Below are 56,954 nucleotides of genomic sequence, written 5' to 3' on the forward strand. Positions count from 1 at the left end.
ACTACGACGACTATCCAGATGATGAGGGTGGTGGGGTCCATGAGGATCCCCTCCTTAGGTTGCGGACGCTCCCAGTGCCTCTCTGGCACCATGACGCTCCTAGACCTATTGTCCCAGCCCTCCACGGGAATGACTCCGGAGGGGAGGACGCGGCTTCGCCGGCATGGGGCGATGGCGGCCGCACCGACGTGCTGCCCCACCAGGCCCGAACGGTCGACCTCGACCAGGTGGCCTTTCTGCAGGAGACCGACGGCGCGGTACATCTCGGCCAGGAGCCGCGCCACCGTGGTCTTTCCCGTGCCCGGGTTTCCGAGGAACACCAGATGCTGTGATGTGGCCACCTCCGGCAGGCCATGCGTCTTGCGGCGGGGGGACCTGGAGCAGTGCGACGAGGGCCCGGGCCTCACCCCGATGAGATCGCTGACCAGCTCGTCGACGCGCTCCGAACCGCGGGCGCGATGGGACTGGGGTCGCTCGTGGCGCTGGCGTCGGGGCGCGCAGGTGCGGGCCCGTCGTCGTGCTCCTCGAGCCGTCCTTCCAGACGTGGTCGCTCGCTGCCAACCTTGTTGTGGCTCCGCTGGTCCCACCCATCACCGTCGCTGCCACCTTGGCCCTTGCGGTCGGGCCGCTGTGCCCACCCCTGGGGTGGGCCGCGACGGCGACGGCGGGGATTCCCGCAGAGGTTCTCGCGACCGCAGCCCAAGGATTCGCGGCCCTGCCGGGAGCCCGGCTCCCATGGGCGGACGGACCCGCCGGCGTAATCGCGATGGCACTCGTCTCCGTCGCCTCGGCGGCCCTCGTGTGGGGCCTGGGACACCAGCCTCGATCCTGCGTCCGCGAGTTGGCCGAAGCACCGCCGCGTGGCAAGGTTGATGCGTGAAACCTACGGCGCCCGGAACAGGACCATGATGGCAGCGGCCACACGGCGGGCCCCGAACGCGAGCCGGTCAGGCGCCCCTGGCGGTGGGGTCGACTTCAGGAACGCGGCTCCGGCGCCGATCGTCCTCGTATCCGGCCCCGAGGACTATCTTGCGGCGCGCGCCATGGACTCCATCCGGCGGCAGGCCCGCTCCGCGAGTCCCGACCTCGAGGTCACACGGCTCGACGCCCAGACCTACGCTCCCGGATCGCTCCTGCTGGCCGCGTCTCCGTCGCTCTTCGGCGAGCAGAAGTACATCGAGGCGAGCGGTCTCGAATCGATGAACGAGGATTTCCTCAAGGATGCCCTGGCCTACGTCTCGGCCCCGGAGCCGGACATCGTCCTGGTTCTGCGTCATGCGGGAGGAACGCGAGGCAAGAAGCTTCTCGATGCGGTCCGGGGCGCCGGGGCGCCAGTAGTCGACTGTCAGCCGCTCAAGAAGGACGCGGACAAGGCTGCATTTGTTGCAGCCGAGTTCAAGGGATCTGGGCGTCGCATCGAGCGCGAGGCCGTGGACGCGCTCGTGGCCGCCGTCGGCAGCAGCCTGGCCGAGCTGGGGGCCGCCTGCAGCCAGCTCCAACTCGATGCGACGTCGACCGTGGACGTCGCAACGGTGGAGAAGTACTTCGGGGGCCGCGTCGAGGCGACGGCGTTCAAGGTGGCGGACGCCGCGATTGCCGGACGGAGCGCCCTTGCCCTCTCCGCCTTCCGCCATGCAGTCGAGACCGGGGTGGACCCGGTTCCGATCGTGGCGGCCATCGGGTCCAAGCTGCGCACGCTCGCCAAGGTGGCGGGGGAGCGCGGTTCGGCACAGAGTGTCGCGCGTACCCTCGGCATGCAGCCCTGGCTTGTCGAGCAGGCCCAGCGTGACATCCGGGGTTGGACGCCGCAGAGCCTTGCAGCAGCCATCCGGGCTGTCGCGGAGGCCGACGCCGAGGTGAAGGGACTCGCGCGGGACCCCGCGTACGCCGTCGAGCGGGCCCTTGCCGTCGTCAGCGCGTCCGCCCGCGCCCGCTGAGGGGAACCCTGGTCAGGCGGGACCCTTGGTCAGGGGACGGGCGGGCAGGGAGCCGGGGACTTAAACCGGCTGGGGCCGGGCATCCCTGCGGATGCCCGGCCCCAGCCGTTGCCTGACGGGTGTGTCAGAGCGCGTTGACCTTCTTGGCGATCGCAGACTTGCGGTTCGCCGCCTGGTTCTTGTGGATCACGCCCTTGCTCACAGCCTTGTCGAGCTTCTTGGTCGCACGAAGCAGCGCCGAGCTGGCGGCGTCCTTGTCGGACGCCTCGATGGCGGAGTTGACCGAGCGGATGAGGGTCTTGAGCTCGGACTTCACAGCCATGTTGCGCTGGCGGGCCTTCTCGTTGGTGAGAATCCGCTTCTTCTGGGACTTGATGTTCGCCACGTGTGAACTTTCTTGTTTCGCTTACAGGGTCTAGAGGGCTTTCAGGTCGGCCTCGACTGAGCGGCGTGGGGATGCCTTTGGCAGCCGACCATCAGTGCCCGTCGACCTGCACGGACACACAGCAGACCATACTAGCAGACTGCTTCCCTTGCCGGCCGTGCGGTCCGTCCGGCGCGGCGGTGTCCGTGGCCGGGCGGCCACCCCGGGCCGGGCTCGGCGGGAGGGCTGGATCCGTGGGAGACTGGGAAGTCAGCATTGCCCCGCTGGCACAAGGATTGCCCGCTGGCACAGCACAGCCGCACAGAGCAGTAGAGGACGTACAGGTGTCTCCACAGGCCCGCACCGCGCCGGTGCCCGCCGCGACCGATCCGTCGATCATCCGCAACTTCTGCATCATCGCCCACATCGACCACGGCAAGTCGACGCTCGCCGACCGCATGCTGCAGTTCACGGGCGTTGTGCAGGCCCGCGACATGAAGGCCCAGTACCTCGATCGGATGGACATCGAGCGTGAACGCGGCATCACGATCAAGTCCCAGGCAGTGCGCATGCCCTGGGAGGTCGACGACGTCCCGTATGCGCTCAACATGATCGACACCCCGGGCCACGTCGACTTCACGTACGAGGTGTCACGGTCGCTGGCGGCGTGCGAGGGCGCCGTCCTGCTCGTCGACGCAGCACAGGGCATCGAAGCCCAGACGCTCGCGAACCTGTACCTCGCGATGGAGAACGACCTCCAGATCATCCCAGTCCTGAACAAGATAGACCTCCCCGCCGCCCAGCCCGAGAAGTACGCCGAGGAACTGGCGAACCTCATCGGCGGCGACCCCGCGGACGTCATGAAGGTCTCGGGGAAGACCGGCGTCGGCGTGGAAGGTCTCCTCGACCGCATCGTGCGCGACATCCCCGCGCCCGTGGGCAACGCCTCCGCGCCAGCACGGGCGATGATCTTCGACTCGGTCTACGACACGTACCGGGGAGTCGTGACGTACGTGCGCGTCGTCGATGGCGCCCTCTCGCCGCGTGAGCGCATCCAGATGATGTCGACGAAGGCGAGCCACGAGCTCCTGGAAATCGGCGTCATCTCTCCCGAGCCCATCCCGAGCAAGGGCCTCGGGGTCGGCGAGGTCGGCTACCTCATCACCGGAGTGAAGGACGTCCGGCAGTCCAAGGTCGGCGACACGGTCACGAACCTGTCCCGTCCGGCTTCCGAGTCCCTCGGCGGCTACGAGGATCCCAAGCCCATGGTGTTCTCGGGCCTCTACCCGCTGGACGGCTCGGACTACCCGGACCTCCGCGAGGCGCTCGACAAGCTCAAGCTCAACGACGCCGCGCTCGTCTACGAGCCCGAGACCTCTGCGGCGCTCGGCTTCGGCTTCCGCGTCGGCTTCCTCGGCCTGCTCCATCTCGAGATCGTGCGCGAGCGCCTCGAGCGCGAATTCAACCTCGACCTCATCTCGACAGCCCCGAACGTCATCTACGAGGTCACGCTCGAGGACAAGTCTGTCGTGACGGTCACGAACCCGAGCGAGTTCCCGACCGGCAAGGTGAAGGAAGTGCGCGAGCCGATGGTCTCGGCGACCATCCTCGCGCCGAACGAATTCGTCGGGGCGATCATGGAGCTCTGCCAGGGGCGCCGGGGTCAGATGAAGGGCATGGACTACCTGTCGGAGGACCGTGTCGAGCTCCGCTACTGGATTCCGCTCGCCGAGATCGTGTTCGACTTCTTCGACCAGCTCAAGTCGAAGACCCGGGGGTACGCCTCGCTCGACTGGAAGGCCGACGGCGAACAGGCCGCGGATCTGGTCAAGGTCGACATCCTCCTCCAAGGCGAGCAGGTCGACGCCTTCAGCGCGATCACCCACCGCGACAAGGCGTACTCGTACGGGGTCATGATGACGTCGAAGCTGCGCGAGCTCATTCCGCGTCAGCAGTTCGAGGTGCCGATCCAGGCGGCGATCGGCTCCCGCATCATTGCGCGCGAGAACATCCGTGCCATCCGCAAGGACGTCCTCGCGAAGTGCTACGGCGGTGACATCACCCGCAAGCGCAAGCTCTTGGAGAAGCAGAAAGAGGGCAAGAAGCGCATGAAGATGGTGGGCCGTGTCGAGGTGCCCCAGGAGGCCTTCATCGCCGCCCTGAATACCGACGAGTCGAAGGACAAGGCCAAGAAGTAATGCAGGTTCCATCGGCGGGTGCCCGCCGGGCAGTGGGTGAACCCATCCGGACGGCGGTGGCGTAGGTGCCGAGCACGCTTCCCCTGGGGGACCCCGCGCCGGCCGACGGCGTCCTGCCGGCCCAGGCGGCCGTCGGTGCCGAAGGACGCGGCTTCTCGCTCTACGCGCACATCCCGTTCTGCTCGGTCCGCTGCGGCTATTGCGATTTCAACACGTACACGTCGGCCGAACTCGGCGGCGGCGCTTCCCAGGCTGAGTACGCCGGGACGGCCGTGGAGGAGGTACGCCTCGCAGCCCGGGCGCTCGACGCCTCGGGAGTGCCGCGCCGTCGTCTGTCCACTCTCTTCTTCGGAGGCGGCACGCCGACGCTGCTTCCTGCCGGGGATCTGACCGCGATCCTCGCGGCGGCGGTCGACGAGTGGGGTCTCGAGCCGGGGGCAGAGGTGACGACCGAGGCGAACCCAGACTCCGTCTCGCCCGAGTCCTTGGCCGCGCTGCGGGAGGCCGGGTTCACCCGGGTCTCCTTCGGCATGCAGTCCGCGGTCCCGCACGTCCTGCGCGTCCTGGACCGCACCCATACTCCCAGCCGTGTCCCCGAGGCTGTCCGCTGGGCCCGGGACGCGGGCCTCGACGTGAGCCTCGACCTCATCTACGGCACCCCCGGTGAGAGCCTGGACGACTGGCGTGCCTCCCTCGACGCCGCCCTCGCCTGTGAGCCGGACCACGTGAGCGCCTACGCGCTCATCGTCGAGGAGGGCACGCGGCTTGCGGCCCAGATCCGTCGCGGCCAGGTCCCGGACGTGGACGACGACGACCACGCGACGAAGTACGAGCTCGCGGACGAGGTGCTCGGTGGGGCTGGCTTCCACTGGTACGAGGTCAGCAACTGGGCGCGTGGGGCAGCGGCCGGTGCCCCTGAGGGCGGCGGGGACGGACTCCGAGGGGACGGCCGCTTCGAGTGCCGCCACAACCTCGCCTACTGGCGGGGCGGAGACTGGTGGGGGATCGGTCCGGGCGCGCATTCCCACGTCGGCGGGGTGCGCTGGTGGAACGTCAAGCATCCTCGCGCGTACGCGGCGCGGCTAGCCCAGGGCGAGTCGCCTGCCGCGGGGCGCGAGACGCTCGACGACGCGACGCGCCTCGAGGAGCGCATCATCCTCGAGCTGCGGCTTGCCTCTGGTCTCCCGACTGACGCCCTCCCGCCGTCCTCCCGACGCGAGGTCGCGGGTCTCATCGCCGAGGGCCTCGTGGACGGACCGTCTGCTTTCCACGGGCGCCTCGTGCTCACGCTCTCGGGCAGGCTCCTCGCGGACGCCGTCGTGCGGCGCCTCATGCCCTGAACGGTCGGTGACCTCGGTGGATCAGCCCTACTTGATCCAGCGCAGATTGAACCGGTAGCGGAACGGCTGGCCGCGGTTGACTTCGATGCCCGCGGTGACGGACAGGATCGCGAGCCCGACCCAGATGAGGGTTGCGAGCACCTCGAAATACACGCCGATCACTGGGATGAACGCGAAGAGGTTCAGCACGAGCGCGGCAAGGGTGGGCGGCAGGGTGAAGTTGAGCGCTTCCTTCGACTCCTGGGCTGTGAACGGCCCGCGGTCCTTGAAGCAGAGGTACACGAGCAAGGACGGAACACAGCCCAGAATGCCGCCGAAGTGTGCGAGCGTCGCCCACTGGCGGTCCTCGCTGGCCGTGAAAGGCTCGGTGCCGCCGACCTTCCCGAGCCGTCCCTCTCCGGGTTCACGGTGATCCTGCCAGTTCTGGGACACAGCACTTCCTTGCATTGTTCGCGGACAGGGTCTTGGCCCCAGAATACCGAACTCAGGCGGTCAGGAAGTCGATGACTTCCTCGACCCGCCCCAGCAGAGAGGGTTCGAGATCGGCGTAGGTATGGACCGCGCCGAGGAGCCGCTGCCATCCCAGGCCGAGGTCCTCGGGCGTTTCGTGAGGCCATCCGAAGGCACGCAGGATGCCCGTCTTCCAGTCGAGCCCGCGGGGGACCGTCGGCCACGCAGGGATCCCCAGCGTCTGCGGCCGGATGGCCTGCCACACGTCCACGTACGGGTGCCCGACCACCAGGACGTGGCCCGCCGCGCCGGGTACCGAGAGGGCCCGTTCGGCGATCCGGCTCTCCTTCGAACCCTCGACGAGGTGGTCGACGAGGATTCCGAGGCGCCGCTGGGGTCCGGGCTGGAAGTCGGCGACGGCAGCGGCGAGGTCGTCGACGCCGTGGAGGGGCTCGACGACGATGCCCTCGAGGCGGAGGTCGTCCCCCCAGACCTTTTCGACGAGTTCTGCGTCATGCTTGCCCTCCACCCAGATCCGGCTCGCTCGCGCGACCCGCGCGCGGGCGCCGTCGACCGCGATCGAACCGGACGCTGTCCGCTTGGCCGGTGCCGGCGTCCTGCGCGGGGCCGGGGGGGCAAGGCGCACGGGGCGGCCCTCGAGCAGGAAGCCGTAGCCGAGTTCGAACGATCGCGTCCTGCCCCGACGGTCCTCCAGGCTGAAAACGTGCATGCCCCCGGACTTCTCGACGCGGGTCACCGCTCCGACCCATCCGCTCTGACTGTCCTCGAGCACCATGCCCAGCTCGATGGGGACCTCGGGCTGGACGCTCTTCTTCGGGGCCGCGATCTCCGCTGGCCCCCACTGGTCGTAGTAGGACACCCGGTCCTCGCTTCCCTTGCACTGCCGCCCTCAACGGGATCGCGTCCATGCTACTGGCGGCGCGGCGCTGCGGGCGGGGGCCGGGGCTGCGTGTCCCCATTCCCTGGATGGGTGGGCCCGGGGCGCATAATAGATCTAGCACTTGGGTATAGAGAGTGCTAAAGGATTGGGAACGGCTGTACGGAATGCGCGCACGCGCGACGGGTGCCATGGGCAGGGAGGTGGAATGAACGAGCCGCGAAAACTCGAGGTGCTGAGGGCGATCGTCGAGGACTATGTCCACTACCGGGAGCCTGTCGGCTCCAAGGCCCTCGTGGAGCGCCATCGTCTCGGAGTCTCGAGCGCCACGATCCGCAACGACATGGCTGCCCTCGAGGATGATGGCCTCATCGTCGCCCCGCACACGAGTGCGGGCCGGGTCCCGACCGACAAGGGCTACCGTGTATTCGTCGACCAGCTCGCGGCAGTGCGTCCGCTCTCGGCCGCGGAGAAGCAGGCGATCCAGTCCCTCCTCGAGGGCGCCGACGACCTCGACGACGTGCTCGAGCGCACGGTTCGGCTGCTTTCGCACCTCACGAACCAGGTCGCGGTGGTCCAGTACCCGCAGCTCGGCCGCGCCCGTGTGCGGCACGTCGAGGCCGTGAGCCTCGCACCCCGCCAGGTCCTGCTCGTGCTCATCGCGGACAGCGGCACGGTGGAACAGCGGGTCGTGACGGTGGGCGAGGATCTCGACCACGACCGGCTTGCTGTGCTGCGCCAGAGCTTCCTCGCGGCGACCGCCGGGAAGCCGGTCTCCCAGGTCGGGGCCAATCTGGCCGCCATCATGGACTCGCTGCTCCCTGCGGACCGCGCCGTTGCGGCCGAGCTCGCCGCGGGGCTCGCGGCCCTGGCGGTATCGAGCCGTGAAGAGCGGATCGTGACGGCGGGCACGGCATACCTCGCGAGGTCCAACAGCGACTTCCTCTTGAGCATCTCGCCGGTGCTCGAAGCCCTCGAGGAGCAGGTCGTGCTCCTGCGCCTCCTGTCGGAGATGGCGAGCGATGCAAGGGGCGTCGCCGTCGCCATCGGGCACGAGACCGCGGCGGATTCACTCGCGGAGACCTCGGTGGTGGCAACCGGCTACGGTCGGGACGATGCCAAGATCGGGGTGCTCGGGCCGACCCGGATGGACTATCCGGCGACGATGGCGGCGGTGCGCGCGGTCGCGCGGTACCTCTCGAAGATCCTCGCCGGAAGCTAGAGAAAGAAGACAGTGAGCAGCCATTACGAAACCCTCGGCGTGTCACCGGATGCGAGCGGCGAGGAGATCAAGAAGGCCTACCGGAAGCTCGCGCGCCGGTTCCACCCGGACGTCAACCCGGGCGAGGACGCGTCGGAGCGCTTCAAGGCCGTGACCCATGCCTACGAGGTCCTCTCCGATCCCGAGAAGCGCCGCATCTACGACGCAACGGGGAACGAGAACGGCACCGACAACGGGTTCTCGGGCGGGTACAACGGGGCCGGGTTCGCCTTCCAGGACATCTTCGAGACCTTCTTCGGTGGAGGAGGGGCGCAGGCGGGGCCAGCGACGCGGGTGCGCCGAGGCCAGGATGCCCTCATCGCCGTCCGGATCGAACTCAAGGACGCCGTCTTCGGCGTCAACAAGAAGATCGAGGTCGACACGGCCGTTCTCTGCACCCGGTGCGAGGGCTCGTGCTGCGAACCCGGGACCCAGCCCGTCCGATGCAGCGTGTGCCACGGCAGCGGGCATGTCCAGCGGGCCGTCCGTTCGATCCTCGGCCAGGTCATGACGACGGCGACGTGCCCCGCGTGCGGCGGCTTCGGCACCGAGATCCCGAGCCCCTGCAACGAGTGCGGCGGTGAGGGGCGCGTCCGCAGCCGGCGCTCGCTCACGGTCAAGATTCCGGCCGGGGTCTCCACGGGAACGCGCATCCAGCTCGCGGGGCAGGGGGAGGCCGGCACGGCCGGCGGCCCCACGGGGGATCTGTACGTAGAGATCCGGGTCGCCTCCCACGCGACCTTCTCCCGCGACGGCGACAACCTCCACGCGACCCTGAGCGTGCCCATGACGGCGGCAGCGCTCGGCACCGAGCTCACGCTCGAAACCTTCGACGGCGAGCAGAGCATCACGCTGCGCCCGGGCACCCAGTCGGGCGACGTGATCACGCTCCCGCACCTGGGCGTCGCGCGCCTGCGCGGTGCAGGCCGCGGCGACCTTCACGTGCACGTGAACGTCGAGGTCCCGACCAAGCTCGATGCGGAGCAGGAGGAGCTTCTGAGGCAGCTCGCCAAGCTCCGGGGCGAGCACGTCGCAGAGGGAAAGCTCGTCGGCACCGGCGGAGGCGTGTTCGCGAAGCTGCGGGACAAGTTCGGAAACCTCTGACGTGTCGAACCCCGTCTTCTTCGTCGAGCCCGGCTCGCTCGAGGCACTCGGGCAGGGCGACACCGTGACGGTCACCGGGGCGGAGGCGCGCCATGCGGCGACGGTGAGGCGGCTGGCCGCCGGGGAGCCGGTGGACCTCGTCGACGGCAGGGGTGCCCGGGGACGGGGCCGGGTGGCCCGCGCAGAGGGCGCACTCCTCGGCGTCGTCCTCGAGAGCGTCGAGCGCGAGCCGCGCCAGCCCTATCGGCTCGTCCTCGTGCAGGCTCTCGCCAAGGGCGACCGCGACGAACTCGCCGCAGAGGCAGCGACAGAGCTGGGCGCTGACGCTGTCATCCCTTGGCAGGCCGAACGCTCGGTCGTCCGCTGGAAGGGCGAGCGGGGAGCGAAGTCGCTCGCGAAGTGGCGGTCCGTCGTCTCGGCGGCCGCGAAGCAGTCCCGGCGGGCCTGGGTGCCCGAGGTCGAGGAAGCGCACGACGGCGTCGCACTCGCCGCGCGCATCGAGAAGGCCGCCCTCGCCGTCGTCCTCCACGAGGACGCGGCAGAGACGGTCAGCTCCCTTCTCGACGACTTCACGGCCGGGGCACCGCCGCTCGACGGAGAAGTGCTCTTCCTTGTCGGCCCGGAGGGCGGGATATCGCCCGCCGAACTCGACCGTTTCCTGTCGGCGGGCGCCAGACTCGGGCTCCTGGCACCGCACGTGCTCCGCTCGTCGACGGCCGGCCCAGCGGCCCTCGCCATAGCGGGAGACCGGCTCGGCCGCTGGCCGGCAAGGGCCTGAGGCTCACTGGGTGACCGTGAAGTCCTTCGAGTCCCAGGCCAGCGCCGCGGCGTCGCCGGTTCCGGGATCGCTCGGGAAGACCCTCAGCACATACTTGCCCGGCGGGAGGGAAACCGCGAGGCGGAACTGTCCCTGGCCCTGACCGGAAGGGACCGACGTCGTGTGGCCGCTCACGATCGCAGGCGCCTTGTCCGTCTTCACGTCCGCCCGCGAGATCTGCCAGTAGACCGCGGCCCCCGGGGACGTCGTCCTGCCGTCGGCGGTGAGCTGGCTGTGGGGCGACGACGTGCCGGCCTGCGGGTCGATGATCCAGATCGGCGCGACCATGGCGGGGTCGCGCTGCATCAGCTGGCCGAGCTGCACCCGGTTGAAGGCGAGCTGATCGGTGCGGCTGTCCACGAGGAGCATGACCTGCACCGGCTGACCCGAGTCGATGACGCCGGCGCTCGCGGCCGCAGCCGTCGCCGTGTAGACGAGCTCCTGCACCGCGAGCTGAGCCGTCTGCTCGTCAACTGAGCTGTTGAACGCGTCGGACGAGACGTCCACGGTGATGACGTTCCTGCCCGAGATCGAGGCCGCGAGCTTCTTGGGCGACTGCCAGGGGCTGAAGAGGTTAGGGTCCAACGGCTTGGTGGACATCATGAGCCGCAGCGCCTTGGCGACCGCGTTGTCGCTCCCGGGCGCGTCACGGAACTCGCGGTACAAGTAGACGCCGTTCCGGGCGCGGCCGAGCCAGTAGACCGGAGACTTGGTCGACGTCTGCGAGGTCTCGAGAGGGACGCTGGCGGACGCGGAGATGCCGGGGGAAGCCCCTGCAGCCATCGTCGGCTGCGGCTGCCCATTGGCTGTGCACGAGGCCAGGAGGAGGGCCACGAGCGCGGCACCGAAGGCCCGCGCGACTCGGCGCGGCCTCGGGCTCGGTCCGCTGGTGGCCATGAGCGGTATTCCTCCGGACTGATCGGCTGGGCGCTGTCGGCGCCCCAGGTCGGCGCTCTCGGGGCAGGGCTATGTGCCTGCCCGCACCGGCGCCTCCTCGGGCACCATCCAGCTTGGCACAGCCGTTCCCGGGGAATGTCCCTTCGCTAGGTTTCGTTGCCCAAGTGATGCCCGATTGATACCTAGCGGTAGCATGGACCGGCAAGCACCCCCTGAGGAGAGAGAAGGCTTTTGACAGCGGAGTTCCCGCACACAACTCCCACGACCCGGACCGAGGTTCTGCACTTCGCTCCCGGCGAGGACATGGTGCATATCCTTGGACCGCGTGATGAAGCCCTCCGCTACGTCGAAGAGCAATTCCCCTCCGTCTCGTTCCATGTCCGTGGCAATGAGCTGACCATCGTCGGGCCGCCGGCCGAGGCCCCCAACATCCGTCGCCTCTTCGAAGAGATCGCGTCCCTTGCAGAGCGGGGAACGCCGGTGACTCCGGCCTCGCTCGAGCAGCTCGTGACGATGCTGAGGGAGCAGACCGTGCCGAGCCCCTCGGAGGTGCTCACCCACAACATCCTGACGAGCCGTGGGCGCAGCATCCGCCCCAAGACCGCCAACCAGAAGAACTACGTGGACGCGATCGACGCGAACACGGTCATCTTCGGGATCGGGCCGGCGGGCACCGGCAAGACGTATCTCGCGATGGCCAAGGCCGTCCAGGCGCTGCAGCACAAGGACGTCAGCCGCATCATCCTGACCCGTCCTGCGGTCGAGGCCGGAGAGCGGCTCGGCTTCCTCCCCGGCACGCTCAACGACAAGATCGATCCCTATCTGCGGCCCCTGTACGACGCGCTGCACGACATGATCGATCCGGAGTCGATCCCGCGGCTCATGGCGGCCGGGACGATCGAGGTCGCGCCGCTCGCCTACATGCGCGGCCGCACACTCAACGACGCGTTCATCATCCTCGACGAGGCGCAGAACACGACGCCAGAGCAGATGAAGATGTTCCTCACACGCCTCGGCTTCGGGTCGAAGATGGTGGTGACGGGGGACATCACCCAGGTCGACCTGCCGTCCGGCTCGTCCTCCGGCCTCCGCGTGGTCCAGGACATCCTCGACGGCGTCGAGGACGTCAGCTTCTCGGTCCTCGACGCCACCGACGTGGTCCGGCACCGGTTGGTCTCCGACATCGTGGCGGCGTACGGGCGATGGGACGACCGCCAGCGGGCGAAGGCCGAGCGCGCTCGCGTCCGCGCAGACCGCCACCGCGCTGCGGGATCCGAGCGTGCCACGGCGTCTAAGCTTGAACCGTGAGCATCGAAGTCAACAACGAGTCAGGCGTAGCGGTCGACGAAGAGGCCCTCGTCCGCCTCGGGCGCTTCATCTTCGAGCGTCTCTGGCTGCACCCGCAGACTGAGCTCTCCATCCTGCTCGTCGACGAGGCGGCCATGGAGCGCCTGCACCTCGAGCTCATGGACGAACCGGGCGCGACGGACGTCCTCTCGGTGCCGATGGACGAGTTGACCCCGGGAACCCCCGGACGTCCGACGCCCCAGGGGATGCTGGGCGACATCGCGATCTGCCCTCAGGTCGCGGCCGAGCAGGCGGCGCGCGGGGGGCATTCGCGCGACGACGAGATGCTCCTCCTCGCGACCCACGGGGTCCTCCACCTCCTCGGCTTCGACCACGGCGAGCCTGAGGAACGTGAGGAGATGTTCGGCCTCCAGCGCGAGCTGCTCTCCGAGTTCTTGGGTCGGCCGGCCCCGAAGGAGACGATGGCGTGACGATCGCCGTCCTGCTGGCCATGGCGCTGGCGTTCACGGCGCTTGCTGCCCTGCTCACTGCCGCCGAGTCGGCGCTCGCCTTCGTTCCGCGGCACGAGGCCGAGGACTACGTCGAGGACGGCCATGGGCGCTCGCTCGAGGCCATCCTCGCGGAGCCCGTCCCCTACGTGCGCGCACTCCGCTTCTGGCGGATCTGGTTCGAGACTGCGTCCGCGGTCGCGGTCGCCGTCCTCATGACGATCTGGATCTCGGATGTCTGGCTCGCAGGGCTTGCAGCGACGGTCGTCATGGCCATCATCGGCTTCCTGCTCGTGGGGGTCTCGCCCCGGCAGCTGGGCAGGCGGCACGCCCTCTCGGTCGCGGCCTGGACCGCGCCGCTCACTGTCGCGCTCCGTCGGGTCCTTGGCCCGATCCCTGGGTGGCTCGTCTCGATCGGCAGCGCTGCCACGGGCACGGACCCTCAGCAGGAGGACGCGATCTATTCCACCGACGAGCTCCGCGAGTTCGTCGAGAGGGCGAGCGATTCGGACGACTTCGAGGACTCGCAGGCCGAGCTGCTCCAGTCCGTATTCGATCTCGGCGACACCCTCGTCCGCGCCGTCATGGTGCCGCGCACGGACGTCATCGGCATCGAAGCCGGCGCGACGCTGCGTCAGGCGATGTCCCTTTTCCTCCGCTCCGGCTGCTCCCGTCTCCCAGTCTTCGTCGAGAACCTCGACGACATCCGCGGGATCCTGTACCTCAAGGACGTCGCCGCGCGACTGCACCAGGCACCCGGCTCTGGCGGGGAACCGGTCGAGGACCACGTCCGCGAACCGCGCTTCGTCCCCGAGTCGAAGCCCGTGAGCGAGCTCCTCAAGGAACTCCAGCGCGAATCGACCCACCTCGCCATCGTGGTGGACGAATACGGGGGCACCGCGGGACTCGTCACGCTCGAGGATCTGATCGAGGAGCTGGTGGGCGAGATCGCCGACGAGTACGACGAGGACGACGTGGAGGCCGTCGAGGTCGAGCCTGGAACCTATCGGATCCAGGCGCGGATGAGCTTGGACGACTTGGGCGAGCTCTTCGACGAGGACATCGAGGACGACGAGGTCGACACGGCGGGGGGCCTGCTCGCCAAGGCGATCGGACGAGTGCCGATCGTGGGCAGCACCGCGGTCGTGGAGGGTATCCGCCTCACGGCCGACCGCCTCGAGGGGCGACGAAAGCGTGTGAGCCATCTGCTCGCCGAGCGCACCGCGCCCGTCGCCGAGGACAGAGGGCGGGCGCGCGAGACAGAACGGCATGATTCGGAAGCGACAGGGAGACACCATGGCTGATCAGGACGGCGGCAGGGGCGGCCGCGGAGCGCGGGCAGAGAACTGGCCGCAGACGGCGGACGACGGCAGCTACCACGCGGGCTTCGCAGTGCTCGTCGGGCGTCCCAACGCCGGGAAGTCGACCCTCACCAACGCCCTCGTCGGCCAGAAGGTGGCCATCACCTCGGCCAAGCCCCAGACGACGCGCCACACCATCCGCGGCATTGTGCACCGCTCGGACGCGCAGCTCATCCTCGTGGACACCCCCGGCCTCCACCGGCCCCACACCCTGCTCGGCCAGCGGCTCAACGACCTCGTCGCCGAAACGCTCTCCGAGGTCGACGCGATCGGCTTCTGCCTCCCGGCCAACGAGCGCATCGGGCCGGGTGACCGCTTCATCGCCAGCCAGCTGGCCGGCGTCGGCCGCAAGCCCATCGTCGCGCTCGTCACCAAGGCCGACCTAGCAGACCGGGCCGCCCTCACGGAGCAGCTCCTCGCGGTCACCGAACTCGGCCGCGAGGTCCTCGGCGGCGAAGGCTTCGCGGACATCGTCCCCGTCTCGGCCAAGGACGGCTTCCAGGTCGAGACGGTCGCGGACGTGCTGATCTCGCACATGCCGCCGTCGCCGCCGCTCTATCCGGACGGGGAACTGACCGACGAGCCGGAGGCGATCATGGTGGCGGAGCTCGTTCGCGAAGCCGCGCTCGAGGGCGTCCGCGACGAACTCCCGCACTCCCTTGCCGTCGTCGTCGACGAAATCGTCCCGCGCGAAGGGCGGTCGGAGGACAATCCGCTCCTCGACGTCCGCGTCAACCTCTTCGTGGAGCGGCCGTCGCAGAAGGCGATCATCATCGGCCGCGGCGGAGCGCGTCTGCGGGACGTCGGCTCTCAGGCCCGGAAGGGAATCGAGGCCCTTCTCGGCACCCGCATCTACCTCGATCTGCACGTGAAGGTGGCCAAGGACTGGCAGCGCGATCCCAAGCAACTCGGGCGTTTGGGCTTCTAGCGCGTCACAGCCGTCTCACAGGGGCCCCTGTAGACTGGATGGCAGTATCATCTACCGGAGGCTTCATTTGTCAACAACAGGGAACGTCCCGCGACACGTGCGCGCGCGCCGCTCAGTTCCCCTCTGGGTGAAGATCCTCGGGGGCGTTGTCGTACTCGGAATCGTGAGCGTTGTCGCCTTCGCGGGCTACTGGACCTGGCGCCTGCAGAACAACATTCACGAGGCGCCACTCAGCGCGGGCCACTCGACGGCAGACGCGACGAATGATGCCACCGACCCCCTCCAGATCCTCATCATCGGGACGGATACCCGGTCGGGCGCGGATTCTAACTACGGCACCACCGCGGACAGCTCGGGCTACGGCAACTCCGACGTGATGATCCTCTTGAACATCTCGGCGGACAACAAGGTCGTTTCCATGACGAGCTTCCCGCGCGACCTCATGGTGCCGATTCCTGCTTGCCACGATCCGCAGACGGGCAAGGACTATCCGGCCCAGGCCGTCGGGCAGATCAACTCGGCCATGATGGAGGCGGGGCCGGGATGCGCCGTCGACACGGTCAACCAGCTCACAGGGCTCACGATCGACCACTTCATGGTCGCCGACTTCAACGCGGTCAAGGATCTCTCGAACGAGATCGGCGGCGTCCAGGTGTGCGTCAACGCCGCGATCGACGACCCGTACTCCGGCCTCAAGCTGCCGGCGGGCACGTCCACGGTCCAGGGCGAAATGGCCCTCGCGTTCCTCCGGAGCCGTCACGGCGTCGGTGACGGCAGCGACCTTTCGCGGATCAAGTCGCAGCAGGAGTTCCTCGCCTCCCTCGCGCGCAAGGTCAAGTCGGACGGCACGCTGACCAACGTTCCGAAGCTCCTCAGCATCGCGGACACGATCACCCAGAACCTCACCGTGGATTCCGGGCTGGCCAATCCCCAGTCGATGATCACGATCGCTTCCCGGTTCCGGTCCGTGGACCTGTCGAAGGTCGCGTTCGTGACCGTTCCGTGGGAGCCGTACACCGGGGACCCGAACAGGGTCCAGCTCAAGCAGCCCGACGCGGCGGCCCTCTTCGACGCGCTTCGGCAGAACCGCGACCTCACGGCGCCGGCCGCGAGCGCGACGGCAAGCGCATCATCGTCGGCGAGCGCATCGCCGTCGGCAAGCGCTGCCCCGACCACCCCTGCCGCTCCTGCGTACGACAAGGCGGCCCAGCCGGTCAGCGTTGCGAACGGCACCGGGGCGACGGGCCGGGCGGGCGAGCTCGCGACCTTCCTCAAGGGCCAGGGGTTCACCCAGACCACGGCGTTCAACGCCGCTGCCACCGACACGACCAACGTGTACTACGGTGCGAACTTTGCCGACGTCGCGAAGGACGTCGCTGCGGCGCTCGGCATTCCCTCGTCGCAGGTGCAGTCCGCGGACAACGTCAACGGGGTTCAGGTCTATGTCGGTTCCGACTTCGCCTCGGGGACCCACTACACGCCCAAGCTCCCCAACAACGTGGTCTCGCAGACGGCAGCCCAGTCCACGTGCCAGACGGCGTTCGGCCAGTAGCCCGAGCGGCAGCGTGAAGGGCACGCGGCAGCAGACTGCCGCAGGCCCGGAGCGGAGCGAAAGGCCCCGACATCCGTGCGGATGCCGGGGCCTTTCGCCGTCTGGGGGCGGGTCTACCAGATCTCGACGCGCTCCTCGGGCGGGAGCCACATGCCGTCGCCTTCGCTGACCTCGAAGGCCTCGTGGAATGCCGTGAGGTTCTTGGCGATGACGTTGGTGCGGAATTCGTTGGGGGAGTGGGGGTCGATCGCGAGCCTGCGGATGGACTCCTCGGGACGGCACACCTGGCGCCAGACCGTGGCCCATGAGATGAAGAAGCGCTGTGCGCCGGTCAGCCCGTCGATGACGGGCGCCTCCGTGCCGCCGAGGTGGAGGCGGTAGGCCTTGAACGCGATGCCCAGGCCCCCCAGGTCCCCGATGTTCTCGCCGAGGGTCAGCTTGCCGTTCACGGTGTGCCCCGGGGCTTCGCTGGGGGAGAGGACTTCGAACTGCTCGACGAGCTTCGCGGTCAGGGCGTCGAAGGCCTCCCGGTCTGCGTCCGTCCACCAGTTGCGAAGTGCTCCGGTCCCGTCGAACTGCGAGCCCTGATCGTCGAACCCGTGTCCGATCTCATGCCCGATGACGGCCCCGATGCCTCCGTAGTTGACGGCGGGGTCCGCGCCCGGGTGGTAGAACGGCGGCTGGAGGATCGCTGCGGGGAAGACGATCTCATTCATGAGCGGGTGGTAGTACGCGTTGACGGTCTGGGGGGTCATGAGCCACTTGATGCGGTCGACGGGCTTCCCGATCTCATCGAGCAGCCGGTCGAGCTCGCCGGCGTGGGCGCGGCGCACGTTGCCGAGGAGGTCCTTCTCGTCGATCTCGACGGCGGAGAAGTCGATCCACTCGTCCGGGTAGCCGATCTTCGGGTGGAAGGCCTCGAGCTTCTCGAGCGCCCGCTCACGGGTCTCCGGGCCCATCCAGGAGAGGACGGAGATGCTCTGCCCATACGCCTCGACGATGTCGGCGACGAGCTTCTGCATCGATTCCTTGTGCTCCGCCGGGAAGTGGCGCTCGACGTACAGGCGCCCCACCGCCATCCCGAGCCCGTTCTCCACGGTCGCGACGCCGCGCTTCCACCGCTCCTTGTTCTCCGGGGTCCCGCTCAGTACCGTGCCGTAGAAGGCGAAGTGGCGGTCGACGAATTCGGGCGAGAGGTACGGTGCCGACGCGGAGACCACGTGGGCCGTGAGCCAGAGCTTCCACTCGTCGAGGGGCACCTCGGCGAGCATGGGGCCGATGCCCGAGAGGAAGTCCGGGTTTCCGACGACGAGCTCCGCCCGGGCGTGGTCCTCGACGCCGGTTGCCTCCGCCCACGTCACGAAGTGCGGGAAGACGGTGGTCGCTTCCTCCTGGGTGAACAGGTTGTAGGTCTTCTGCGGATCGCGCAGCGTCACCCGGTCCCAGTGCAGTCGCGCGAGCCTCTCCTCGAGGCGAACGACGGCGGCCGCATCCTCGGCGGGCGACGTCCGGCCCACGAGGGCGAAGACGTCGGCGAGGTAGGTGCGGTAGGACTCGCGGACTTCGGCGAACCGCTCCTCGCGGTAGTACGACTCGTCCGGGAGGCCGAGGCCGCCCTGCGAGAGGTACAGGAGCACCCGGTCGGGATTCCCGGCGTCGGGGGCCGCATAGTATCCGAACAGCCCTTCGCTGCCACCGCGCCCCAACCGCGCCGAGGTACGCACGAGCTCCTCGGCGTCGGCGATCGCGTCCACCTCGGCGAGCAGCGCCTTGAGCGGCTCGGAGCCAAGCTCGGCGACGCGCTCCTCGTCCATGAACGATCGGTACAGCGCACCGATCTTCTCCTCGTCGGAACCCGGGGCGTGCTCGCTTTCGGCGAGCTCCTCGATGAGGGCGCGCACGTCTTCCTCGGCGCGGTCGCGGAGCTGCACGAAGGTACCGACCAAGGCCCGGTCAGACGGGATCTGGGTCTCGCGGAGCCACGCACCGTTGACGTGTCGGTACAGGTCGTCCTGGGCTCGGACAGTCTCGTCGAAGAACTCGCGGTCGACGCCGGACGGGGCGACAGGGCTGGACGGCGCGACAGGGCTGTCTGTCATGGTGCCTCCTCAGGCATGCTCGGATGGCTTCATCTTAGGCAGGCAGCCGGCCGAAGGCGGGGCTGCTCGCCCGGACGCTCTGGAGGCCGTGCTATCGTGACGCTGTGCCACACGCGCAGCGCCTTCTCCTTCTTAGCTGCCGTGGCGGGGCCCAGTAGCCGGACGACGGACCACAGTTCCGACACGGCGTAGGCCGGATCCCCGCCGCGGAGTTTTCTGACGCCCGGCCCGGAGGATCCCAGCTTTTGAGAAAGGCCTACAGTAAAACCATGCGCAACGCACAGAAGCCCTCGGGCATGCCCGTCCACCGCTACCTCCCGTTCCACGAGCAGATCACGGTCGATCTGCCGGATCGGACTTGGCCGGACAAGCGCATCGAGAAGGCGCCCCGCTGGTGCGCCGTCGACCTGAGGGACGGCAACCAGGCGCTCATCGACCCCATGAGCCCGGCACGCAAGCTCAAGATGTTCAAGCTCCTCGTCCAGATGGGCTACAAGGAGATCGAGGTGGGCTTCCCTTCGGCCTCCCAGACGGACTTCGACTTCGTCCGCCAGCTGATCGAGGGGGGCCACATCCCCGACGACGTGACAATCCAAGTCCTCACCCAGGCGCGCGAACATCTCATCGAGCGCACCTACGAGTCGCTGGTCGGGGCGAAGAGCGCGATCGTGCACCTCTACAACTCGACATCGGTGCTGCAGCGCCGCGTCGTGTTCAACTCCGACGAGGAGGGCATCCTCGACATCGCCGTGCAGGGCGCACTCCTGTGCAAGAAGTACCAGGAGACGCTCCCCGACACGCACATCACGTACGAGTACTCGCCGGAATCCTTCACCGGGACGGAGCTGGAGTACGCGGCCCGGGTATGCAACAAGGTCGCCGAGATCTTCGAGGCGTCCGCCGACAGCCAAGTCATCATCAACCTGCCGGCGACGGTGGAGATGGCGACTCCCAACGTCTACGCCGACTCGATCGAGTGGATGAGCCGCAATCTGAAGCCGCGGGAGGGCATCATCCTCTCCCTGCACCCGCACAACGACCGTGGCACGGGCGTCGCCGCCGCGGAGCTCGGCTATCTCGCAGGTGCGGACCGGATCGAGGGGTGCCTGTTCGGCAACGGCGAGCGCACCGGCAACGTCGATCTCGTCACCCTCGGCCTGAACCTGTTCGTGCAGGGCGTCGACCCGATGATCAACTTCTCCAACATCGACGAGATCCGGCGCACCGTCGAGTACTGCAACCAGCTGCCGGTGGCGGAGCGGTCGCCGTACGGCGGCGACCTCGTCTTCACGGCGTTCTCGGGCTCCCATCAGGACGCCATCAAGAAGGGCTTCGAGGCGCTCGAGCGCGATGCCGCGCGCGCAGGCGTTCCGGTCGACGAGTTCACGTGGCAGGTTCCGTACCTGCCGATCGACCCGAAGGATGTGGGCCGCTCGTACGAGGCAGTCATCCGGGTCAACTCGCAGTCGGGCAAGGGCGGGGTAGCCTACCTGCTCAAGAACGAGCACAACCTCGACCTGCCGCGCCGTGCCCAGATCGAGTTCTCGCGCGTCATCCAGCAGCACACCGACACGGCGGGCGGCGAGGTGAGCCCGTCTGTCCTGTGGGACATCTTCAGCGACGAGTACCTCCCTGCGGCGTCCGCGGACGGGGGCAAGGCGTGGGGCCGATACGCTCTGACCTCCGTGAGCACCGAGACCGCCGAGGACGGCACCATGACGCTCGAGGCGGGTCTCCGCGTCGACGGCACCCACGTCCGGCGCACGGGAACCGGCAATGGCCCCATCGCAGCCCTCCTCGACATCTTCTCCTCCGAGGGCGTGGACGTCCGCGTCCTCGACTACACGGAGCACGCCCTCTCGGAAGGCGGCAGCGCGCGTGCCGCCGCCTACGTCGAATGCGGGATCGGCGAACGCATCCTGTGGGGGGTGGGCATCGACGCGAATACGAGCCTCGCCGCGCTCAAGGCAGTCATCTCTGCGGTCAATCGCGCTCTGCGGGACGCGGACGCAGTCGGCGCCTGACCCTCGTGCGGTGCCCCGCCCGGTCCGGGTGGGGCACCGCGCGCACCGGTGGGAGAATAGGCTCCATGGCCGAATCGACGTTCGCTGCGCGGAGCTACCGCGACGACGGCGTCGTCCTCCGCACCCACCGGCTCGGCGAGGCCGATCGCATCATCGTGCTCCTCACGAAGCATCACGGGCAGGTCCGTGCTGTGGCGCGCGGGGTGCGGCGAACGGGCAGTCGCTTCGGCGCGAGGCTCGAGCCATTCATGGTCGCCGACGTCCAGCTCGTGCGCGGGCGCTCCCTCGAGGTGGTGGGCCAGGCAGTGGCCAGGGGAACCTACGGTCAGGACATTGCCGCAGACTATTCCCGCTACACTGCGGCGGCCGCCATGGCCGAGACGGCTGAACGCCTCACCGCAAACGACGGCGAAGCCTCACTCCCGCACTATCAGCTCCTTGTCGGGGCGCTCGCCGCGCTGAGCCGAGGTGCGCACGCTCCGGAGCTCATCCTCGACTCGTACCTCCTGCGCGCCCTGTCGACGGCGGGGTGGGCGCCGAGCTTCACGGACTGCGCGCGCTGCGGGGAGCCCGGACCGCATTCTGCCTTCTCCGCGGCCCTCGGCGGCATCGTCTGCCACGAGTGCCGCCCGCCCGGATCTCCGTCGCCTGCTCCCGAGACGGTGCGGCTGCTCGCTGCCCTCCTCTCCGGAGACTGGTCGGTTGCGGATCCGTCGGCCTCGGGCAGCCGCCGGGAGGCCTCGGGCCTCGTGGCCGCGTATGTCCAGTGGCACCTCGAGCGCGCTGTCCGCTCGCTCAGGCTCGTCGAGCGGAACGCCGAGCCTGATTCCTCCCCGATCCGACAGGAGACCAGCAGCACGTGAGAATGACCCGCCGCCAGGCGCACCCCACGGTGGCCCCCTATCCGCACCCCTCGGGGGCCCGGCCCCCGGCGATCCCCCAAGAGTTCGTCCCGCGCCACGTCGCCATCGTCATGGACGGCAATGGCCGCTGGGCCAACCAACGGGGGCTTCCCCGCATCGAGGGCCACAGGGCGGGGGAGCCGGCCCTCTTGGACGTAGTCGCGGGTGCGATCGAGATCGGCATCGAATACGTGTCGGTGTACGCGTTCTCGACCGAGAACTGGCGGCGGTCACCGGAGGAGGTCCGTTTCCTCATGGGCTTCAACCGCGACGTCCTTCGCCGGCAGCGCGACACGATGAACTCCTGGGGTGTGCGGGTGCGATGGGCGGGCCGGCGCCCCAAGCTCTGGGGCTCGGTCATCCGCGAACTGGAAGAGGCCGAGGAACTCACCCGCGGCAACACGAAGTGCCACCTCACGATGTGCGTGAACTACGGCGGCAGGGCGGAGATCGCCGACGCCGCGGCGGCCATCGCCCGCGACGTCGCCGCGGGCACGCTCAGCCCGCGCTCTGTCACCGAGAAGACGGTGCAGCGCTATCTCGACGAGCCGGACCTGCCGGACATCGACCTGTTCCTGCGGAGCTCGGGGGAGCAGCGCCTGAGCAACTTCATGCTGTGGCAGTCGGCCTATGCCGAGATGGTCTTCATGGACACCCTGTGGCCTGACGTCGACAGGCGCACCCTCTGGGAGGCCGTCGAGATCTACGCGCGGCGTGACCGTCGGTACGGCGGCGCCGTCGATCGAGCCCCTGGGGCCTGACACTCAGCCGGAGGCACCGAGCACGCTGTCGAACCACGCGCCGAGGCGTGCATACGCCCCCCGCCGGACGCTCGGGGCCGAGAGCAGCACGTCGTGCAGTCCGCCCTCGACGAGCAGTTCGTCGAGCGACTGGCACACGGCCCTCGCCGCGCGGCGCATCGGACCGATCGCGAGGACCGCGTCGCGCCATCGCATGTGCTCGCGCCAGATCAGCCCGGTGTCGCTGCGCGTCGAGGCGAGGAGGACGGCGGGAATCGCGATGCGCGGGCCGGCCAAGAGTTCGCGTTGGGCCGAGAGGACCCCGTAGAGCCAGCCGGCCCTGATGGGAAAGGCCGTCCGGGGCCGGAGATCCTCGCGCAGGTCCCATTCGCCGCCTGCCTCCCGGGCGACCGCCCGCCAGAAGTAGCCGCGGGAGGGGAGGGGTATGACCTGGTCCGGGTTCGCCGTCGCCCGCGCTGCCAGAGCCAACTCGAGCATCCGCCCAGCGGTGCGGCCGCCGTGGGGCACGAGCCAGGGACTGCTCAGGACGAGCGCTGAAAGCCGCTCAGGGCGCCGCTGGGCTTCCAGGGCGACGGCTAGGCCGCCGGTGGAATGACCCATGAGCACGACGCGGGTTGCGCCTTCCCCCTCGACGGCATCGAGGGCTGCCTCGATGCTCTCGAGATAGTGCTCCGCGGAGGGCACGTAGCCGGGCCGGCCGCCGGGACGAAGGCTTCGTCCATGCTCGGGGAGGTCGAGGGCGTAGAACCGCCACCCGCGTGCCACGGCGAACTCCGCGAGTTCCGTGTTGAAGTAGTAGTCGCTCCAGCCGTGGACGTACAGGAGGGCCGTGTCGCACAGGAGCGCTGTGTTCTGCACGGCTGGCCGGGCCCGGGCTGAATCCCCGTCGTCCCGGCCCGCTGCCGAGTGCACGAAACGGACAAGCGTTCCCGCCGGACCCGAGTCCGCCAGCAGCGCACGCTGCTCGAATCCCGCCCCCAGGAAGTCCGCTCTCCAGTCCTCCATCTCCCCTCCTCGCCGCACACCTGAAGAACCCATTTGAAGGATAGGTGCCGTTTTGTCGCGCGGACTGCGGCTGGGGGAGACTTGGGGCATGCGTCTCTACCCCCTCTTCTTCCGTGCCGCGTTCTCCTGGATGGACGCAGAACGCGCCCACCGGATCGGGTTCGAAGCCATCCGTGCAGTCCACGCGGTGGGGGCCGGCCGAGTGATTGAGCGTTTCGCCTTCCCCGCCGAGTCGCTGCGGACCAAGGCGTTCGGGGTCGAGTTCCCGTCGCCCTTCGGACTCGCCGCAGGCTTCGACAAGGAGGGGAAGGGCATCGAGGCCCTTGCGGCGCTCGGCTTCGGGCATATCGAGGTGGGCACGATCACCGGTCGGGCCCAGCCCGGAAACCCCAAACCGCGCCTCTTCCGGCTCATTCCGGACCGCGCGGTCGTGAACCGCATGGGCTTCAACAACGACGGCGCCACGGCCGTTGCGCCGCGGATCGCCGCCGCACGCCGGGCCCTCGAACGGCGCTACGGCGCTCACCGCCCCATCATTGGAATCAACATCGGCAAGTCGAAGGTCGTTCCGCTCGAGGAGGCGGCAGAGGACTACCGCAAGAGTGCCCGCGCGCTCGCGCCGCATGCCGACTACCTCGTGGTCAACGTCAGCTCGCCCAACACCCCCGGTCTCCGGCTCCTCCAGAGCGTCGAGAGCCTGCGCCCCCTTCTCGAGGCAGTGCGTGAGGAGTCGTCGGCTTCCGCCGGCCGTCCGGTTCCGCTCCTCGTCAAGATCGCTCCGGACCTCTCCGACGACGATATCGACGACGTCGCCCGGCTCGCGCTCGACCTCGGCCTCGACGGGATCATCGCGACGAACACCACCATCGGACGCGAAGGCCTCGTCAGCGATCAGGCTGCGGTCGAAGCCTGCGGGGCAGGGGGCCTTTCGGGTGCTCCGCTCAAGAGGCGCTCGCTCGAGGTGCTGCGCAGGCTCTCCGCTGTCGTGGGGGACCGGCTGGCCCTCGTGTCGGTCGGCGGCGTCGAGACCGCCTCCGACATACAGGAAAGGCTCGCCGCAGGGGCGAGCCTTGTCCAGGGCTACACGGCCTTCCTCTACGAAGGTCCGTTCTGGGCCGCCTCGGTGAACCGTGAGCTCGCCAAGGCGGGGGTGGTCACGAAGGGTACTGCCCGCGCGTGACCTGAGGCTTCGGCAGCCGGAGCGGCCGGAACTGCAGCGCCCGCATCGACCCGTACCACACGGTCCCACGCTCGACCTCGCCGAACTTCGCCGTCAGCCGCTTCTTGAGGATGCGCGAAAGCCAGAGCGTGTCGAGGATGACGAGGATGAAGACGATCCAGAACGCGGCGAGGATGTAGACCTGCGCGGCGCTCGCTTGGGGGACGATGAACGAGATCACGACGAACGCAAGCGCGCCGAACATGAGGTACTCGCCGATGTTGATGCGAGCGTCGACGGTGTCACGTGCAAAGCGCTTCTGCGGTCCACGGTCCTTGAGCGGAAGGTGGCGTTCGTCGCCTGTCTGTAGGGCCTGGCGCACTCGCATCCGCTCGTCGGCCGCAGCCTGCCGTTCGGCTGCGCGCGACGCCTTCCGGTCAGTGGGCACGAGCGGACGACGGCGGGCCGCCTCCCGGTCCTTGCGCCGGGGGGTCGGCGCCCCCTTGCCGACGAGCGGGGCAGTCGGCTTCTCCTCAGGCTGCCCGGCGCTCTCGACGGCGGGCTCGTTCTTTCGTCCAAACACCACTCAAGGATAGCCGTCGAGAGGGCTCGGGCGGCGCGTCGACTGGAGCGGGCCGACCGTTGATGCCCCAACACGCGGCTTGTACTGTGAAGCCATGATTTCAGATTCGCCAGCCCTCGCGCCGGATGTCGTCAGTGAGCTCCGGAAGGCAGTCGAGCGCCGCTTCGACGCCACTCTCGCGGAGCTCATGGAGCTCGCGTCCATCCCGGGCATCGCGTGGGATGCCTTCGACCCGGGCGAGCTCGAGCGGAGCGCCCAAGCCGTCGCCAAGCTCGCCGCCGCAGCCGGGCTCGACGGCGTCGAGATCCTCCGGGCCGAGCGGCCGGACGGCAAGCCAGGGGGACCAGCCGTCGTCGCACGCCGCGCCGCCGCGCCCGGCAAGCCGACCGTCCTGCTGTACGCCCACCACGACGTGCAGCCACCGGGGGACCTCTCCCTCTGGAACTCGGCGCCATTCACCCCCGAGGTGCGCGGCGCCCGAGTGTTCGGACGCGGCGTCGCGGACGACAAGGCCGGCGTCATGGTCCATCTCGCCGCCTGGCGCGCCGTCTCGGAAGTCCTCAGCGACGCAGCGGGGGTGGGTGTGACGCTCTTCGTGGAAGGCGAGGAGGAGGCCGGGTCGCCGAGCTTCCGGAAGTTCCTCGAGACGTACCGCGAGCGACTGGCGGCCGATGTCATCGTCGTGGCGGACTCGAGCAACTGGTCGGTGGGCACGCCAGCGCTCACGACGAGCCTGCGCGGACTCGTGGACGGGACGTTCGAAGTCCGTGTGCTGAGCCACGCGGTCCACTCCGGGGTCTTCGGGGGACCCGTGCTCGACGCGCCGACCCTGCTGGCTCGGCTCATCGCGACGCTCCACGACGAGGAAGGGAACGTCGCAGTCTCCGGCCTCGTGGCGGCCGCCGACCCTGATGTGGAGTACCCGGAAGAGCAGTACCGCGCGGACGCCGGGGTGCTCGACGGCGTCCGGCTCGCGGGGAGCGGAAGCATCGCGGCCAGGCTCTGGAGCCGTCCCGCGCTCTCGATCATCGGCATCGACGCGCCAGCAGTCGCCGTCTCCTCCAATACGATCCAGCCGGCTGCCCGAGCGAAGTTCAGCCTCCGCCTCGCGCCCGGGCAGGACCCCGACGCGGCCATGGACGCCGTGCGGCGCCACCTCGAGGCCCACGTGCCCTTCGGAGCCAAGCTCGAGTTCACACCGGGGGAGCGGGGCAACCCCTACCTTGCGGACACCGGCTCGCCCGCCGCCCGTGTAGCGCTCGACGCCCTCCGCAGCGCGTGGGGGGTGGATCCTGTCCAGATGGGAATGGGAGGCTCCATTCCCTTTGTTGCAGATTTGAAGGAGGTGTTCCCTGCCGCCGAGGTCCTCATCACCGGAGTGGAGGACCCCGACAGCAGGGCGCACAGCGCCAACGAGTCGCTGCATGTCGAGGAATTCAAGCGGTGCATCGTCGCGGAGGCGCTCGTGCTGGCCGCGTTGGGCGCTAGGAAGGGTTAGCGCCTATCGCCGACGCCGCCGTAGCATGGAAGCAAGGGACAGAGGGAAGGGTATGGAATGAGCACTGCAACCAACGAGACGACCGAGGCCATCGGCTCGCACGAAGTGACCCTCACCGAGGTCGCTGCGGGCAAGGTCCGCAGCCTGCTTGAGCAGGAGGGCCGCACCGATCTCCGCCTGCGGGTCGCCGTCCAGCCGGGCGGATGCTCGGGCCTCATCTACCAGCTCTACTTCGACGAGCGGCTCCTCGACGGTGACGCTGTCCGTGACTTCGACGGTGTCGAGGTCGTGGTGGACAAGATGAGCGTGCCCTACCTCGCGGGCGCGAGCATCGACTTCGAGGACACCATCTCGAAGCAGGGATTCACGATCGACAACCCCAACGCGCAGGGTTCGTGCGCGTGCGGCGACTCGTTCCACTGACCTGTTGCCGCGTGCATGTCGGCCGTGTCTTCTGACAGCCCCTCAGGGGCCCGGAAGGCACGGCCGACGTGCATGTGCAGGATGTGGGTAATTCCTTTGCGATGGCTGTAAGCTCTACACCGAGTAGTAAAACTATGCCGCCGGGGAGCGAGTTGCTGCGGGTATTTCCGTGGCCGAGAGAGCCGGCCGAAGCATCAAGAGGAAGGGCCGTCTGTGAGGTCGCAGAACCGAACCAGCAGCCAGCGCACTCGAATCATCACGGTAGCTTCCGTTGCCGTTGCAGGAGCGCTCGCACTGTCTGGATGTACAAGTCAGGTACAGAACGGCTGGCTGCCGGGATCGCGGGATACGACTAGCAACACAGGCATGGTCACCGACCTCTGGGTCAACTCGTGGATCGCTGCCCTCGCGGTCGGCGCCGTCACGTGGGGCCTGATCCTCTGGTGCATCATCGCGTACCGCAGGCGGAAGGGAACAGTCGGCTTCCCCCGCCAGACGAGCTACAACCTGCCGCTCGAGATCTTCTACACGGCGATCCCCCTCTTCCTCGTCGTGGTCTTCTTCTACTTCACCGACCGTGACCAGCGCGCGATCGACAACCCCAACGCCAACCCCGACGTGACGATCAACGTCGTGGGCAAGCAGTGGTCCTGGGACTTCAACTACAAGCAGGGCGGGATCATCAAGGAGAACGCCTACGAGGCGGGAACCCAGACGCACCTCAACGGCACGCCAGTTGATCTCAACACCCTCCCGACGCTCTACCTCCCCGTCGGCAAGACCGTGACGCTCGACCTCACATCGCGTGACGTCATCCACTCGTTCTGGGTCCCTGCGTTCCTCCAGAAGCGTGATGTGATCCCGGGCCACCCGAACACCATGTACTTCACGCCGGAGAAGGTGGGCACGTACGAAGGCAAGTGTGCCGAGCTCTGCGGCGAATACCATTCCGAGATGCTGTTCCGCGTGAAGGTCGTCTCGGAGGCCGACTTCCAGGCTCACCTCGCGGGGCTGCCCAAGGGTCTGCTGGACACGACGTACGACCGCAACCCGGATCTGAATCAGAAGTAAGGGAATCATCGTGGCTACCTATACACAGTCGCCCTCGGCCGGGGCACTCAATGCGCCGGTCGTGCCGCGGTCCAAGGGACGCATCATCGTCAACTGGATCACCTCGACCGACCACAAGACGATCGGGTACATGTACCTGATCGCGTCGTTCATCTTCTTCTGCCTCGGCGGCGTGATGGCGCTCCTGATCCGGGCCGAGCTCTTCGAGCCCGGCATGCAGATCCTGCAGACGAAGGAGCAGTACAACCAGCTCTTCACGATGCACGGCACGGTCATGCTGCTCATGTTCGCGACGCCGCTCTTCGCCGGCTTCGCGAACGTGATCATGCCGCTCCAGATCGGTGCTCCCGACGTCGCGTTCCCGCGCCTCAACGCGCTTGCCTTCTGGTTCTTCCTCTTCGGCTCCTCGATTGCGGTCGCCGGCTTCATCACCCCCCAGGGGGCTGCGTCCTTCGGGTGGTTCGCCTACGCCCCACTGTCAGACACAACGTTCACGCCGGGCATCGGCGGTGATCTATGGGTCTTCGGCCTGGCACTGTCCGGCTTCGGAACCATTCTGGGCGCGGTCAACTTCATCACGACGATCATCTGCATGCGTGCTCCCGGCATGACGATGTGGCGCATGCCGATCTTCACGTGGAACACGCTCATCACCGCGATCCTCGTGCTCATGGCCTTCCCGCCTCTCGCCGCCGCCCTCTTCGGCCTCGGCGCGGACCGTCGATTCGGCGCCCACATCTTCGACCCTGAGAACGGCGGAGCCATTCTCTGGCAGCACCTGTTCTGGTTCTTCGGCCACCCCGAGGTGTACATCATCGCGCTGCCGTTCTTCGGCATCGTCTCGGAGATCTTCCCCGTCTTCAGCCGCAAGCCGATCTTCGGCTACAAGGGCCTCGTCTTCGCGACGATCTCCATCGCCGCCCTCTCCGTGACAGTGTGGGCACACCACATGTACGTCACCGGCGCCGTGCTGCTGCCGTTCTTCTCCTTCATGACGATGCTCATCGCGGTTCCGACCGGTGTGAAGTTCTTCAACTGGATCGGAACGATGTGGCGGGGCTCGATCACCTTCGAGACTCCGATGCTGTGGAGCCTCGGCTTCCTCATCACGTTCCTCTTCGGCGGCCTCACTGGCATCATCCTGGCTTCGCCGCCGCTCGACTTCCACGTCTCGGACACGTACTTCGTCGTCGCCCACTTCCACTACGTGGTGTTCGGAACCGTCGTGTTCGCTATGTTCGCGGGGTTCTACTTCTGGTGGCCCAAGTGGACGGGCAAGATGCTCAACGAGCGGCTTGGCAAGATCCACTTCTGGCTCCTGCTCATCGGCTTCCACGGAACGTTCCTCATCCAGCACTGGCTGGGCGTCATGGGCATGCCGCGACGGTACGCCGACTACCTGCCGCAGGATGGCTTCACCTGGATGAACCAGTTCTCCACGATCTCCTCGTTCGTCCTCGGTGCGTCGCTCATCCCGTTCTTCTGGAACGTGTACATCACCGCCCGCAGCGGCAAGCGTGTGACCGTCGACGATCCGTGGGGCTTCGGCGCTTCCCTCGAGTGGGCCACTTCGTGCCCGCCGCCGCGCCACAACTTCACGTCGCTGCCTCGTATCCGTTCGGAGCGCCCGGCGCTTGACCTCCATCACCCGGAGCTCTCGATGGCAGGCTCGATCCAGCACGCGCAGACGGCCGCGGCCGTGACCGCTGACCGGAAGGAAACGCACTAGTGAAGATCGAATCGAGGCTCTTCGGGCTTGGTGCCTTCTTCTTCATCCCAGTCGCGATCGTGTACGGCTGGCTGACCCACTGGTCCGAGTGGGTCGGCATCATGGGCATCTTCCTCCTGGGCGGCCTCGCCGCCATGATCGGTTCCTACCTCGGAGTGACCGCGCGTCGTGTCGGCGCTCGCCCCGAAGACCGTGAGGACGCCGAGGTGCACGAGGGCGCTGGCGAGCAGGGCCACTTCAGCCCTTGGAGCTGGTGGCCGATCGTGCTTGGCGCGTCGGCTGCAACGGCCCTTCTCGGAGTCGCAATCGGCTGGTGGATCACGCTGGTCGGCGCCGGTATCGGCGTCGTCGCCCTCGTCGGATGGGTATTCGAGTACAGCCGCGGAGACCACGCTCACTGAGCCTGCTCCGAGAACCTTGAGGACGGCCGCCTAGGCCCCTCGGAAGGGCCCGGCATCCTGAGACCAGGATGCCGGGCCCTTTGGTTGTCTCAAGGAGCTTTCAACCCGGGGTAGAGGAGCAGACCCACGCTGGGGAGCGTGTAGCCTTCTTGGTGGTGCAGGGTCATCAGGAGGAACGCGTGGAAGACGCCGACAGCATTGCCGGGAGGCTCGACAGGTCCTCGAAGACTGCCATGTACGTCCAGCTTCGCGAGCTCCTGCGCGAGCACGTTCAGACGAAGCTGACCCCCGGGGCTCCGCTTCCCTCAGAGCGCGAGCTCGCGCACCGCTTCGGCCTCGCCCGCATGACGGTACGGCAGGCTATCGACGCCCTCGTCGCAGAAGGAGTGCTCGACCGGATCGTAGGGCTGGGGACGTTCGTGAGCCGCCCCAAGCTCGACCTCCAGATGAAGCTCACCTCGTACAGCGAAGAGATGCAGCGCCGGGGGATGGTTCCCGACGCCAAGGTGCTCAGCTTCGAGGAAATCGGGGCCTCCGCCCATTTGGCGAGGGAGCTCCAAGTGGACGAGGGAACGGCCGTGGTCCGCTTTCGGCGGCTCCTGCTTGCCGATCAGGAGCCCATGAGCGTCGACGAGAACTACATTCTTGCCCACCGCGTGCCCGGCTTCACCGAAGGCCAGCCTCCGACGTCGCTGTACCAGGTGCTCAGCGAACGGTACGGCCTCGTCATGGAGTGGGGGGAGGACATGATCGAAGCCACAGCGGCGTCGCCGTCCATCGCGCGCCTGCTCAAGGTCGATATGGGAGCGCCGCTGCTGAAGATCCAACGCCACGCCTACGTCGCGAAGGCTATGGTCGACTATTCGGTCTCGTATTACCGGGCAGACCGATACAAGCTCTGGGTGCCGCTCCAGCGCCCTGGCGTGCGGACCCCGCGCACCTACTCCACTCAGAGATTCACAGGCTGAGAACGGCTCTCCAGCGGACGCTCAGGCCACGCTGACGCTGGCCGGCGACCGGCAAGAACAGGGGAGTGTCCCCGAACAGCGCGAACGCTGCCCCTTCGCAGGAGAACCAAGGCAAGAAGCCGGAGGGCCCGGCACCGGTGATGACCGGTGCCGGGCCCTCCGGCTCAGTGCTTGGATTCAGTGGCCGGAGCCTGCAGGCGCCGACTCGATGGCCTCGTGATGGCCATGCGCGTGGGCTGCTTCCAGTTCGGCCGGCGAGACCGGCGCGACCCGATCCTCGAAGAACCACTTCGAGAGCTTCGCACGGCGGCGCTCGCGACGATCCACGACACCCTTCGCATTCGGCTGCGCCGGAAGGGGGAGAGGCGACTCGAAGGCGACCAGGCGGTACCGCTTGTACTCGTCCACGGGAGCATGGACCTCGATGAACTCGCCGTGGGGGAGACGTACGATGCGTCCCGTCTCACGCCCGTGCAGCGCGATCTCGCGGTCCTTCCTCTGGAGGCCGAGCGCGATTCGCTTCGTGACTGTGAAGGCGATGATCGGACCCACGAAGAACAGAGCGCGGAGCCAGTAAGTCACGTCGTTGAGCGACACGTGGAAGTGGGTGGCAATGAGGTCGGAGCTCGCCGCCGCCCACATGACGCAGTAGAACGTGAATCCGGCCATGCCGATCGCAGTGCGGGTCGGTGCGTTGCGGGGACGGTCGAGCACGTGATGCTCACGATTGTCCTTCGTGATCCACCGCTCGAGCCACGGGTAGATGAACAGCACCGTGAACACGATGCCGGCGGGAACGAGAGCCGGCAGCAGGATGTTCAGCGAGAGCGTCTGATTGAAGATCATGAACTCGAAGTGCTGGCGGTAGCCCCCGATGTCCCCGATGACACCCGGCATGAGTCGCAGAGCGCCGTCGACCCAGCCGATATACCAGTCCGGCTGGGTACCAGCCGAAACAGGGGAGGGGTCGTAAGGACCGTAGTTCCAGATCGGGTTGATCGTGAACGCTGCAGCCATGGCCGCGAGCACGCCGAAGACGATGAAGAAGAAGCCACCGGCCTTGGCGGCGTACACAGGACCCAGGGGATAGCCGACGACGTTGCGGTCGTTGCGGCCGGGGCCGGGGTACTGGGTGTGCTTGTGGACCACGACGAAGATGAGGTGGAGGGCCACCAGTCCGAGGATCATCGCGGGGATGAGCAGGATGTGGAGCACGTAGAGGCGACCGACGATCGCGGTGCCGGGGAACTCGCCGCCGAAGAGGAACATCGAGATCCACGTGCCGATGACCGGAATGGCCATCACGACGCCGTCGATGATGCGCAGGCCGTTGCCGGAGAGGAGGTCGTCAGGCAGCGAGTAGCCCGTGAAGCCGGCCGCCATGCCCAGGATGAGCAGGACACCACCGATGACCCAGTTCATCTCGCGCGGCTTGCGGAAGGCGCCCGTGAAGAACACGCGCAGCATGTGCACCGACATCGCCGCTACGAAGAGCAGAGCAGCCCAGTGGTGCAGCTGGCGCATGAACAGGCCACCGCGGATCTCGAACGAGATGTGCAGCGACGACTGGTACGCGACAGACATGTCCATGCCGCGCAGCGGCACGTACGCACCCTGGTAGGTGGTCTCCGCCATCGACGGGTTGAAGAAGAAGGTCAGGAACGTGCCCGACAGCAGCAGGATGACGAAGCTGTAGAGCGCGACCTCGCCGAACATGAACGACCAGTGGTCAGGGAAGACCTTCCGGCCGAACTCGCGCGTGACCGAGGAAAGGCCAGTGCGCTGATCGACGAATTCGGCGATGCGGCCGACCTTCGTCGGCGGCTGATAAGAGGTAGGGGTGCTGCTCACGAGTACTCACGCTCCCAGTAGCTCGGTCCAACGGGTTCGTGGAAGTCCGACGTGGCGACGAGGTAGCCGTCAGAGTCAACTTCGATCGGCAGCTGCGGGAGCGGACGGCTCGCCGGGCCGAAGATCACCTGGCACTCGTGCGTGAGGTCGAACGTCGACTGGTGGCACGGGCACAGGAGGTGGTGGGTCTGCTGCTCGTAGAGTGCAACGGGGCAGCCGACGTGCGTGCAGATCTTGGAGTACGCGACGATGCCGTTGTAGCTCCAGGTCTCGCGGCCCGGTGAGATGTGGAGATCCTCGGGGTTCAGGCGCATCAGCAGGACGACGGCCTTGGCCTTCTCGTTGTTTCTGTTCTCCTTCAGGTCGTTGAGACCCTCGGGGATCACGTGGAACGCCGAGCCGATGGTGACGTCCGCTGCCCTGATCGGCGTGCCGTCAGGATCACGGGTGAGACGGACCTTCTTGCCGGTCTGGGCGTTCGGGGCCCACATCGTATGGCGGAGGATGTCCGTCGCGTTGGGGCCGAGGTCGCCGAACACGGCGAGGGCAGGCAGCGGAGCCAGCGCAAGAGCACCGATGAGGGTGTTCCGGATGAGGGGGCGGCGCTTGATGCCGGTCTCCTCGATGATGTCGTCGACGATCTTGACTGCGGCTTGGCGGTCGTCCTCGTTGCGCACCGCGTGGCGCGCCTCCGAGACCTCGTGATCGGGCATCAGCGACTTCGCCCAATGCACGATGCCCGTACCAATCCCGAGCATCGCAAAGGCGGTGCTGAGACCCAGCAGAATGTTCTGCGTGCGAATCGTGTCAACGGTCGAAGTGGGACCGAGATCGATGGCGAAGTACGAGACGAGGAACACCACTGTGCCGATCACCGAAATGATGAACAGTGCGGTGACCTGGCGCTCAGCACGCTTCGCGGCCTTGGGGTCGGTGTCGGACAGACGCAGGCGGTGCGGCGGGATCCCCGGATCCTCGAACACACCCCCGGCCTGACCAGCCGTAGCTACGGTGCCCCCATGCTGTGGGGCGCCGTCACTAGGGTTGCCCATAATTCCCCTCATCCTTCCTGTGCCCCGGGGCCCCGGGGACGATGTTCAATTCAATCGGCCGCGTCGGCGGCCGAACGTGTGAGCGGGCCTTCGTCAGGAGGTCCGGGACGTGAGCCAGATGGTGAAGGCGATGATGACGCCGAGACCAGCGACCCACATGAAGAGGCCCTCCGACACGGGGCCGAGGCCTCCGAGCTCGGCGCCGCCCGGCGAACCCTGCTTCTCGATGGTCTGGAGGTAGGTGATGATGTCGCGCTTGCCCTCAGGCGAGATGTTCGCGTCGCTGAAGACGGGCATGTTCTGAGGTCCGGTCTCCATCGCCTCGTAGATGTGCTGCGCCGTGACGCCAGCGAGCGGGGGAGCGAACTTGCCTCGGGTGAGCGCACCGCCGGCAGCCGCAGCGTTGTGGCACATTGCGCAGTTCACGCGGAAGAGCTCGCCACCGTGCGTGGCGTCGCCCTGGCCATCGGTCATTGCCGGATCCGGAAGCGACGGGCCGGCTCCGAGCGACGCGACATACGCGGCGAGCTGACGCGTCTGCGTGTCATTGAACTGGGCCGGCTTCTGCTCGGCCTGAGGGCCGTTTGCCGCCATCGGCATACGTCCCGTGCCCACCTGGAAGTCCACAGCGGCGGCGCCCACACCGACAAGCGACGGCGCCGCGGGGGAGCCCTGCGCGCCCATGCCGTGGCACGTGGCACAGTTCGCCACGAAGAGCTTCTGCCCGGCGGTCACGTCGGCAGCGGAGAATCCAGTATCCGCTTTGGCCTTGTTGGCGGAGCTCGCCACCGAGTAGAGGGCACCGGTCAGCAGGAGCCCCATGACCAGCAGCGCCACGACTGCCAGCGGATGCCGCCGCTTCTGTGAGAGTGACTTCACGTAATCGTTCCTATCCTTCTGTACCGCGGCCGCTGGGGCGCGCTGTCAAAGTTCTGCTGCCGGCCGAAGCGGCATGTGCTACTTCAGGACGTAGATGACCAGGAAGAGCCCGATCCACACGACGTCGACGAAGTGCCAGTAGTACGAGGTGACGATGGCCGACGTAGCTTCATAGTGCCCGAAGCGCTTCGCGGCGAACGCCCGCCCGATGATGAAGAGGAAGGCGATGAGGCCGCCGATGACGTGCATGCCGTGGAAGCCGGTCGTGATGTAGAAGGCCGAGCCGTAGGCGTTCGACGAGAGCGTGATGTGCTCCGACACGAGCGTCGTGTACTCGGTGGCCTGCCCGGCGACGAAGAATGCGCCCATGAGGAACGTCAGGACGAACCACTCGACCATGCCCCACCGGGCGAACTGGAACAGGCCCCCGGTCCGGCGCGCCTGGAGCCGCTCCGCGGCGAACACGCCCATCTGGCAGGTGAACGAGCTCGAGACGAGCACGATGGTGTTCACCAGCGCGTAGGGGAAGTCCAGGTGGGACGTCTCAGTGGCCCACAGGCCAAGGGTCCCTGCTCCGCCCGTCGAGATCTGACCGGACGCACGGAGGGTGAAGTACATGGCAAAGAGGCCGGCGAAGAACATCAGCTCGCTCGAGAGCCACACCACGGTCCCGACGGAGACCATATTGGGGCGGTTCAGCGTGGGATGTGCCGGGGTTGTCGGGGCATGAGTCGCTGTCGTCACAAGGACATTATGTCTACAAACGGCGGGTTCGCCCAACGCGAACCGCCTCTTCTGGGAACTTTTTCTACAAACCCTCGAAATTCCGCGGAACCTGGCCCGTCCGTCATCCGTTCGCCCGCGGACAAGTGGGTGGATAGCATCAGGGAGTGACCACTCAGGACCAAGGAGCCAACCCCCTGCACAGTTGGCGGACCCTCATCGGATCCCTCGTGAGGGGCCAGGACCTCTCGCAGGAGCAGACCAGCTGGGCCATGGACACGATCATGTCCGGCAATGCGACCGAGGCCCAGATCGCGGGTTTCCTGGTCGGCCTGAAGGCCAAAGGCGAGACGGTCGAGGAGCTGACCGGCCTTGTGGACACCATGGTTGCCCGAGCCACGCCGATCTCCGTCGAGGGCGAGAAGCTGGACATCGTCGGCACGGGCGGGGACCAGCAGAACACTGTGAACATCTCGAGCACGGCGGCGCTCGTCTTGGCCGGGGCCGGGGCGAGGGTCGTGAAGCACGGGAACCGGGCCGCGTCGTCGTCGGCCGGCTCGGCGGACGTCCTCGAGGCCCTCGGGGTACGGCTCGACATGAGTGTGGAGCGGGTCGCGGCGTCGGCCGTCGAATGCGGGATCACCTTCTGCTTCGCCCAGGTGTTCCACCCGTCCTTCCGGCACACCGCGGTGCCCCGCCGCGAGCTCGCGATCCCGACTGCCTTCAACATCCTGGGCCCGCTCACCAACCCGGCCCGCGTCCAGGCGTCGGCGGTGGGCTCCGCAGATCCGCGCATGGCGCCTCTCATCGCCGGGGTGCTTGCCAACCGGGGGAGCAGGGGGCTCGTCTTCCGTGGCGACGACGGCCTTGACGAGCTGACCATCACGACCACTTCCCGTGTGTGGGAGGTCCGCGACGGGAATGTCGAAGAGTCGGTCATCGATCCGCTCGATCTCGGAATCTCCCGTGCCCCGCTCGATGCCCTCCGGGGCGGCGACGCCCAGCACAATGCCGCCGTCGTCCGCAGCGTTCTCGACGGCGACAAGGGGCCGGTGCGCGACGCCGTCGTCCTCAACGCCGCGGCCGGACTCGTCGCGTTCGACCTCACGGCAGAAGGCCCCCTGACCGACCGGCTTGCGGTTGCAAAGCGCAAGGCCGAAGAGGCCATCGATTCAGGAGCCGCCGCGCGGTCCCTGCGGACCTGGGTGGAGTTCAGCCGCGGCTGACGCCGCTGCCAGCGGGGCTGCTATTCGAGGCCGATCGAGAAGGCCGCCTCGAGGTCGTGGCGCGAATACGCGCGGAAGGCGATGTGCGTCGTCGTCTCCACGACGCCCTCCACCTTCGAGAGCTGGTCCGCGACGACGTCGGCGAGCTCCTCATGCTGCTGCACGCGGGCGATGGCAATGAGATCCCACTCACCGGTCACCGAATAGACCTCGCTGACCCCTGGGATCGCGGAGATCTTCTCGGCCGCCTCCGGGATCTTGTTCGATTCCGTGCGAATGAAGACGAATGCGGTGATCATGGTCCTCCGATCGAGTCCTGTTGTGCTCCGGTCCACCCTAGCGCCCGAGCCCTCGGGGGCGTCCCGCGACCCGAGCGATCAGGCGGGCGACGGCTCGCCAGCCGACGAGGAACAACCCGAGGAAGCACAGGGCGACCACGAGGAACGCCACGGCAAGGCCCTGCCCGGTCACCGCGCGGAGCAGCATCCCGATGAGATAGGCCCCGAGCCAGACGCTCACGCCCGCAGGCCAGAGTGCCAGCGGTCGGCGGCGGACCACGGGGAGCAGCCACCCGGCAGCGGCCCCGACGAGGAAGGGCCATGCCGTCCCGAGCACGCCCAACACGGGGTTCGCCTCGCTGTGGAACCCGCGGCCCAGAGCGGCGAAGACAAGGATGACGACGGCGTCCCCCACGAGGGCGACCACGGTCGTCCGGGCACGTCGGGACAGGGCGGCAGTATCAGTGGTCACGACTCAAGCGTACGGGCGGGGGCCTCGGTGACCCGCACTGAGTGACGCGGCAGGGAGTCATGTGCCAGCCCCTTCTCTGCAGGGGTCGGAAGCGGGACAATCCGAGCTGTCCGGAAGACCGGCGCACCCACTCACCGAGGAGGACCGATGCCGGAGATCGTCCCCTGCCTCTGGTTCGACACCCAGGCCGAGGAAGCAGCCGAGTTCTACGTCTCGGTCTTCCCCAACTCGAAGGTGACCTCGATCGACCGCTACGGGGAAGGCGGACCACGACCGGCAGGCATGGTCCTGACCGCGGCGTTCGAACTCGACGGCAAGGCGTTCGTTGCCCTGAACGGCGGCCCCGAGTTCACCTTCGACGAAGCGGTCTCCATGCAGGTGTTCTGCGCCGACCAGGACGAAGTGGACCACTACTGGACGTCCCTGACGGCCGACGGCGGCGCGGAGAGCCAATGCGGTTGGCTCAAGGATCGCTTCGGGTTCTCCTGGCAGATCGTGCCGACGCGCCTGACGGAGCTTCTGCAGGACCCCGACCCAGCCCGGGCGGAGCGTGCGATGAGGGCGATGCTCCGCATGCGCAAGATCGTCATCGCCGAGATCGAAGCAGCAGCCGCCGCGGCGTGATGCAGACCGGGATTCTCGGGTCCGCATGTCGAAATTGCGCCCTTCCGTTCGTCCATAAGGTGAGGGCCATCCGGCTCCCACCGACAGAGGAGGCTACTAGCCATGACTCAGTACCTGATCGCCATGTACCAGCCCGACGGCGTCGTCCCACCGCCCGAGGTCCTCGGCCCGATCATGGAGAAGCTCGAAGCGTTCAACGCTGATCTGCGCGCGGCCGACGCCCTCGTCTTCTCCAACGGCCTCACCGACGCCGCGTCGGCAACGGTCATCCGTCACAACGGGCACGACGTCATGGTGACAGACGGACCGTACGCCGAGGGCAAGGAGCACCTCGGGGGGTTCGAGATCGTCGAGGCGCCGGACCTGGACGGGGCTCTAACGTGGGCCAGGCGCCTTGCCGAGACAACAGGACTGCCCATAGAGGTGCGGGCGTTCGCGGAGGCGCCCGGGGCGGCCGGGCAGGCGTGAACCCGTCGGATGCCGTGACGGCTGTGTTCCGGGAGGAATACGGCCGCGCGGTATCCGTCGTGCTTCGCACAACCCAGGATCTCGGTCTGGCCGAGGAGGCCGTCCAGGAAGCGTTCGCCGTGGCCGCCGAGCGATGGACGTCGGAGGGCCTTCCCGAGCACCCGGGTGCCTGGATCATCACGGCGGCACGGCGACGCGCCGTCGACCGTTTCCGCAGGGAGGCGGCGCGCGGCGGCAAGGAGGCTGAAGCGGCGCTTCTGCGCCAGTCGGACAGCGAGGCGCCGGATGCCTTCGGCGACGACCGGCTCAAGCTCCTCTTCGTCTGCTGCCACCCCGCTCTGGCCGCGCAGGCGCGGATCGCCTTGGCGCTCAAAGTGCTGGGCGGTCTGACGACGACGCAGATCGCCTCGGCCTTCCTCGTGAGCGAAGCGACGATGGCGCAGCGGATCTCCCGGGCAAAGTCGAAGATCCGGGACAGCCGCATCCCCTATCGCGTGCCCTCGTCGGGCGAATTGCCGGAGCGGCTTGCCGCCGTCCTCGCCGTCGTCTACCTGATCTACAACGAGGGCTACTCCGCGGACCTGGGCACCCAGGCCGACCGCGCGGGGCTCTGCATGGAGGCGGTCAGGCTGGCTCGCATCATCTCGAAGCTGTTGCCGGACGAACCTGAGAGCGACGGACTCCTCGCGCTCATGCTCCTCTCGGAGTCCCGGCACCGAGCGCGGTCGGGACCCGGGGGCTCCCTGGTTCCGCTGGCGGAACAGGATCGATCGAAGTGGGACGAGGCACTCATCTCGGAGGGGCTCGCGCTCGTGCAGCGGTGCCTACGCCGGGGACAGCTGGGGCCCTACCAGCTTCAGGCCGCAATTCAGGCTGTCCACAGCGTTGCACCCTCGGCGGCCGCCACGGACTGGCGCCGCATCGTCCGCCTCTACGACGCTCTGGCCACCCTCACCCCCGGCCCGGTGGTCGAGCTGAACAGGGCCGTGGCTCTGGCAGAAGTCGAGGGGCCGGCTGCCGCCCTTTCGGTTGTCGATGGACTCGGTCTGACTGGGTACCACGCCTTCCACGCAGTGCGCGGCGATCTGCTCCGGAGGCTGGGACGGCGGGATGAGGCCACCGAAGAATACGCCGAGGCCGTCCTCGTCGCCCCGAGTCCCGGCGAGCGTGCCTTCCTTCAGTCTCGGCTGGGGGACCTCCGGTCTCCCCGGAGCGAGCATGGGAACGAGAGGTCCTAGGTATGGACAGAACGTTCTGTCTACCTGTACCGTCCGAGGAGTAGCAGCGACCACGACCGGACCCCATCGAAGGGGGCGTGGAGCTCGACAGACATACGCGAAAAACGGCTCAAGCAGCGGGTCGTGCCGTAACCCCAGGAGGTGCCCTCCCAAATTCTGTGCGCTGAACAAGTCAGATTCCGACCCCAGCGAGGAGAAGACTCAGGAAATGGAAAGCGTTCACAGACTGCCCGCTGCAACTTTGGCGCCGGTCTCACCCGATGAACTGCACCGCGACGAGCACGACAATCCGCAGGGCCCTCTGGATCCCTGGCAGACGGACGTTCCGGAGGACCTCGAGACAGCAGAATCCGATCTCGCCCCCGCAGACACTTTGGCGCGAGCGAGCGCCGCAGGAGACCTTGCAGTCGAATACCTCGGTGTCGCGGATGCCCTGGCCCGTCGATTCCGCTGCCCCGGGCATGACCCGGAAGACCTTCGCCAGGTGGCACGGCTGGGCCTGATGAAGGCCGCCCGCCGCTATCGTACGGGCCGAGGCCACGGCTTCGTTCCCTATGCCGTTCCCACCATCACAGGTGAGCTCAAGCGCTACCTCCGCGACCAGTCGTGGATCGTCCGGCCGCCCCGGGGCATCCAGGAGCTGCGGTTGAAAGTCAACGCCGCGCGGCCCCGGCTCGCCCAGACGCTCGGCCACGAACCCACCACCCTCGAGCTCAGCCGCGAACTGAGCGTGAACGTCGAGGACGTGGCCGAAGCGCAGATCGCAGACGCAGCGATGGTTCCGGACACGATCGAGCACGCAGACTCGCCCGAGGACCAGCAGGGGCGCAGGCTCAGTGTGGTCGTCGCAACGGAGGACCCCGGATTCGAGCACGTGGAGTCGCTCCACGCTCTGGCGGGAGCCCTCGAGGACGCCTCTGAGCAGGACCTCGAGCTCCTTCGCCTGCGCTTTGTGCAGGAGCTGACCCAGGACGAGATCGCCCAGCAGCTCGGCGTGAGCCAGATGCAGGTCTCCCGTCTCCTGCGTCGCCTCCTCGGGCGCCTTCGCCGCCGCATGGCGGCCTAGAACTAGAAACGGACCAGGAGAGACGCCGCCTCGAGCGGCAGTCAGAGGCGGGAAGTCCGCAGACCCGAAAAGGAACGGCCGCCCGAGCCAATTGCTCGGGACGGCCGTTCCTTGCGCTTTGTGCCTGGATCAGGCACGGGCTGGATCAGGCACGGGGACGACGCCACTTCGCCCGAGTGTACTGCGCCGGCCAGTAGTCGATTTCGACCCCGAGCTCGTGGGCAGCCCGCAGCGCGAAGTGCGGGTCGCGAAGGAACTCGCGTCCTATCATCACCGCGTCCGCCTCCCCGGCCTCGACGATCTGCGCCGCGTCCTGAGCGGTCGTGATGAGCCCGACGGCGTTGACCGGGTAGCCCGTGCCTTCCTTGACCTGCGTGGCGAAGCTCACTTGGTACTTGGGGCCAACCGGGATCCGGACGTTGGGCACGAGGCCGCCCGTCGAGATGTCGAACCAGTCGGCGCCCTCGTGCCCGGCCCACTGGGCGACCTTGACCGTGTCCTCGACGTTCCAGCCTTCGTCGCCAGCCCAGTCCGTCGCAGAGAAGCGCACAAAGATCGGGACGGACTCTCCCGCGACCCGTCGCACCTCACGGACGGTCTCGAGAAGGAATCGGGCCCGGCCTTCGAGGTCTCCGCCATAGGCGTCCGTGCGCTCATTCGACAGCGGCGAGAGGAACTGGTGGAGGAGGTAGCCGTGAGCTGCATGCAGCTCGATGATGTCGAATCCGGCAGCGATGGCACGCTCGGCCGCTCGGCCGAAGTCGGCGACGATCTCGCGGATCTCGTCTTCGGTCAGAGCGCGGGGCACCGCGTATCCCTCGAAGGCCACCGCCGAGGGAGCCACCGTCTCCCAGCCGCCGTCGTCGACGGGCTGCGTCCCGTGCCCGCTCCACTCACGGTAGGTGGAGGCCTTTCGGCCGGCATGGGAGATCTGGATGGCTGCCTTCGCACCCTGCGAGTGGATGAACTCGACGATGCCGCGCCAGGCTTCCTGCTGCTCCTCGTTCCAGAGGCCCGTGTCCCAACCGGAGATGCGGCCTTCCGGCGAGACCGCAGTCGCCTCGGTCATGACAAGCCCGGCACCTCCCCGGGCGAAGGACCCGAGGTGGGCGAAATGCCATGGCGTTGGCACCCCGTCCCGTTTCTCTACTGAGTATTGGCACATGGGGGAGACCCAGAGCCGGTTCCGAATGCTGGTTCCTCGGACATTGATGGGGGAGAAGAGTGTGTCGGCGCACATGTGCCTAGCCTCCCGCCCAACGGTTGCCGGGGTCAACTTGATGCCCCTTCTCGCATCCGCAAGACGGAAGGCCCGGCCGGTAGCCCAGATGGCCCGCCTTCGGGCAGAACCCCTATTCGTACCGGAGCGCGTCGATCGGGTTCTGCCGGGCAGCTCGCCACGCGGGGAGAGTGCCGGCCACGAACGCAATGGCCATGACGAGGAGGATCACGCCGGCGACTGAAGCAGGTGCGAAGCTGAGGACGTGAAGACCGCCCAGATCGCTCAGCGGTCCCCTGGCCAGCGCCCGGCTCACCACGGTTCCGAGCCCGATCGCGACGAGGGATCCGATGGCACTGCCCAAGAAGCCGATGAAGGCAGCCTCCGTGCTGAAGAGGGCGAACACCGATCCGCTTCCCATCCCCATGGCCTTCATCAGCCCGATCTCGCGGGTTCGCTCCTGGACGGACATGAGCAGGGTGTTGACGATTCCGAACCCGGCGGCGACGAGGGCTATCACCGCGAACGCATCAAGGACACCGATGATGCCGTTGATCACGGTCTTGACAGTCCCGATGCGGTCGTCCAACGTCTGGGCGGTGTAGCCCTCGGAGGAGAGCCGGCTCTTCATCGTGTTGATCTGCGCCTGAGTCGACGGAGCGAAGGTTGCGGTGGCGTCGGCGAAGGCGTTCTTCGCGGCGGCGGGAGCCCCTGTCGCCTGGGCATCTGCGAGGCCAGTCGAGAGCGGCTTGTTGATGAAGCCTCCCGAGACGCCCAGCAGGGAACTCTGTTCGATGCCGACAATCTGCGCGCCAACCTCATGGATCTTGCCTTCGGCGTCATCGATGCCGATCAGGACCGACTGGCCCACAGCCTGATTGTTGTCGCTGAAGCCGAGCGGCCCCACGTAGGACACCGGAAGCACGATCTGAGCCTGTGAGGAGCTGTCGTCCAGATTCGCTCCCGCCGCGAGCTGAGGCTGCGCGCCCGAGAGGGGGAGTACCGAGAGCTGGTACTTGTCGTGGCCGTTCCACTCGATATAGGCGGGGCTGACCCTCGTCACCGGGGTCACTGCCGTAATGCCCGGGACAGCGGAGATGGCGCTCAGGTCCGCCTGGCTCAGGGCGAGCTCAGTCGCCCCGGGACGGCCGCCAGCGGCCAGGACCCTTGTATTGGGGTCGTATTTCTGGGGCCCGGACCCCGGGGCCGTATTCGTGCTCGCCTTCGACACCGTGAAGCTGTTGCTGGACCCGACGGCGGCCACCTGGCTGTCGATGTAGTTGGAGATCCCCGTGCCCAGACCGTTCGTGATCGTGAGGGTGAAGGCGCCGACGAAGATCGCCAGGATCGTCAGGGTTGTCCTGAGCTTGCTGCGCACGCTATTGGCAATGGCGGTCTTCAGGATTTCGAGCGGTTTCATGCCGCGTGCTCCTCGTCGCTGGTGATGAGCTGGCCGTCGCGGATGTAGATGCGGCGTTCGAAGCGCTGGGCCAGCTCGTGGTCATGGGTGACGGTGATGAGGGTGATTCCGCTGTTCCGGTTCAGATCGAAGAGGATGTCCTCGACGATCCGGCCGGTGGCGGTGTCGAGGTTCCCCGTGGGTTCGTCAGCGAAGAGCACCTGGGGGTTGTTGACGAGGGCGCGCGCTATGACGACGCGCTGCTTCTGGCCGCCGGAGAGATGGGCAGCCTTGTTCTTGGCCTTGTCTCCGAGGTGGAGCTGCTCGAGGACCTCGAGGGCCCTCCGCTTCCGGTCGCGCGGCCCGACACCGGCGATCTTCAGCGGCAATGCCACGTTCTCGAGGACCGAGGAGGACGGGTTGAGGAAGAACTGCTGGAAGACGAACCCGAAGAGCGTGTTCCTCAGGGCGTTCAGCCTGCGCCCGCTCAGGTCCTGCGCTTCGGTCCCGTCCACGTGGATCTGACCGGTGCCGGGGGTATCCAGCAGGGCGAGCAGGTGCATGAGCGTCGACTTGCCCGAGCCGCTCTTGCCGACGATTGCCACCGATTCCCCGCGCTGGATCTCCAGACTCACTCCTTTGAGGGCATCGAACCGGTCGGGGCCTCGCCCGTAGGTTTTGGTCAGGTCTCGAGCAGCCAGAATTGGCACGGACATGCTGTTCCTATCGATGAGATCTTGTTCGGGAAACTCGGGTGCGAGTGAGTCTGGTAACGCCGGTTGCCGCGATCAGGACTCCGGCGGCAGCAGGCTCGATGAGATTCGCGCAGCGGCCTCGAGGATCTCTTCCTCGTCGGCATCGATGTCCCTCGAAGCCATTCCGGTCATGTTGATGACGAGCAGTGCAAGCCGCACTCGGAGACGGTCTTCGACGCTGGCGTCCGGGGGAGTGAGGACGGCAAAGAGCTGCCCCATGGCCGCTGCCACCCCTTCGCGCCGACCGGTACCTGACCGGATGTCCCTCACGAGCCTGTAGTTCGAGCTGAGGAAACGGAACATCCTGAGTCCCTGGCGCTGCATGATCTGTGCCCACCGAGAGATCACTTCGCGCTGCAGCCCGGGTCCCGTCTCTTGGTCCCTCGCCCACGCCGCAAGCTCGGCTACCTCGCCCCGCATCGTCTCGAGAAGCGCACGGACGATGTCCTCTTTGCTCTCGAAGTGGTAGTAGAGCGCCGCCTTGGTGAAGCCCAGTTCCTCGGCGATCTGCCGCATGGAGGTCGCTTCGTAGCCCTGCTCGCTGAAGAGTCGGAGGGCAACCGACTGGATTCGCTCCCGCGTCCCCGCCGGAGCTTTGGGCAGGTCTTCACCTGCCCTGCTTGCGACCGCCAACTCGGGTCCGCCTTCCTCCGGATTGCGACCCCTTACTAACCGGCCGGTAAGCAGAATGGTATGCACGGTCGACAGAAAACCAAAATCGCAGGAACCGCTCCGACACCATCATCTCTTGCAATGACACCACCGTGGTGTCACACTGGCGTCATGGATCTGGATCGGTATGTCAGCGACATGCGCTCGCAACTCGCAGCTTGGGCTCAGGCGAGCGGAGACGAGGCCAAAGCCCTCGCCGAGCGGCTGAGCAGCGCGCTCGACGCCGCCGCCCGCCTCGCACTGCTCGAAGCGCTCAGCGAGGCAGCGAGCGAAATCACCCGCGATCTGGCTCCCGGGTCCGTAGACGTGCGTCTTCGGGGTCGCGATCCCGAATTCGTCGTGTCGCCTCCGCCTGCAGCGGAGTTCGCAGACGCTGCTCCGGTCCCGGCGCTCCCAGGGTCGGAGGCGAATGCCGCCAGTGCGGCGTCCTCCGAGCCTCTGGAGGAGGCCGCCACCTCTCGAACCACCCTCCGCCTCCCTGACCATCTGAAGGTGCGCGTCGAGCGGGCCGCCGCTCAGGAGGGCCTATCCGTCAATGCGTGGCTCGTACGCGCCGTAGCCGACGCGCTCGAACCCAAGACCCGCTACGCCGCTCAACCCGAGACACGTTCCGGAAACAGCTTCACCGGCTGGGTCCGCTGACCCTGCCGTCCCGTCCCGCCACCTCCCGCGCCTCTGCGGGACCGAGCGCAGTGCCCGCATGCCAGGCACCAGGAGGTCAACATGCCCCGCTATGACACCACGGGACCCATCGACGCCGTAGTGGACGTCGGCGTCGGCCACGTGGAGGTGATCGCCTCGGACCGCACAGATGTGGTCGCAGAGGTCGTCCCCACCAAGCCCGGCCGAAACGGCGACGTGTCGCTCGCCCGCGAGGCCGCCATCACGTTCGACGACGGGAGGCTGCGCGTGCGCGTGCCACGGCGGCTCAGCCTGTTCGGGCGTAGCGATTCGGTGGATGTCCGCGTCGAGCTGCCGCGAGGTTCCGGCGTCGACATCGAAACCGCGTACGGCTCCGTGCGCGCCCGCGGCGAGCTCGGAGAGAGCAGGATCAGCGCCAAGTACGGCAATATCACGGCCGACACCGTGGGGGACCTCGTGCTCGTGAGCCCCTACGGTTCGGTCGACATCGAACGCGTGGCAGGCCGGCTGGATGCGACCGCCGGTCACGGCCAGGTCCGTGTCGGACGCGTCGACGGGGAAGCGCGGTTGCGCGGCTCCTACGGCACGATCGACCTCGGAACGGTCGGTGGTCCTGTCCAGGCCACAACATCCGGCGCCCTCACCATCGGCCGCGCGCTCACCGACGTGACAGCCCGAAGCGCCCACGGCGCAATCCGCGTCCGAGAGGTCACGAGCGGGGCGGTCCGGATCGAGAACGGCTACGCCGGGGTCGAAGTGGGCGTTCCCGTCGGGCTCGCCGCATGGCTCGACGCCTCCTCGCAGCACGGCGCCGTCCGCAACGAGCTGACGCCGGATCCGGAAGCCGCCGCCAGCGCCCGCACGGTCGAGCTGCGACTGCGCTCGACGTGGGCAGACGTCGTCGTCCACCGCATACGTCCGACAGCCGAAGGGAACCATTGACATGACCGCTGCCATCACCGCTCGAGGGCTGGTCAAGCGCTACCGCGACCGGGTCGTCCTGGACGGCGTCGACCTCGATGTTGCCGCGGGCACCGTCTTCGCCCTGCTCGGCCCCAACGGCGCCGGCAAGACGACCGCGGTCCATATCCTCGCCACCCTCGTCAGGCCCGACTCGGGGACGGCCGTGCTCGCCGGCCACAACCTCGCCCAGGACCCTCAGGGGGTACGGTCCGTCATCGGCCTTACGGGCCAGTTCGCCGCCGTCGACAACCTGCTCACCGGCGAGGAGAACCTCCGCCTCATGGCAGACCTGAGGCATCTCGGCCCCCGCGAGGGCAGGCGCCGCGTAGCCGAGCTGCTCGAGCGCTTCGATCTCACCCAGGCGGCACGCAAGCCGCTCGCCACCTACTCGGGCGGCATGAGGCGCCGGCTCGACCTCGCGATGACGCTCGTCGGAACGCCGCAGATCGTGTTCCTCGACGAGCCGACCACGGGCCTCGACCCGCGGAGCCGGCAGACGATGTGGGACATCGTGCGGGAGCTGATCGCCGACGGTGCCACCATCTTCCTTACCACCCAGTACCTCGACGAGGCCGATCGGGTCGCCGACCGAGTTGCCGTGCTCGACCGAGGCCGCATCGTCGGCGAAGGCACACCGGGCGAGCTCAAGTCGCGAGTCGGCACGGAGGTGCTGCTCATCAAGGATCCCGACGGCACGCCACGCCCCGAGATCCCCATCGACGGGACGGTCCGTGGCCTGCGGGATGCGCTCGCAGCAGTCGACGGCGACCCGGCCGCCGTCGTGAGCCTGCGCGCGCCGAGCCTCGACGACGTGTTCTTCGCGCTCACGGGCAGCGCAGCCTCGGAAGCAAGCACTGTCGGCGCGGCGCCCACCCTCACGAACGCGTCCGCCACGGATGCATCCAGCACAGAGGAGGAAGCGTGACCAGCTTTACTGCCACCGCCGCCGATTCGGGCACGATGTTCCGCCGCAATCTGCTCCACATGCTCAGGTATCCCGGCCTGACCGTCTTCGTCATCGCCATTCCCGTGCTCCTGCTGCTGCTCTTCGTCTACGTGTTCGGCGGCACGCTGGGGGCGGGCCTGCCCGGCGGAGGCAGCCACGGCGCCATCCAGGAGTACCTTGCCTATGTCGTGCCGGGGATCCTCCTGATCGGCGTCGCGGGCATCGCCAACGGTGCGTCCATCGGGATCGCGCAGGACATGACGGAGGGCATCGTGGCCCGCTTCCGCTCGATGGCGGTCTCGCGAGCCGCAGTCCTCAACGGGCACGTGCTCGGCAACACGGTCCAAGGGCTCCTCTGCCTCGCGATCGTGCTCGGGGTCGGGCTCCTCATGGGGTTGCGTCCGGGCGCCGGACCGCTCGCGTGGCTCACGCTCGTCGTCTTCCTCGCACTCGTGTGCTTCGCGGTCTCCTGGGTGGCCGTCGCCATGGGAATGACCGCCAAGACGGTCGAGTCGGCGAGCAACTGGCCGATGATCTTCACGCTGCTGCCCTTCCTCGGCAGTGGCTTCGTCCCGACTTCCTCGATGCCGGGGTGGCTGCGGCAGTTTGCGGATTGGCAGCCGTTCACCGCCTTCATCGAGACCGCCCGGGACCTGCTCGCGGGGCAGGCGCCGGACGCCCGCTACGGCTGGCTCTCGCTCCTCTGGTGCGCGCTGTTCGTCGTCGGCGGCTACGTATGGGCGCGCAGCCTGTACGAGCGGAAATCCGTCGGCGCCTCCTGACGGCATGGCGACCGCCCCGCCGCAGCCATGGCCTTCACGCTCACGGGGCAGACGCTGGGGCGGAGACGATCAGAGCTGCGCGGCCGCGGGTGTGTTGCGGAAATGCCCGACGGCGATCAGCAGCGCCCCGGCGACCGCCCACCCTCCCAGCACGAGCCAGGGGAAGGTCATGTCCGACGACGGGAAGTAGGAGAGCTCCCGCAGGAGCGTTCCGGAGGCGCCGGGCACGAACCACTGGCCCACGTCGCCCCACGGCGCCGGGAGGAATTCCTTCGGCTGCGTGAGCGAAGAGAGGGGGTTGCCGATGAACATCGTGATGACGGCGCCGACCGCTATCCCGGCGCGGCCGATGAGCGCGTTGAGCCCCGCAATAATTGCGGCGGTAGCGGCGATCCCGAGACCGGTGGCGGCCGCGTTGACCCAGAAGTCCGACTGCAGGACGTGGAACCAGCCTTGGAGGACGCCCGTGAGGCCGAGGCCGCCGACCACGCCATACGCGAGGACAGCGAAAAGGCGGCGCCATGTGCCGGAGACGAGCAGCGAGATGAGCACGCCGCCGATGATGCCGCCGATCACGAGCGGGAGGCCCGCCACTGCGAGGCCAGTACCTCGGGGGTCGTCCGAGGAGAGCGGGACGACGTCCGTCACCGCGACGGTCGGACTTGCGGCGCTCTGCTGGGCGCCGGTCGAAGGTGCGCCCGACTGAGGAGCCGATGCGTGCTGCTGTGCCTGCTGGAGCGACTGCTTGAGCTGGGCGATGACCTGCTGCTGGATCTGTGCCTGCATCTGGGCGCCCAACTGCGTCAGGGCCTGGGACGCGATGGAGCTCGCGGCGCTCGCGACCAGGATCTCGGGCGATGCACCCAGCACGATCGCCCCGTAGACCTCGCGCCGCTGAATCCGGCCGATCGCGTCGTCTCGGCTCGCCGCCGGGTGGATGTCGAGCGCGCCTGACGGGGCCTTCGACGTGACCTGGGCGATCTGGTCCGCGCTTCCGACAGCGGCAATCGGCAGATTCTGGACCTTCGCGGTGACGCTGGGCCATGCGAAGGCGATGAGCACGAGGCAGACGACGGCGGCGGCAAGGACGGCCGCGCCGAAGGCTCGCCCCCAAGGAGTGTGGCGACCGGAGCGGCTCTCGGCGCCGGGGGAGTGCTCGGCGGCATGGACTTCCGTCTCAGCGGACATGGCCGGTCCTTTCGGAAGGGAGGGTCCCTGGGATGAGAGCGCCCAGAAACAAAACGAATACTCATTCATTATTGGGCCCGAGGAAGATAGGCTGTCAAGAACGGACATCCCTTTTCCGGGTCGAGGTGAGACTGTGCCGAAGGTCAGCGAGGAGCATCGGGAGGCCATGCGGCAGCGCATCCTGGACGCGGCGCTCGCATGCGTCGCACGCAAGGGCTTCGCGGCCGCATCCATGGCGGACATTGTGGCGGAGGCCGGGCTCTCCGCCGGTGCTGTCTACGTGTACTACAAGGGCAAGGAGCAGCTCACGGTCGACGTCGGGCGGCGGGTGCTGGGGGAGAGGCTCCGTGCGCTCGAGGAAGTCGCGAAGGTTCGGCCCGTCCCACCCCCACACGAGGTCATCACGGAGATGATGGCCAGCCTGCCCAGCACCGAGTTCTTTCCCGGCATCGCGCTTCAGGTTTGGGGAGAGGCCGTGCATCGCCAAGAGCTCGCAGGCGTCGCAGGGCAGATCATTCGGGATGTCACCGGGCACATTGCGGCCTACCTGCGCGAGTGGCTCGAGTCAGCCCGCGGCCTCACGCACGACGCCGCCCAAGCCGAGGCCGCACGGCTCGCGCCCGCCGTCGTCGGGCTCGTGCAGGGGTACATCGTGCAGTTCGCCTTCGGCGGTGGAAACATCGGCGAGGCGTATCTCGATTCCGCGCGCGGGGTGCTGGAGAGGCTCTGACGCAGTGGGCTGCACACTGGGATGCGGCGGCACCCGAGAGGGGTGCACCACCTTTTACTTGACATAATGCTGATTATCGGCGATCGACGTCAGACCACCACCGCCCCCGACAGTGCATGATTGCTCCGTGAAAGCCAACGACCATCGCGAACCTGAACGCGGTGTCCTATCAGAAGGAATTCCCATGGACATGAAGCTCGAGGTCGTCCCGCTGCCGGTCACGGACATTGACCGCAGCAAAACGTTCTACACCACAGTTCTCGGCTTCACTCTGGATCATGACGTCGAGCCGGGAAACGGAATGCGAATAGTCCAGCTCACACCCCCTGGTTCGGCGTGCTCCGTGGTCATCGGGACAGGGATGGGCGGCGGTTCGCCGGACGGCTCTAGGGTGCAAGGCCTGCATCTCGTCGTGGATGACATCAGTGCGGCGCGCGATTTGCTCCGCGGCAGAGGCGCGGACGTCAGCGACATCGACGATATGGGGGGCGTCAAGTTCGCCTACTTCAGCGACCCGGACGGCAACTCGTGGGTCCTGCAGCAGATCGGACAACGCTAGGGACTGACGCCGCCGAGTGGGACGTCGCGTGGGGCCGACCACCGCTGAGCCATGTCTGCCTACTACTGAGCAGAGACAATCCTCGGGGCGACTGTGTTGCAGCCGTCACACTTGCGGGCAAACAAGATGCATGCGGCGCATGAATGGCATCGGGCGGGCCCTCGGCAGGAACGCAAGGCAGGCGGCACTGTTCATGGCTGCCGAGGTTGTCCGGGCCTCGCTGGTCGTTTCGGCCCGTCCAGCGGCGCTGCTGATCCGGTGGGCGTTCCGCCGGGACGGACGTCGGCGCGCCGCATCGCTCGCCGGTTACGCCCCGCACCCGACAAAAGTGCTCCGCGACCTTCGCTACGGACCTGAGCCCGACATGGTCCTGGACCTCATCCTCCCGGAAGATTCCCAAGATCCTCCGCCGCTGGTTCTCTGGGTCCATGGCGGCGCGTTCGTCGGAGGCTCAAAAGAGGAACTGACGGGGTACTTCCAGACCATCGCCGCGCACGGATACGGCGTTGCGGCACCCCGGTATTCCCTCGCGCCCAAGCACCACTACCCCACTCCCCTGCGCCAGATCGGCGAGGCCCTGGCATTCCTCCAGGGCAACGCCTCGCGACTCGGTCTCGACGCCGATCGAATCATCGTTGCGGGCGATTCGGCGGGCGCCCACATTGCTGCCCAGGTAGGTGCCCTCGTCAGCACCCCGGGCTACTCCCAGATGGTCGGGGTCCCGGCTCCCATGGTCAGCCAACGATTGCTCGGGCTCATCCTCGCGTGTGGCCCCTACGACCTGTCCCTCGCCGGCGATGCCCGCAGCAGCGACCTCGCCCTGCTCATCAAGGCAGTCCTGTGGTCTTATTCGGGCCGGCGGAAGTTCCTCGAGGACGTTTCCCTCGCCCCGTGGTCCATCACCAACTACCTCACCCGCGAATTCCCACCGACACTCCTCACGGTCGGAAACGGGGACCCCCTCCGCGCGCACACAGAGCGGCTCGAAACCGCGCTCAGGCGAGCGGGCCTCGAACCGGAGACGGTGTTCTGGCCCAACGCGGAGCCGGCGCTCGGCCACGATTACCAATTTCTCCTGGACACGCCTGAAGCCCAAGTGTTCCTCGGCCGGATGCTGGCCTTCATCGCCGCACGAACTCGGGTTCCGGACGCCGAGCCGCTTCTTGGCCCCCGCGACGCCCAGGACTACGACGTGGCCGAAGGCGCCGGAGACTGACCACCGTGTCGCGTACTCGCACCCTGGACCCAAGTGGCGTCCAGCCAGGATTCGAGTAGCCGATACTCAAGACGACGTCGGCGTTCCCCGTCCAGACTTGAAGTAGCAAACGAAGGGGAATCGAGGGAGGGTCTGATGTACGCTCACCGCGCCATCGTCGTCGACGCTCTGACCGTGCTGCGGAAGTGCGGCCTCGCGGAAGGGCAGGCCGGGCCGCCAAGAGGCGTCGAGTCAAGGGACGAGCAGGCCCAAGCCGAAGCTGTCGGGCAGGCAATCGAAGCGATTGGCCCGCAGAAGTGGAACGAGCTCTCCCACCCCGAGCGCCAGATCCTGCTCGTCGCCCAGACGACGATCCGGCACTACCCCCAGCAAGGCGCGACAATCACTCGGCCACAGTCTGCACGGCAGCATTAGGCCATCTGAAGCATCAGGGCCTTCTGAAGCACGCCCGGGAACCCGTTGGCTGACGGATTCCCGGGCGCACGCACGCCTCTCAAGCACCTCCATCTTCCCCGCAGACGCGTGCCGAAGCCATGGCTGGCAGCGGAGGAAGCGCGAACGTCAAGCGCCGACGTAGGCGGCGAGGTACTCCCCCGTCAGGGTCGAGCGCGCCGCCACGAGCTCTGCCGGCGTTCCCTCGAAGACGATCCGGCCGCCGTCGTGCCCCGCGCCCGGCCCCAGGTCGATGATCCAGTCGGCATGCGCCATGACGGCCTGGTGGTGCTCGATGACGATGACCGACTTGCCCGAATCGACCAGCCGGTCCAGCAGGCCGAGCAGCTGCTCGACGTCGGCGAGATGCAGACCCGTCGTCGGCTCGTCGAGGACGTACACCTCGCCCTTCTCCGCCATCTGGGCCGCCAGCTTGAGCCGTTGGCGCTCGCCGCCCGAAAGCGTGGTGAGCGGCTGCCCGAGGGTGAGATAGCCGAGCCCGACGTCGGCGAGCCGGTCCAGGATCCTGTGCGCGGCGGGGGTCCGCGCCTCGCCCTGTTCGAAGAACTCCTCGGCATCGGCGACGGACATCGCGAGCACCTCCGCGATGTTCCGGCCGCCCAGGGTGTACTCGAGCACGGAGGCCTGGAAGCGCTTCCCCCCGCACTCCTCGCACGTGGACTCCACGGTCGCCATCACGCCCAGGTCCGTGTAGATGACGCCGGCGCCGTTGCAGGCAGGGCAGGCACCCTCGGAATTCGAGCTGAAGAGTGCTGGCTTGACACCGTTCGCCTTCGCGAACGCCTTCCGGATCGGGTCGAGGAGCCCGGTGTAGGTCGCCGGGTTGCTGCGGCGCGAACCCCGGATGCCGCTCTGGTCGATGACGACGACGCCGTCACGGCCCGCCACCGAGCCGTGAATGAGGGAACTCTTGCCCGAGCCGGCGACGCCGGTCACCACGACGAGGACACCCAGGGGGACGTCGACGTCGACATCGCGAAGATTGTGCTCCGACGCTCCCCGCACCTCGAGCGCGCCCGACGACGATCGCACCGACTTCTTCAGGGCGGCGCGGTCGTCGAGGTGCCGGCCGGTGATGGTATCGCTTGCCCGCAGTCCTTCGACGGTCCCTTCGAAGCAGACGGTGCCACCGTCCGTGCCCGCGCCTGGGCCGAGGTCGACGACATGGTCCGCTATCGCGATCGCCTCCGGCTTGTGCTCTACGACGAGCACCGTGTTCCCCTTGTCCCGCAGCTGCAGCAGAAGCTGATTCATGCGCTGGATGTCGTGCGGGTGCAGGCCGATCGTCGGCTCGTCGAACACGTACGTGATGTCGGTGAGCGAGGATCCGAGGTGCCGGATCATCTTGGTGCGCTGCGCCTCTCCCCCGGACAGCGTGCCCGTCGGTCGGTCGAGCGAAAGGTAGCCAAGCCCGATCTCAGCGAACGAGTCCAGGAGATGCTGAAGCCCATTGACAAGCGGCGCGACCGAAGGGACCTCGAGCGTGCGCACCCATTCCGCGAGATCAGTGATCTGCATTGAGCAGAGGTCCGCGATGTTCTTCCCGTTGATCTTCGAGGAAAGGGCCTCCCGGCTCAGCCGCGTACCGCCGCACTCCGGACAGGTCATGAACGTGATGGCCCGGTCGACGAAAGCTCGGATGTGCGGCTGCATCGCCTCCGGGTCCTTGGAGAGCATCGACTTCTGGATCTTCGGGATGATGCCCTCGTACGTCAGGTTGATGCCTTCGACCTTGACCTTGGTCGGCTCTTTGTAGAGCAAATCGTGCAGTTCCCGCTTCGAGTACTTGCCAATGGGCTTGTCTACATCGAAGAAGCCGCTGCTGCTGAAAATGCGCCCGAACCAGCCCTCCATGGAGTAGCCGGGAATAGTGAGGGCGCCTTCGCTGAGCGACTTGCCGGCATCGTAGAGGGCGGTCAGATCGAAATCGGTCACGGACCCCGTGCCCTCACATCGAGGGCACATCCCGCCAAGGCGGCTGAAGGTTGCCTTCTCAGTCTTCGTCTTGCCCTCACCCCGCTCGATCGTGATGGCACCACTCGCCTTCACCGAGGGGACGTTGAACGAATACGCGTTCGGCGAGCCGATATGCGGTTCGCCGAGCCGACTGAAGAGGATGCGGAGCATGGCATTCGCATCGGTGGCCGTGCCGACGGTGGAACGCGGGTTCGCGCCCATGGGCTCCTGGTCCACGATGATGGCAGTGGTCAGGCCTTCGAGCACGTCGACATCAGGGCGGGACAGCGTGGGCATGAAGCCCTGCACAAAAGCGCTGTACGTCTCATTGATCATCCGCTGCGACTCTGCAGCAATGGTTGCGAAAACAAGGGAACTCTTGCCGGACCCCGAAACCCCGGTGAATACCGTCAGGCGTCGCTTCGGGATCTCGACACTCACGTCCTTGAGGTTGTTCTCGCGCGCGCCATGCACTCGGATCAAATCGTGGCTGTCGGCGACGGGCAGTCCGGACTCGCGTTCCGTCCTCGTGGCCAAGCTCATCATGTCTCCATCTCCGAAGGGGTGCTCCTCCCGTCAGTGTAGGCAGCCATGGCTGCGCGACGCTTCTCGAATCCTGACCGGTTGTGGCGGAAGCTACTCCTCCACCCGGTAGACGTGGAAGCTGCTCTCGCTCGCGAACCGGTCCACGAAGACCCCGTTGCGGCTGACCGGGATGGTGCGCCCTTCGTCGACCACGTCGACCGTTCGTCCGGCCACTCCCGCAGGCAGGGTGAAAGTGCGCTGCCCGGGCGTCGAGGCGCCGTCCGTCATGGCGAAGATGTACACCGCTCCATCACGCGCCTTGAGCATGGTCTGGAGCCCGGGCCCGAAGGAGTAGGCATAGGACTGCGAATTGAGGACTGGTGCGAGCTGCTTGACGAGCGAATCGATCCGCTTCATAGCCGCAACCTGGGGGTCGGCGCAGAATCCCGGGTCGACCTGGGACTGGCGCAAGATGCTGCCTGCCTGACATGGTCCGCTCAGGCTCTGGTTGAAGTACACAATCCCTCGGGCTTCGTTGATGAGGGAACTCATGACCGCCCCTTCAAGCTGATCTGGCGTGATGTACGCCGTGACAGGCTGGCCGCCTGGCCCTCCGTTCAGGTTCTCCACGAACTGCCACAGAGGCTGCAGTCTGCCATCGGTCGCATCCCGCTGTCGGAGCATCTGGATGGTCTTCCCGTAGCTCGAAGCCGATCTGCACTGGGACTGCGGGACTGGAACCAGATAATTCTCCCGATATGGCGCATCGCTGCAGAAGGGAACGGTGTACCAGTACATATCGACTGATACGACATCCGTGAAATCGTTGACGTAGGCATTTGCGTCCGAAGGCGACATGTCATTGGTCAGGACGGACTGGGTGTAATTCGTGTAGGCGAACCGTCCGTCCGCCTTCGCTTGGTTGCTCAGCTGCTGAAGATGCGCTCTCCCCTGGTCCGGCGGGTAGCGCCCGTCGACCTCGTCGTCGAGGAACTCGCCGACCCAATTCTTGCTGGACCGGGTGAAGGTGTCGTTGAGCGGCGGTCCTATCCAGTACATGCCGTTGTCCGCGAAAAGGCTGTAAGGGGTCGACTCGTCCATTCCTATGTAGGTGTTGATGCCGAGGCTCTTGTCGTATTGGGCTTCGGAATCGGAACTTATTCCGTTGTACCAGGCGACAATAGGAAAGAATGACGGATCAGCCCACCCGGCTGCCGCGGCGGCCGGGAATTTCTTCCAATAGTCCGAGCCACCCTCCCAGGGAATTCTTGGAAGACCCGCAAGTGGACCCCGAGCCTGCGACTCCCCCGGATCTGCAACAAGCCCACTCGCCGGCAAGAGGGCGACGAGCACCGTCCAGACGCACATGAAAAGAAACCTGACCCGGGGCTTCCCGGGGCGAGAAATGTCCCGACGGTTCCGTTGATGTGCGGACACAGGAGAACTCTAGAGTCAACCGGGGTGGCGCAACAGCCTCCTTAGGCCCTATCGCGGCGTTGGACAACACGTGCGGAACGGCAACTCTGGCAACCCAGGGGCGCTCGTC

At 67.4% G+C, this 56,954-nt stretch carries 56 protein-coding genes; 35 read left to right on the forward strand and 21 right to left on the reverse strand.

Going from position 1 to position 56,954, the window contains the following annotated elements; genetic code table 11:
• Positions 1–341 (reverse strand): AAA family ATPase (locus tag E6A21_RS18380; protein WP_425471508.1); only part of this gene is annotated, 341 nt, incomplete at its 3' end.
• 176 nt (positions 342–517) lie between these two features.
• Here E6A21_RS18380 and E6A21_RS03175 point away from each other — a divergent pair.
• Both E6A21_RS03175 and holA read left to right on the forward strand, forming a co-directional pair.
• A complete protein-coding gene (locus E6A21_RS03175) occupies positions 518–880 on the forward strand; it encodes a ComEC/Rec2 family competence protein (protein ID WP_138442708.1) in 363 nt (120 codons plus the stop codon).
• A gap of 28 nt (positions 881–908) precedes the next feature.
• Positions 909–1,937, forward strand: coding sequence for a DNA polymerase III subunit delta (holA, locus tag E6A21_RS03180; RefSeq protein ID WP_138443073.1), 1,029 nt, complete (start codon positions 909–911; stop codon positions 1,935–1,937).
• A gap of 124 nt (positions 1,938–2,061) precedes the next feature.
• Here the strand turns inward: holA and rpsT are convergent, their stop codons facing one another.
• Positions 2,062–2,322, reverse strand: coding sequence for a 30S ribosomal protein S20 (gene rpsT, locus E6A21_RS03185; protein ID WP_138442709.1), 261 nt, complete (start codon positions 2,320–2,322; stop codon positions 2,062–2,064).
• A 323-nt stretch (positions 2,323–2,645) separates the two neighbouring features.
• Between rpsT and lepA the strand changes: the two genes are divergently transcribed.
• Positions 2,646–4,499: a translation elongation factor 4 gene (gene lepA / locus E6A21_RS03190; RefSeq protein ID WP_138442710.1), complete on the forward strand. Its 1,854-nt coding sequence runs from the start codon at positions 2,646–2,648 to the stop codon at positions 4,497–4,499.
• Positions 4,500–4,564: 65 nt separating this feature from the next.
• Positions 4,565–5,839, forward strand: coding sequence for a radical SAM family heme chaperone HemW (gene hemW, locus E6A21_RS03195; protein WP_138442711.1), 1,275 nt, complete (start codon positions 4,565–4,567; stop codon positions 5,837–5,839).
• Positions 5,840–5,866: 27 nt separating this feature from the next.
• Here the strand turns inward: hemW and E6A21_RS03200 are convergent, their stop codons facing one another.
• Both E6A21_RS03200 and E6A21_RS03205 read right to left on the reverse strand, forming a co-directional pair.
• Positions 5,867–6,271 carry a DUF4870 domain-containing protein gene (locus E6A21_RS03200; RefSeq protein ID WP_246036169.1) on the reverse strand — a complete coding sequence of 135 codons (405 nt, stop codon included), beginning with the start codon at positions 6,269–6,271 and terminating at the stop codon, positions 5,867–5,869.
• A 52-nt stretch (positions 6,272–6,323) separates the two neighbouring features.
• Positions 6,324–7,169, reverse strand: a complete 846-nt coding sequence (locus E6A21_RS03205) for a DUF3097 family protein (protein ID WP_138442713.1) — start codon at positions 7,167–7,169, stop codon at positions 6,324–6,326.
• 226 nt (positions 7,170–7,395) lie between these two features.
• Here E6A21_RS03205 and hrcA point away from each other — a divergent pair, with 226 nt between their 5' ends.
• Genes hrcA through E6A21_RS03220 form a run of 3 tightly spaced genes read left to right on the forward strand, consistent with a single transcriptional unit; the run spans position 7,396 to position 10,330 of the window.
• The gene (gene hrcA, locus E6A21_RS03210) at positions 7,396–8,409 is read left to right on the forward strand and encodes a heat-inducible transcriptional repressor HrcA (RefSeq protein ID WP_138442714.1); all 1,014 of its coding nucleotides are present in this window, start codon (positions 7,396–7,398) and stop codon (positions 8,407–8,409) included.
• Between the two features lie 12 nt (positions 8,410–8,421).
• Positions 8,422–9,552 (forward strand): molecular chaperone DnaJ, encoded by a 1,131-nt coding sequence (gene dnaJ / locus E6A21_RS03215; RefSeq protein ID WP_138442715.1) that lies wholly within the window; start codon positions 8,422–8,424, stop codon positions 9,550–9,552.
• 1 nt (position 9,553) lies between these two features.
• Entirely contained in the window at positions 9,554–10,330 is a 777-nt protein-coding gene (locus E6A21_RS03220; protein WP_138442716.1) for a 16S rRNA (uracil(1498)-N(3))-methyltransferase, read from the forward strand.
• A 3-nt stretch (positions 10,331–10,333) separates the two neighbouring features.
• Here E6A21_RS03220 and E6A21_RS03225 read toward each other — a convergent pair whose 3' ends face one another.
• Complete coding sequence (locus E6A21_RS03225) at positions 10,334–11,266, reverse strand: GerMN domain-containing protein (protein ID WP_138442717.1); 933 nt, start codon at positions 11,264–11,266, stop codon at positions 10,334–10,336.
• Between the two features lie 231 nt (positions 11,267–11,497).
• Between E6A21_RS03225 and E6A21_RS03230 the strand changes: the two genes are divergently transcribed.
• From E6A21_RS03230 to E6A21_RS03250, 5 genes are all read left to right on the forward strand, one after another.
• Positions 11,498–12,574 (forward strand): PhoH family protein, encoded by a 1,077-nt coding sequence (locus E6A21_RS03230; protein WP_246036170.1) that lies wholly within the window; start codon positions 11,498–11,500, stop codon positions 12,572–12,574.
• Entirely contained in the window at positions 12,571–13,044 is a 474-nt protein-coding gene (gene ybeY, locus E6A21_RS03235) for an rRNA maturation RNase YbeY (protein ID WP_138442718.1), read from the forward strand. The genes E6A21_RS03230 and ybeY overlap by 4 nt, the downstream gene beginning before the upstream one ends.
• Positions 13,041–14,366: a hemolysin family protein gene (locus E6A21_RS03240; protein WP_138442719.1), complete on the forward strand. Its 1,326-nt coding sequence runs from the start codon at positions 13,041–13,043 to the stop codon at positions 14,364–14,366. The genes ybeY and E6A21_RS03240 overlap by 4 nt, the downstream gene beginning before the upstream one ends.
• Entirely contained in the window at positions 14,359–15,351 is a 993-nt protein-coding gene (gene era, locus E6A21_RS03245) for a GTPase Era (RefSeq protein ID WP_138442720.1), read from the forward strand. The genes E6A21_RS03240 and era overlap by 8 nt, the downstream gene beginning before the upstream one ends.
• Before the next feature lie 97 nt (positions 15,352–15,448).
• Complete coding sequence (locus E6A21_RS03250) at positions 15,449–16,903, forward strand: LCP family protein (protein WP_138442721.1); 1,455 nt, start codon at positions 15,449–15,451, stop codon at positions 16,901–16,903.
• 113 nt (positions 16,904–17,016) lie between these two features.
• On the opposite strand, the gene E6A21_RS03255 is transcribed toward E6A21_RS03250, so the two are convergent.
• Positions 17,017–19,002, reverse strand: coding sequence for a M13 family metallopeptidase (locus E6A21_RS03255; protein ID WP_138442722.1), 1,986 nt, complete (start codon positions 19,000–19,002; stop codon positions 17,017–17,019).
• A gap of 269 nt (positions 19,003–19,271) precedes the next feature.
• Between E6A21_RS03255 and leuA the strand changes: the two genes are divergently transcribed.
• The 3 genes from leuA (at position 19,272) to E6A21_RS03270 (ending at position 22,689) form a co-directional block, all read left to right on the forward strand.
• Positions 19,272–21,026, forward strand: a complete 1,755-nt coding sequence (gene leuA, locus E6A21_RS03260; RefSeq protein ID WP_138442723.1) for a 2-isopropylmalate synthase — start codon at positions 19,272–19,274, stop codon at positions 21,024–21,026.
• Positions 21,027–21,091: 65 nt separating this feature from the next.
• A complete protein-coding gene (gene recO, locus E6A21_RS03265; protein WP_138442724.1) occupies positions 21,092–21,889 on the forward strand; it encodes a DNA repair protein RecO in 798 nt (265 codons plus the stop codon).
• 2 nt (positions 21,890–21,891) lie between these two features.
• Positions 21,892–22,689 carry an isoprenyl transferase gene (locus E6A21_RS03270; protein WP_138443075.1) on the forward strand — a complete coding sequence of 266 codons (798 nt, stop codon included), beginning with the start codon at positions 21,892–21,894 and terminating at the stop codon, positions 22,687–22,689.
• Positions 22,690–22,692: 3 nt separating this feature from the next.
• Here E6A21_RS03270 and E6A21_RS03275 read toward each other — a convergent pair whose 3' ends face one another.
• Complete coding sequence (locus tag E6A21_RS03275; protein WP_171041248.1) at positions 22,693–23,694, reverse strand: alpha/beta hydrolase; 1,002 nt, start codon at positions 23,692–23,694, stop codon at positions 22,693–22,695.
• 88 nt (positions 23,695–23,782) lie between these two features.
• Between E6A21_RS03275 and E6A21_RS03280 the strand changes: the two genes are divergently transcribed.
• Positions 23,783–24,874, forward strand: a complete 1,092-nt coding sequence (locus E6A21_RS03280) for a quinone-dependent dihydroorotate dehydrogenase (protein WP_138442726.1) — start codon at positions 23,783–23,785, stop codon at positions 24,872–24,874.
• Here E6A21_RS03280 and E6A21_RS03285 read toward each other — a convergent pair.
• Positions 24,849–25,436: a DUF3043 domain-containing protein gene (locus tag E6A21_RS03285; protein ID WP_246036171.1), complete on the reverse strand. Its 588-nt coding sequence runs from the start codon at positions 25,434–25,436 to the stop codon at positions 24,849–24,851. The genes E6A21_RS03280 and E6A21_RS03285 overlap by 26 nt on opposite strands.
• A 94-nt stretch (positions 25,437–25,530) precedes the next feature.
• Here E6A21_RS03285 and E6A21_RS03290 point away from each other — a divergent pair, with 94 nt between their 5' ends.
• The 6 genes from E6A21_RS03290 to E6A21_RS03315 all read left to right on the forward strand — a co-directional run bounded on the left by E6A21_RS03290 (position 25,531) and on the right by E6A21_RS03315 (position 31,526).
• Complete coding sequence (locus E6A21_RS03290) at positions 25,531–26,934, forward strand: dipeptidase (protein ID WP_138442728.1); 1,404 nt, start codon at positions 25,531–25,533, stop codon at positions 26,932–26,934.
• A gap of 57 nt (positions 26,935–26,991) precedes the next feature.
• Entirely contained in the window at positions 26,992–27,357 is a 366-nt protein-coding gene (locus tag E6A21_RS03295) for a HesB/IscA family protein (protein ID WP_138442729.1), read from the forward strand.
• A 213-nt stretch (positions 27,358–27,570) separates the two neighbouring features.
• Positions 27,571–28,428: an aa3-type cytochrome oxidase subunit II gene (ctaC, locus tag E6A21_RS03300; RefSeq protein WP_138442730.1), complete on the forward strand. Its 858-nt coding sequence runs from the start codon at positions 27,571–27,573 to the stop codon at positions 28,426–28,428.
• A gap of 10 nt (positions 28,429–28,438) precedes the next feature.
• The gene (gene ctaD / locus E6A21_RS03305) at positions 28,439–30,157 is read left to right on the forward strand and encodes an aa3-type cytochrome oxidase subunit I (protein ID WP_138442731.1); all 1,719 of its coding nucleotides are present in this window, start codon (positions 28,439–28,441) and stop codon (positions 30,155–30,157) included.
• A complete protein-coding gene (locus E6A21_RS03310) occupies positions 30,157–30,558 on the forward strand; it encodes a cytochrome c oxidase subunit 4 (RefSeq protein ID WP_138442732.1) in 402 nt (133 codons plus the stop codon). The genes ctaD and E6A21_RS03310 overlap by 1 nt, the downstream gene beginning before the upstream one ends.
• Before the next feature lie 233 nt (positions 30,559–30,791).
• On the forward strand, positions 30,792–31,526 hold the full coding sequence (locus tag E6A21_RS03315; protein WP_138443076.1) for a GntR family transcriptional regulator: 735 nt from the start codon (positions 30,792–30,794) through the stop codon (positions 31,524–31,526).
• 177 nt (positions 31,527–31,703) lie between these two features.
• Here E6A21_RS03315 and qcrB read toward each other — a convergent pair whose 3' ends face one another.
• The 4 genes from qcrB to ctaE form a co-directional block, all read right to left on the reverse strand.
• Entirely contained in the window at positions 31,704–33,377 is a 1,674-nt protein-coding gene (qcrB, locus tag E6A21_RS03320; protein ID WP_138442733.1) for a cytochrome bc1 complex cytochrome b subunit, read from the reverse strand.
• Positions 33,374–34,429, reverse strand: a complete 1,056-nt coding sequence (gene qcrA, locus E6A21_RS03325) for a cytochrome bc1 complex Rieske iron-sulfur subunit (RefSeq protein ID WP_138442734.1) — start codon at positions 34,427–34,429, stop codon at positions 33,374–33,376. Before qcrA ends, qcrB begins: the two co-directional genes overlap by 4 nt.
• Positions 34,430–34,522: 93 nt before the next feature.
• A complete protein-coding gene (qcrC, locus tag E6A21_RS03330; RefSeq protein WP_138442735.1) occupies positions 34,523–35,308 on the reverse strand; it encodes a cytochrome bc1 complex diheme cytochrome c subunit in 786 nt (261 codons plus the stop codon).
• Positions 35,309–35,386: 78 nt separating this feature from the next.
• Complete coding sequence (gene ctaE, locus E6A21_RS03335; RefSeq protein ID WP_171041249.1) at positions 35,387–36,052, reverse strand: aa3-type cytochrome oxidase subunit III; 666 nt, start codon at positions 36,050–36,052, stop codon at positions 35,387–35,389.
• A gap of 146 nt (positions 36,053–36,198) precedes the next feature.
• Here ctaE and trpD point away from each other — a divergent pair, with 146 nt between their 5' ends.
• Complete coding sequence (gene trpD, locus E6A21_RS03340; RefSeq protein ID WP_138442736.1) at positions 36,199–37,257, forward strand: anthranilate phosphoribosyltransferase; 1,059 nt, start codon at positions 36,199–36,201, stop codon at positions 37,255–37,257.
• Between the two features lie 20 nt (positions 37,258–37,277).
• Here trpD and E6A21_RS03345 read toward each other — a convergent pair whose 3' ends face one another.
• Entirely contained in the window at positions 37,278–37,556 is a 279-nt protein-coding gene (locus E6A21_RS03345; RefSeq protein ID WP_138442737.1) for an Lrp/AsnC family transcriptional regulator, read from the reverse strand.
• A 37-nt stretch (positions 37,557–37,593) separates the two neighbouring features.
• A complete protein-coding gene (locus E6A21_RS03350) occupies positions 37,594–38,007 on the reverse strand; it encodes a DUF3054 domain-containing protein (protein WP_246036173.1) in 414 nt (137 codons plus the stop codon).
• A gap of 147 nt (positions 38,008–38,154) precedes the next feature.
• Between E6A21_RS03350 and E6A21_RS03355 the strand changes: the two genes are divergently transcribed.
• The 4 genes from E6A21_RS03355 (at position 38,155) to E6A21_RS03370 (ending at position 41,403) form a co-directional block, all read left to right on the forward strand.
• Complete coding sequence (locus tag E6A21_RS03355; RefSeq protein ID WP_138442738.1) at positions 38,155–38,631, forward strand: VOC family protein; 477 nt, start codon at positions 38,155–38,157, stop codon at positions 38,629–38,631.
• A 102-nt stretch (positions 38,632–38,733) separates the two neighbouring features.
• Entirely contained in the window at positions 38,734–39,099 is a 366-nt protein-coding gene (locus E6A21_RS03360; protein WP_138442739.1) for a YciI family protein, read from the forward strand.
• On the forward strand, positions 39,096–40,337 hold the full coding sequence (locus tag E6A21_RS03365) for an RNA polymerase sigma factor (protein ID WP_138442740.1): 1,242 nt from the start codon (positions 39,096–39,098) through the stop codon (positions 40,335–40,337). The genes E6A21_RS03360 and E6A21_RS03365 overlap by 4 nt, the downstream gene beginning before the upstream one ends.
• 208 nt (positions 40,338–40,545) lie before the next feature.
• Positions 40,546–41,403 (forward strand): sigma-70 family RNA polymerase sigma factor, encoded by an 858-nt coding sequence (locus E6A21_RS03370; RefSeq protein ID WP_171041250.1) that lies wholly within the window; start codon positions 40,546–40,548, stop codon positions 41,401–41,403.
• A gap of 145 nt (positions 41,404–41,548) precedes the next feature.
• Here the strand turns inward: E6A21_RS03370 and E6A21_RS03375 are convergent, their stop codons facing one another.
• From E6A21_RS03375 to E6A21_RS03390, 4 genes are all read right to left on the reverse strand, one after another.
• Complete coding sequence (locus E6A21_RS03375; RefSeq protein WP_138442742.1) at positions 41,549–42,643, reverse strand: NADH:flavin oxidoreductase/NADH oxidase; 1,095 nt, start codon at positions 42,641–42,643, stop codon at positions 41,549–41,551.
• 112 nt (positions 42,644–42,755) lie between these two features.
• Positions 42,756–44,042 carry an ABC transporter permease gene (locus tag E6A21_RS03380; RefSeq protein ID WP_138442743.1) on the reverse strand — a complete coding sequence of 429 codons (1,287 nt, stop codon included), beginning with the start codon at positions 44,040–44,042 and terminating at the stop codon, positions 42,756–42,758.
• The gene (locus E6A21_RS03385) at positions 44,039–44,737 is read right to left on the reverse strand and encodes an ABC transporter ATP-binding protein (protein ID WP_138442744.1); all 699 of its coding nucleotides are present in this window, start codon (positions 44,735–44,737) and stop codon (positions 44,039–44,041) included. Before E6A21_RS03385 ends, E6A21_RS03380 begins: the two co-directional genes overlap by 4 nt.
• Positions 44,738–44,809: 72 nt before the next feature.
• Positions 44,810–45,409 carry a TetR/AcrR family transcriptional regulator gene (locus tag E6A21_RS03390; RefSeq protein ID WP_171041251.1) on the reverse strand — a complete coding sequence of 200 codons (600 nt, stop codon included), beginning with the start codon at positions 45,407–45,409 and terminating at the stop codon, positions 44,810–44,812.
• Between the two features lie 150 nt (positions 45,410–45,559).
• Here E6A21_RS03390 and E6A21_RS03395 point away from each other — a divergent pair, with 150 nt between their 5' ends.
• From E6A21_RS03395 to E6A21_RS03410, 4 genes are all read left to right on the forward strand, one after another.
• On the forward strand, positions 45,560–46,090 hold the full coding sequence (locus E6A21_RS03395) for a histidine kinase (RefSeq protein ID WP_138442746.1): 531 nt from the start codon (positions 45,560–45,562) through the stop codon (positions 46,088–46,090).
• A gap of 81 nt (positions 46,091–46,171) precedes the next feature.
• Positions 46,172–47,032, forward strand: a complete 861-nt coding sequence (locus E6A21_RS03400) for a DUF4097 family beta strand repeat-containing protein (RefSeq protein ID WP_138442747.1) — start codon at positions 46,172–46,174, stop codon at positions 47,030–47,032.
• 1 nt (position 47,033) lies between these two features.
• Positions 47,034–47,978 carry an ATP-binding cassette domain-containing protein gene (locus tag E6A21_RS03405; protein WP_138442748.1) on the forward strand — a complete coding sequence of 315 codons (945 nt, stop codon included), beginning with the start codon at positions 47,034–47,036 and terminating at the stop codon, positions 47,976–47,978.
• Positions 47,975–48,781 (forward strand): ABC transporter permease, encoded by an 807-nt coding sequence (locus E6A21_RS03410; RefSeq protein ID WP_138442749.1) that lies wholly within the window; start codon positions 47,975–47,977, stop codon positions 48,779–48,781. The genes E6A21_RS03405 and E6A21_RS03410 overlap by 4 nt, the downstream gene beginning before the upstream one ends.
• A gap of 69 nt (positions 48,782–48,850) precedes the next feature.
• Here the strand turns inward: E6A21_RS03410 and E6A21_RS03415 are convergent, their stop codons facing one another.
• On the reverse strand, positions 48,851–49,969 hold the full coding sequence (locus E6A21_RS03415) for an ABC transporter permease (RefSeq protein WP_171041252.1): 1,119 nt from the start codon (positions 49,967–49,969) through the stop codon (positions 48,851–48,853).
• A gap of 133 nt (positions 49,970–50,102) precedes the next feature.
• On the opposite strand from E6A21_RS03415, the gene E6A21_RS03420 reads away from it, so the two are divergent.
• The 4 genes from E6A21_RS03420 to E6A21_RS03435 all read left to right on the forward strand — a co-directional run bounded on the left by E6A21_RS03420 (position 50,103) and on the right by E6A21_RS03435 (position 52,888).
• Entirely contained in the window at positions 50,103–50,699 is a 597-nt protein-coding gene (locus E6A21_RS03420; protein ID WP_212745863.1) for a TetR/AcrR family transcriptional regulator, read from the forward strand.
• A gap of 184 nt (positions 50,700–50,883) precedes the next feature.
• On the forward strand, positions 50,884–51,258 hold the full coding sequence (locus E6A21_RS03425; protein WP_138442752.1) for a VOC family protein: 375 nt from the start codon (positions 50,884–50,886) through the stop codon (positions 51,256–51,258).
• A 130-nt stretch (positions 51,259–51,388) separates the two neighbouring features.
• Positions 51,389–52,474: an alpha/beta hydrolase gene (locus E6A21_RS03430; RefSeq protein ID WP_138442753.1), complete on the forward strand. Its 1,086-nt coding sequence runs from the start codon at positions 51,389–51,391 to the stop codon at positions 52,472–52,474.
• A 135-nt stretch (positions 52,475–52,609) separates the two neighbouring features.
• Positions 52,610–52,888 (forward strand): hypothetical protein, encoded by a 279-nt coding sequence (locus E6A21_RS03435; protein ID WP_138442754.1) that lies wholly within the window; start codon positions 52,610–52,612, stop codon positions 52,886–52,888.
• 147 nt (positions 52,889–53,035) lie between these two features.
• On the opposite strand, the gene E6A21_RS03440 is transcribed toward E6A21_RS03435, so the two are convergent.
• Together E6A21_RS03440 and E6A21_RS03445 are read right to left on the reverse strand one after the other, a co-directional pair.
• Positions 53,036–55,426 carry an ATP-binding cassette domain-containing protein gene (locus E6A21_RS03440; protein WP_171041270.1) on the reverse strand — a complete coding sequence of 797 codons (2,391 nt, stop codon included), beginning with the start codon at positions 55,424–55,426 and terminating at the stop codon, positions 53,036–53,038.
• A 93-nt stretch (positions 55,427–55,519) separates the two neighbouring features.
• Complete coding sequence (locus E6A21_RS03445; protein ID WP_138442756.1) at positions 55,520–56,509, reverse strand: hypothetical protein; 990 nt, start codon at positions 56,507–56,509, stop codon at positions 55,520–55,522.
• Positions 56,510–56,954 lie beyond the last annotated feature (445 nt).

Origin of the sequence: Sinomonas susongensis, from assembly GCF_005877005.1 — a bacterium.
GTDB classification, from domain to species: Bacteria; Actinomycetota; Actinomycetes; order Actinomycetales; family Micrococcaceae; genus Sinomonas; species Sinomonas susongensis.

What these genes read in the sequence shown, in the direction of transcription:
- holA (WP_138443073.1), top strand. Translation starts at nt 909, where the DNA reads ATGGCAGCGGCCACACGGCGGGCCCCGAACGCGAGCCGGTCAGGCGCC.
- hrcA (WP_138442714.1), top strand. Translation starts at nt 7,396, where the DNA reads ATGAACGAGCCGCGAAAACTCGAGGTGCTGAGGGCGATCGTCGAGGAC.
- E6A21_RS03225 (WP_138442717.1), bottom strand. Translation starts at nt 11,266, where the DNA reads ATGGCCACCAGCGGACCGAGCCCGAGGCCGCGCCGAGTCGCGCGGGCC.
- era (WP_138442720.1), top strand. Translation starts at nt 14,359, where the DNA reads ATGGCTGATCAGGACGGCGGCAGGGGCGGCCGCGGAGCGCGGGCAGAG.
- E6A21_RS03255 (WP_138442722.1), bottom strand. Translation starts at nt 19,002, where the DNA reads ATGACAGACAGCCCTGTCGCGCCGTCCAGCCCTGTCGCCCCGTCCGGC.
- leuA (WP_138442723.1), top strand. Translation starts at nt 19,272, where the DNA reads ATGCGCAACGCACAGAAGCCCTCGGGCATGCCCGTCCACCGCTACCTC.
- recO (WP_138442724.1), top strand. Translation starts at nt 21,092, where the DNA reads ATGGCCGAATCGACGTTCGCTGCGCGGAGCTACCGCGACGACGGCGTC.
- E6A21_RS03270 (WP_138443075.1), top strand. Translation starts at nt 21,892, where the DNA reads ATGACCCGCCGCCAGGCGCACCCCACGGTGGCCCCCTATCCGCACCCC.
- E6A21_RS03275 (WP_171041248.1), bottom strand. Translation starts at nt 23,694, where the DNA reads ATGGAGGACTGGAGAGCGGACTTCCTGGGGGCGGGATTCGAGCAGCGT.
- E6A21_RS03280 (WP_138442726.1), top strand. Translation starts at nt 23,783, where the DNA reads ATGCGTCTCTACCCCCTCTTCTTCCGTGCCGCGTTCTCCTGGATGGAC.
- E6A21_RS03290 (WP_138442728.1), top strand. Translation starts at nt 25,531, where the DNA reads ATGATTTCAGATTCGCCAGCCCTCGCGCCGGATGTCGTCAGTGAGCTC.
- E6A21_RS03295 (WP_138442729.1), top strand. Translation starts at nt 26,992, where the DNA reads ATGAGCACTGCAACCAACGAGACGACCGAGGCCATCGGCTCGCACGAA.
- E6A21_RS03315 (WP_138443076.1), top strand. Translation starts at nt 30,792, where the DNA reads ATGTACGTCCAGCTTCGCGAGCTCCTGCGCGAGCACGTTCAGACGAAG.
- qcrA (WP_138442734.1), bottom strand. Translation starts at nt 34,429, where the DNA reads ATGGGCAACCCTAGTGACGGCGCCCCACAGCATGGGGGCACCGTAGCT.
- E6A21_RS03345 (WP_138442737.1), bottom strand. Translation starts at nt 37,556, where the DNA reads ATGATCACCGCATTCGTCTTCATTCGCACGGAATCGAACAAGATCCCG.
- E6A21_RS03355 (WP_138442738.1), top strand. Translation starts at nt 38,155, where the DNA reads ATGCCGGAGATCGTCCCCTGCCTCTGGTTCGACACCCAGGCCGAGGAA.
- E6A21_RS03360 (WP_138442739.1), top strand. Translation starts at nt 38,734, where the DNA reads ATGACTCAGTACCTGATCGCCATGTACCAGCCCGACGGCGTCGTCCCA.
- E6A21_RS03370 (WP_171041250.1), top strand. Translation starts at nt 40,546, where the DNA reads ATGGAAAGCGTTCACAGACTGCCCGCTGCAACTTTGGCGCCGGTCTCA.
- E6A21_RS03375 (WP_138442742.1), bottom strand. Translation starts at nt 42,643, where the DNA reads ATGTGCGCCGACACACTCTTCTCCCCCATCAATGTCCGAGGAACCAGC.
- E6A21_RS03380 (WP_138442743.1), bottom strand. Translation starts at nt 44,042, where the DNA reads ATGAAACCGCTCGAAATCCTGAAGACCGCCATTGCCAATAGCGTGCGC.
- E6A21_RS03385 (WP_138442744.1), bottom strand. Translation starts at nt 44,737, where the DNA reads ATGTCCGTGCCAATTCTGGCTGCTCGAGACCTGACCAAAACCTACGGG.
- E6A21_RS03395 (WP_138442746.1), top strand. Translation starts at nt 45,560, where the DNA reads ATGGATCTGGATCGGTATGTCAGCGACATGCGCTCGCAACTCGCAGCT.
- E6A21_RS03400 (WP_138442747.1), top strand. Translation starts at nt 46,172, where the DNA reads ATGCCCCGCTATGACACCACGGGACCCATCGACGCCGTAGTGGACGTC.
- E6A21_RS03405 (WP_138442748.1), top strand. Translation starts at nt 47,034, where the DNA reads ATGACCGCTGCCATCACCGCTCGAGGGCTGGTCAAGCGCTACCGCGAC.
- E6A21_RS03415 (WP_171041252.1), bottom strand. Translation starts at nt 49,969, where the DNA reads ATGTCCGCTGAGACGGAAGTCCATGCCGCCGAGCACTCCCCCGGCGCC.
- E6A21_RS03425 (WP_138442752.1), top strand. Translation starts at nt 50,884, where the DNA reads ATGGACATGAAGCTCGAGGTCGTCCCGCTGCCGGTCACGGACATTGAC.
- E6A21_RS03430 (WP_138442753.1), top strand. Translation starts at nt 51,389, where the DNA reads ATGCGGCGCATGAATGGCATCGGGCGGGCCCTCGGCAGGAACGCAAGG.
- E6A21_RS03435 (WP_138442754.1), top strand. Translation starts at nt 52,610, where the DNA reads ATGTACGCTCACCGCGCCATCGTCGTCGACGCTCTGACCGTGCTGCGG.
- E6A21_RS03440 (WP_171041270.1), bottom strand. Translation starts at nt 55,426, where the DNA reads ATGAGCTTGGCCACGAGGACGGAACGCGAGTCCGGACTGCCCGTCGCC.
- E6A21_RS03445 (WP_138442756.1), bottom strand. Translation starts at nt 56,509, where the DNA reads ATGGACGAGTCGACCCCTTACAGCCTTTTCGCGGACAACGGCATGTAC.